This is a genomic window from Treponema sp. OMZ 790, assembly GCF_024181285.1.
GTDB lineage: Bacteria > Spirochaetota > Spirochaetia > Treponematales > Treponemataceae > Treponema_B.
On the sequence record NZ_CP051201.1, the window covers coordinates 1,382,747 to 1,440,417 of the forward strand.

Below are 57,671 nucleotides of genomic sequence, written 5' to 3' on the forward strand. Positions count from 1 at the left end.
GAAGCTGGTTATCGATTCGGCGGCTTTCATGACGCTCCGTACCTATTACATAAAGGCCTCCAAGAGATTTTACCTCGTTATAGTCAGCCTGCCATTTTGCATATTCTTCTGCAAGAACCTTTTCGTAATAATCGGGATTGGGATTTGTTCCCGTGCGTTTTTTGGCGCGCATTTCGGGGCTTCCTCCCAGCTTAATGTCGGTACCTCGTCCTGCCATGTTGGTGGCTATGGTAACAGAGCCCTTTGCTCCGGCTTCTGCAATGATGAGGGCTTCTCTCTCGTGATTCTTGGCGTTTAAAACCTCGTGCCTTACACCCCTCTTTGTCAAGAGTTTTGAAATAAGCTCGGATTTTTCGATAGAAACCGTACCTACAAGAACGGGCTGTCCCCTCTTATAGGCCTCGCTTATTTCGGTGCAAAGGGCTTCAAATTTGTCGTTCTCATTTAAATAGATTACGTCATGTTCGTCCTTTCGGGCAACGGGAAGGTTGGTCGGAATAACTACAACATCGAGGTTATAAATCTTTGTAAACTCTACGGCTTCCGTATCGGCCGTACCGGTCATGCCGGAAAGCTTGTCATACATTCTAAAAAAGTTTTGGAAGGTAATGGTAGCAAGGGTTCTATTCCTTTGAGCTATTTTAATATGCTCCTTAGCTTCGATAGCCTGATGGAGCCCGTCAGAATAACGGCGTCCCTCCAAAACACGGCCCGTAAACTCGTCTACTATCTGTACCTGCCCGTCCTGAACAACATAGTCTACATCTATATGGAAAAGAATATGGGCCCTCACCGACTGGGTAAAATAGTGAATGTACTCAAAGTTTTCTTCATCAAAGAGGTTTCCGCTTTTGATAAGCCCCTGTCTTTGGAGGATGTCCTGAATATGGAGCATACCGGAATCGGTAAAGGAAATGCGCTTACTTTTTTCGTCTACCGTATAATCCCCGATAACTTCTTCGCCTTCAAGCTCATTAGGATACTCTCCCGTTTCGGGATTTTTTTCAACCTCTTTTAATTGACCTATGAGGCGGTCAACCTCAAAAAAACGCTGAGTGTCGTCTTCGGCAGCTCCGGAAATAATCAAGGGAGTTCTTGCCTCGTCTATCAAGATAGAGTCGATTTCGTCTACGATTGCAAAGGAAAATTCCCTTTGGGTCTTATCCTTCAGCCTCATCTGCATATTGTCACGGAGGTAGTCAAAACCGAACTCGTTATTTGTACCATAGGTTATATCGCAGTTATATTCTATACGGCGGGCATCGTTTTCCATATTGGAAAGGATAACTCCGACACTTACTCCAAGATAAGAATAAACAGGCCTCATCCAGTCGGCATCGCGCTCTGCAAGGTAATCGTTTACCGTTACAATGTGAACGCCCTTTCCGGTCAAGCTGTTTAGGTAGGCGGCGGCAACGCTCATAAGGGTTTTACCCTCACCCGTCTTCATTTCAACAATCTTTCCCGAATGGAGAACAAGGGAGCCTAAAATCTGAACATCGTAGGGACGCTCACCCAAGATACGTCTAGCCGCTTCGCGTGCAAGGGCAAAGGCTTCAGGAATAAAGGAATCTAAGGATTCGCCGGATTGATAGCGTTCCCTAAACTCGTTTGTCTTTGCCTTAAACTCCTCCTCGGAGAGGGAGAGAGCCCAAGCCTCTTTTTCGTTTATCTTGTGTAAAATCGGAAGCATGGCCTTAATATCCCGCTCATGCTTCGAGCCGAAAAGAATTTTAATTATAGAATCTAACATATTATGTATAATGTATCAAAATTTAAGGAAAAAGAGAAGAGGGAAACGGCTTAAGTTCTTTTGAGATTAAAAATTTTTATAAAATTTCTTTTTTAGATCTTGACAAGTGTTTATATACAGTATATACTGTATATACATTAGGTACCGCTATTTTTTAAAAAGGAGGTAAAGGAAATCTTAAAAATAATTATATCCAATTCATCTCAAGACCCTATATACGAGCAAGTATATTCGGCCATAAAAAAGTCGATTTTAAACGGGGAAATAGAAGAAGGAGCCCCCCTCCCCTCTATAAGGACCTTGGCAAAGGACTTGCAAATTTCGGTTATCACAACCAAGAGGGCCTACGATGAATTGGAAAGGGACGGCTTTATAGACTCGGTTCAAGGAAAGGGCTCCTTTGTAGCCTACCAAAATCCTGAAAGGCTTAAAGAAGCCGGAAGGAGCATAGTTGAAGAAAAGATAGCCGAGGCCATCGATGAGGCCAAAAGGCTCAAGATAACGGAAAAAGAATTTTTACAAATTGTAAAACTTCTTTTTGATGAAGATTAAATAGGATTAATTATGATTGATTATATTTTAAACATAAAAGACTTAAACAAGGATTATAAAACTTTTAGTCTTAAAAACATAAACTTGCAAATCCCTCAAGGGACGGTGATGGGGTTTATTGGAGCAAACGGAGCCGGAAAAACCACAACGATTAAGCTCATCATGCAGCTAATCAAAAAAGATTCAGGGAATATAGAAATTTTCGGCCGCTCTAGCAAAAAAGACTTTAACGCAATAAAACAAGATATAGGCTTTGTGTATGATGAGCCTTGTTTTTATGAGCAATTAAAGATAAGGGACATGACAAAGATTATCGCTTCATTTTACGGCTCTTGGGATTGGGAGGTTTACAAAAATTATCTTTCTCAATTTAAGCTGGATGAAAATCAAAAAATAATGCAGCTTTCAAAGGGAATGAAAACCAAGTACTCCCTTGCCGTCGCCCTATCCCATCATGCGAGGCTTATAATTATGGACGAGCCTTCAAGCGGATTAGATCCGATTATAAGGCGGGAGCTTTTGGATATTTTTTATGACGTAATAAGCGACGGAAAATCGAGCATCTTTTTTTCTACACATATTACAAGCGATTTGGAGCGCATTGCAGACTACATCACCTTTATCAAAAACGGAGAAATAGTTTTTTCAAAGAGAAAGGACGATGTTTTTTCGGAATACTCTCTGGTAAAAGGAGGTCTTGATGAGCTAAAAGACGGAATAGAAAATAAGCTTATAGGAATACGCAAAACCGGAGTAGGCTTTGAAGCCCTCACAAAAGAAAAACAAGGTCTTCCTTCAAGCCTAATAATGGAAAAGCCTTCTTTAGAAGACATCATGTTTTTTTATGAAAAGGCTTCAAATTAAGTTTTTATGGGAGTTTCGATAAACAGTTAGGAGAAATTTTATGAGACAATTGATTTTAACACATATTAGAAAAATAAAGAATAACAAATACTTTTTTTTAATAGCCTTTTTATGCGGCCCTATCCTTGCAACTGCAAATAATCCTTTGATGTTTTTCTTCCCTTATCTTGTATCCATGCATCTGTTTTCGGGGATAACCAAAGTTGAACGCAAGGAGGGGATAAGACAGGGAGAAGATATTTTATTAAACTCCCTGCCTGTAAGCCGGAAAGAAATAGTTATCAGCCGCTACCTTATTATACTTTTATTCGGTCTTTTAATGATCACTACATTATTGGGAGTTAGTTTTATAGTATCTTTTTTACTTAAAAAAAACTTTCAAATACCGGGTATAATTTTTCTAAACTTTGTTATAGTTCAATTTATATATAATATTTTCTTTATTCCTTTGGAATATCTGAGTTCTGCCAAATCTCAAATCATCAAGGGAGTAGTATATATGGGGGCTATTTTTGTACTTTCAGGCATCAAAAAGTTAAATATCTATTTTTTAAATTTCTTAAATATCTTTAAAGAAAATTCTTCTTACGTATTTATCTTTGCAGCAATCATTATTTTGTCTATTCCTATTTCGATTTTTTTGAGCATTAAGATATATGAGAAAAAGGAATTTTAACTTAATAAAGTCAGCACTTTATTTTATGCCGACAGCCTGCCTCCCATTAGGCAGCGGTGTCCGGCATTTTTTACAGCTTTTCGATCTCCTCTTGAGGCAAACCTGTCATAAGAGATATTTCCGAAACAGGATAGTTATGGGCTATCATCAATTTTGCCGTTTCAAGTTTTGTTTGGTATGAGCCTTGGGCTATGCCTTCCTGTATGCCGTAATGGCGGGCATCCATTTCTAGAGTTGAGATAAAGCGGTATTCACTTCTTGCCTGTTCGTTAGTTTTTAGTTTTTCAATCATTTTGTCTATCCTCCCTGTAAAATCTGTTGTAATCTTTCCGGTTTTTACATATTCTAAAAATCCGCTTAAATCTTTGTCTTCCGTCTTTCTAAAAGCATTTGCATTGATTATAATCTTTTTTGTGCCGTCATTTAAGAGCGTTTTCCTGTCTTCAAGGCAAATATTTTCAAAGGTATAAAGGGGCATACCTTTCCCCACAGAATCAAAAAGACAAAGAAATATTATGTAACTGTCGTTTAGGCTGCTGTAATGTTCTCCCTTGTCTAAAAATAAAATGTCAAGAGCTGCCTGATAATATCGCATACGTTTAGGAAGGTTGTGCTCATTTACGGCCTGCATTTCAATGTCATAAGATTTGCCGTTTTCATCTTTGACTAGGACATCAAGCCGTATTGATTTAGCTTCAGCACCTGTTATTATTGCATTCTGCGATGATAGATATGATATTTTGCCGATTTGAGCGGCTAAGGTCATTTCGAGAAAGGTTTTGCAAGTCTCTTCATCTTGCATGACTTTGCAAAACATATAGTCATCTGCTATCGTCAGTTCGTCAAAACTTTTACGCATCTTGTATTCACCTCCTCATAGACAATTATACCATAAAAGACTAAAAGTTTCCACAATTCTTAATTACGCTTAATCTCAAGCCTCGATTATAACAACGGCGGCGGCGGTAGTTTTTTCATGGGTTAATGAAAGATGACAAGATTCCCCGCCTTTTTTGTTTAAGGCTTCAAGAGCGGTGCCGGAAAGTTTTAAAAAAGGCCTGCCTGTTTTATCATTTGCAACGGCTATATCTTTTAGCTCTATCCCGGCCAAGCCTGTTCCAAGGGCCTTACCGAAAGCTTCCTTTGCCGCAAAGCGGACAGCCAGGGAGCGGGCAGCTCCGTTTTCCTTTGAAAGCACATACTCAATTTCCTCTTTATTAAAAAACCTTTCAAGGAGCTTTTTATCGTTCAGCCATTTTTCAATGCGGGAAACTTCAACTATGTCTATACCGAGACCGAGTATCATATTTTTATTCAGAAGACTTTGCCGTTTTTATCCGAACCTCAAATTGAATGTTCTTTGGATTTGCATCAATCAGCGAAAGTTTTCCGGGAACAACAGCTTGAACAGGAAGACTGTATATACCGGGAATACTTATATTTGTACAATTAACCCTCAAGACGTTTTCGGGAGGTGTCCATGAAGAAATATTCGATTTTGTTCCTCTTATTGTTATATTTCCCAAAACCGAATTAGGTACGACTTCCAATTTATCGTTTAAATTGTCAAAATATAAGGCTATATCCTCATAGGTTTGAACACTTACTATCTCCCGTATTTTAATCGAATAGGCAATTCGGGAAGTTCCAACTACCGAAACAAGCGGATTGGAAGCAAATATATCCACATAGCCCGAAAACCCGGTTTTTCTATTATCTATTTGTACACCGTTTGTAAGCATTTCTTCAATTTGCGAAACGGCAGAGTGAGGGCCCTTTATTTCGACCGTTGCCGGGTCTACATCCCTTTCATATACTTCATAATTTTCTGCGGGACTTCCTCCCAAATTTAAGCGTACATTAACTCTCTTAGATAAGCTCTCTTCGAGAGTCAGCCATATATCGGCAGGCTCAACTTCAACCTCGAAATCGGATACATCGGAAGCCAAACCTTTTAATTTTGCCTGTATGGGAATACGGTAATCTCCCGGTCCCGTTATTGAAGATAAGTCCATATAAGCCGTAATATGCTCTTCCCGAATCGGAGCTATGATAGTAGGATCGCCCCAAACCGAAATTTTTACCAATCTCGGAATATTGACTGCAGGCACAAGCTCTCCCGAATTTTCGATAACCAAGGGGGCATAAAAATATTTTTTCTCTAAAAGGCTGCCTTTATATAATTGAACCAAAACTATAGCGAGAGCAAAACTTATAACCTTTGCAAGCCAATTTTCCGCTAATCTGTCAAGTATCTTTTTAATTTTCATCCTGCATGGCCTCCGCTAAATCTACAGATTCTTCTTGAGCAAAATATTTTTTTATTTCCAAAAGCTGTTCAAGCTGGGCGACAACTTCATCGGCACTTAAATCGTAATAAAGGTGGGAATCATAGGCAAGGCTCAAAGCACCCGTCTCTTCGGATACGACAAGAACGACTGCATCCGTTTCTTCGGAAACACCTATTGCGGCTCTGTGACGTGTTCCAAAGCTTTTTCTTATATCCTGCTGCTCCGAAAGAGGAAGAAAGCAGCCTGCCGAAACAACCATTCCGTTTTGTACAATCGCCGCTCCGTCATGCAAAGGAGTGTCGTGCCCGAAAATCGTAACCAAAAGGCTGGATGAAAGCCCTGCATTCAGTTTTGTTCCCGTATCGATAATATCCTTTAAATTATTCCGGCGCATAAAAACTACCAGCATTCCCCGCCTTTTATCGGATAAGATTTCGGCAGCAGTAACAACGGAATCGATATGGCTGTGGTTTGAGTGCTTTCCGGTTCTAAGCCAGTTGCTCTGCCCTATCTTTAAAAATATTTTACGAAGTTCAGGCTGAAATACGATGGCGACACCTATCACAAGGCCGGGACCTAAGGTATTTAAAATCCACAAAAGGGTTTCAAGTTTAAAAATCATGGCAACGGCATAAATGACCAATATCGACATTGCACCCTTTATAAGCTGAATAGCCTGAGTTTTTAACAAAATTTGATAGGCCTTATACATTAAAAATGCCAGTAACAGCACATCAAATGCAGGCCGCAGGTAGGAAGAATAAAAAGCCGTAATGTTTCTAATCAATTCCATATTTTACTTCTCCTCATTATATGCACAAAGCGCTGAGCCGGAAACGGTATGACTTGCGGTAAAAAGCTGTTCTGCAGCTTGAGCTATGTGCTCGGCGGAAACTCCTGCACCCTTAAAAATTTCGGAGCGTGTTCCATGCGGAAAGAACATATCTTCAAAGGCTAACACATCGGTCTTTTTATTTTGATACCCGGTTTTATTATTGTAATAATGTAAAACCAGAGATTCCAAGTATGAGCTTAAGCTGCCTATTTTCATACCGTCTTCTACAAAAAGAATAAAGGCATAATTTTTTGTGATATTTAAAAAATATTTTTCATCTATCGGTTTTGCAAATCTCACATTATATATATCGGTGGATAAACCTCGATGAGCAAGCATTGCAGAAGCTTCTTTTACTTCTTCGTACATTCCGCCTGTGCAGGTTATTAAGATACGGCTCATTTCGGAATTCTTTATTAAAACACCCCGCCCGTTTTCGATGCTTAGAGAAAATTCCGGGATTTCTTTCGGGCAGCAGGCTTTGGGATACCGTATTGCAGCAGGTTTATCCTGCATAAGGGCCCATGAAAGCATTAAGTCAAGTTCCTTTTCGGATGCAGGACATAGGATTGTCATGTTGGGCACCGGACGCAGTAAGGAGATGTCAAAAAGCCCCTGATGAGTTTCTCCGTCTGCAGGTACGGGCCCCGCACGGTCAATTGCAAAAATTACAGGTAAATTTTGTAAGGCCGTATCATGAATAATTTGATCAACGGCACGCTGTAAGAACGTACTGTAAATAGCGGCAACGGGTTTCATACCGGCAGCTGCAAGTCCTGCGGCAAAGGTTACAGCATGGCTTTCGGCGATGCCTACATCAAAAAATCTTTCAGGAAATTTGTTATGAAACAAAGAAAGGCCTGTTCCCGATTCCATGGCTGCCGTTATGGCTGCTATTTTGGAGTTCTTTTCTGCTTCTTTTACCAAAGCTTTTCCGAAGGCTTGAGTAAAGGTTAATGCATCATTTTTTTCTACCTTTCCGTCGGCAATGTTAAAGGGGCCGATTCCGTGGAAGGCTGAAGGATTTATTTCAGCCAAGGGATAGCCCTTTCCTTTGATAGTCTCGACAAGCATAACTACGGGACTGTTTAATTTTTTTACGTTTTTTAAAACTTTTTCAAGTTCCCTTATGTTATGCCCGTTTATGGGGCCGACATATTCAAAACCGAAATCCACAAAGATGTTGTTTTTGTAGAAAATACCCTTCATTCCCCGTTTTAAACGCCAGATTATGGAATTAAGTTTATTTCCGATTAGAGGGATCGAACCCACAGCCTTGTCAAAAAGGTACTTAAAACGCTGATAGCCTTCATGCATCGTGAGGCGGCTCAAGTACTCGGAAAAAGCACCGGTATTTTTGCTTATGGACATCTTGTTATCGTTTATTATAACGATTAAATCTTTTTTTAGTTCTCCTGCATTGAAAAGAGCTTCAAAGGTCATTCCGCCTGTCATTGCTCCGTCACCGATGACGGCTATAACCTTTCCTGTATCGTTATTCAGTCTTTTCCCTTCAAGAATACCTAGAGCAGCAGAAATAGAGGTTGAAGCATGCCCTGTATTAAAAGCATCATGTATACTTTCTTCTCTTTTCGGAAAACCCGAAAGGCCTTCCCAAAGGCGCAATGTTGAAAAACGGGATTGTCTGCCTGTTATCATTTTATGTGTGTAGGACTGATGCCCCACATCCCAGACAACAGCATCATGAGGACTTGAAAACACCCTGTGAATTGCAAGAGTAAGCTCAATTACGCCCAAATTGCTTGCAAGGTGCCCTCCGTTATGTCCTACTACATTGAGAATTTCTTTACGTATTTCTAAAGCGAGAGATTTAAGTTCATCATAGGAAAGGAGCTTTATGTCCTCGGGACCTTTTATTTTGCTCAATAAGGTATTCTTTATCATTCTATTCCGCTGAAATCTAAAAAAAAGGGGCTTCAAAGCTGAGCCCCCCTTCCGTTTAACCGAAAGCTATAGATATGAACAATTAGGGGAAACCCCGCCTAATTTATTTCTTGTTCTTATGTCGATTCTTTCTAAGCTTCTTCTTTCGTTTATGCGTCGACATCTTCTTTCGTTTTCGTTTTTTTCCGCAAGGCATTCCGGCTCTCCTTAAATAAAATAGTATAGCGTTAATAATATTACAAAATGGAGAGCTTGTCAAGACTAAAGCTCCATTTTTTTAAGGATAATTTAAAATCAGCCTTGACTTTCTTGACATTTACAAGTATTTGGATGTAAAATCAGATAGTAAATACTTTTATTTTTTAGAGGATTATATGACAAAACAAAAAGTGCCGGCGGCTCCATCTGTGCGGAGACTGCCCTCCTATCTTCAGCTTATAAAAAAAGCTGAAGCCGATAAGCTGGAATACATATCGGGAACCGTTATTGCCGAAGAATTGGAACTTGAACCTATTCAGGTAAGAAAGGATTTGACAATCACAGGAATTGTCGGTAAGCCGAAAAAAGGCTATCCCGTAAAAGAGCTGATAAAAGCTATCGAAAAATTTTTAGGATGGAATAAGCAAAAAAAAGCCTTTGTAATAGGAGCCGGAAGTTTGGGCACAGCCCTTTCAGGTTATCAGGGTCTTAAAGAACACGGTCTTGAAATCTGTGCAGCCTTTGATTCGGATAAACGGAAAATTGGGAAAGAGATTCATGGGCTTAAGGTTTTCGGAATGGATGAACTGGAAAAAAAAGTCAAAGAATATAAACCCGAAATTGCAATTTTAACCGTACCTTCAACATATGCTCAAGAAGCCTCAAATACCTTAGTAAAAGCCGGCTTTAAGGCCATTTGGAATTTTACGAACATCAAAATCAATGTGCCTGCCGGAGTTATCGTTCAAAAAGAAGATTTAAGCTCAGGATATGCAATGCTCGGCGTTATGATGAGCATAAAAAAATAAATGGAAAAAAATCAATATCAGGCGGAACTTTTTAAAAACCGCCTGCAAAAACGCTTTAAGCATTTATCTAAATGGGCAAGAAGAGAAGGTATTTTTGCTTACAGACTGTATGACAAAGATATACCTGAAGTTCCTCTTGCCGTGGACATCTACTTTGCCGAAGAAGACTGTATAATAAACAGTTCTGCCGAAAAAAAAGCTTTTTTGCTGATTTATCTTTACAAGAGACCCTACGAAAAATCTCAAGAAGAAGAAAGGGAATGGCTTTTAGAAATTGAAGAAGCAACATCCTCAAGCCTTTCTATACCTAAAGAAAAAATTTTTACAAAATTGAGGGAAAAGCAAAAAGGCAATAACCAATACGAAAAGGTAAGCTCAAGTAAAAATCTTATAAGGGTAAAAGAAGGAGAATGTTTCTTCTACATAAATATAGAAGACTATTTGGATTCCGGTCTTTTTTTGGATCACCGCCCTGCCCGCCTCATGATTTTTAAAGAAGCAGAGAAGAAAAAAGTTTTAAACCTATTTTCTTACACGGGTAGTTTTTCGGTACATGCGGCAAAGGGCGGAGCCTCTTCGGTAGATTCGGTAGATCTATCCAATACCTACTTAAACTGGGCAAAGGAAAATTTAAAACTAAACAAGCTCTTTGATGAAAATAAAACTCGGCTTATAAAAAGCGATGTTGTACGTTTTTTGGAAAAAGCAATCGAAGAACAAAAAAAATGGGATTTAATTATCTGCGATCCGCCGACTTTTTCAAATTCAAAAAGTGCGGACGTTTTCGATGTAAACAGGGATTGGCTTAAACTATGCCTTTTATGCCTCGATGTTTTGTCAAAAAACGGAAGGCTTTATTTTTCGGCCAATTCTCAAAAGATAAAATTCGATGAATCGGAACTTATTAATTCTTCCAAAAAAAAGATAAGGGTAAGGGATATAACAAAGGCATCAATCCCCGAAGACTTTCGAAATCAAAAAATACACAAGATGTGGGTGATAGAAGAAGACAAATAGGCAGGTCTCTCCACTAATCAAAGAGACCGGTCTCAGGTTTAATTAAAAAGCCCCTCTTGCCCATCCCCTACCCTCGGCGGATTTAGTCCCAGATGCTCATAGGCTTTGAGCGTAACCATGCGGCCGCGCGGAGTGCGTTGGAGAAGGCCCGACTGGATAAGATAGGGCTCGTAATAATCTTCCAGAGTGTCCTGAGATTCTCCTATAGAGATTGCAAGGGTTTCGGCTCCTACGGGGCCGCCCGAGTAATTTTCGATGATGGAACGGAGTATCTGCCTGTCATAGGTTTCAAGGCCGAGGCTGTCGATGTTAAGCCGGTTTAGACCTGCGGCGACTGTCATCTCGTCAATCGAACTCTTTCCTGCAACTTGAGCAAAGTCCCTCATACGCCGCAATAAACGGTTTGCCACACGCGGAGTTCCGCGGGAACAGCGGGCCAAGGCAAGGGCGGCTTTTTTTTCTATCTTGATTTCGAGGATGGAAGCGGAACGGCTTATAATCGAAGCAAGCTCTTCATGGCTGTAAAATTCAAAGCGCTCCACAATGCCGAAGCGGCTTATTAGGGGGCTTGAAACCATTCCTGCCCTCGTAGTAGCCCCGACAAGGGTAAAGGGTGGAATCGGAATACGCACAGTTCTTGCTCCCGGCCCCTGCCCTATTATCCAGTCGAGTTCATAGTCTTCCATTGCAATATAAAGCATCTCTTCGATGGCAGGCTTTAGACGGTGAATCTCGTCTATAAAAAAGACGGAGCGTTCTGTCAGGGTGGTCAGAATGCCGGCCAAATCCTTGGGCTTATCGAGGGCAGGGGCTCCCGTAACCTTAAAGTCTACACCGAGTTCGCCGGCCGTAATTTGGGCAAGGGTGGTTTTTCCCAAGCCGGGCGGGCCTATTAAAAAAAGATGATCTAAGCTCTCGCCCCTTTCGCGGGCAGCCTTTATAAAGACGGATAAATTTTCTTTTGCCTTTGTCTGCCCCTGAAAGTCGGCAAGAGAACGGGGACGGAGAGCCCTATCCTTTTCGTCCCCGGCCTGCTCTTCCGGGCGCACTACCTCAAAATCATCGCTCATAATTTTATCGCTTAAAGAGCTGCCTTAAAGATTGCATAAACATCATCGGCCCTGAGTTCTTGAAAGCCGTAGATAACTCCGTTTTTGCCTCGGTGAGCAACGGCAGCTTCCGCCATTTCTTTTAAATGCTCCTCGCCTATTCCCACTTCTTTTAAGGTCATCGGAATGCCGAGAGATTTAAAAAAGTCTGAAGTACACTCGATTGCTTTTTTTGCTGTTTTGTAAACATCTTCACCCTTAGCAAGCCCCCAAACATTTATGCCGTAATCGGCTATCTTTTTTACGGTTTTATCGTTTAAGCAATGACGCAGCCAATGAGGGGTTAAGATAGCCAAACCGACCCCGTGAGTGATGTCGTAAAAAGCGCTCAGCTCGTGCTCCATAGGATGAACCGACCAAGCCGTTTTTTTGCCGCTGCTTAAAAGGCCGTTTATAGCCCAAGTGCCTGCCCACATAAGGTTTGAGCGGGCTTCGTAGTTTTCGGGGTTTTCAATAGCCAAGGGGCCGTACTCTATACAGGTTTTTAAGATGCTTTCTGCAAATCTGTCTTGAAGATAGGCGCCGTCATTTAGAGTAAAATAGCACTCGAAGGTGTGGCTCATAATATCGGCCGTACCTGCGGCTGTCTGATTTTTAGGAACGGAATAGGTGTATTCGGGATCAAGAACAGAAAATTTAGGAAGAAGGGACGGAGCTCCGAAACCTAGCTTTTCCTTGGTTTTAAGGTTTGAAATAACCGCTCCGCCGTTCATCTCGGAACCGGTCGCAGAAAGGGTAAGGACTGTTCCTATCGGTAGAACGTTTTTAATTTCGGCCTTTCCCGTGATCAAATCCCATGCACTTCCTTCATAGTTTACGCCCGCAGAAACAGCCTTTGAGCAGTCGATGGTGCTTCCCCCTCCGACAGGTAAGATAAAATCCAGCTTGTTTTCGCGGACTATTTTTATGCCCTCCTCAACTTCTTCAATACGGGGATTAGGAGAAATACCTGAAAGCTCCTTATAAAAAATTCCGGCTTCATCAAGTTTTTTTGTGATTGTGTCATAAAGCCCCATTCTTTTGATGCTTCCGCCGCCGTAACACAGGAGAACCCTTTTTCCGTATTTAAGAATCTCAGACGTTAAGTTCTCGATACTGCCCTTACCGAATAAAATTTTAACCGGTACCTCAAATTCAAAATTGTACATACTTTACCCCCATAAAAACTTTTTGCAGGAAACCTAAGTTTCCGAAAAAAGTTTTTTCAAGCGGTTTATTTACAAACCGCATACAATAACCGGAAGATAAACAGTGAGGCTGAATTCCTGCCGAGCTGTTTATCGTACCTCCATAAAAACTTTATGCCCAGTTCATTGAGCGTTCTACCGCTTTTTTCCATCCGGCATAGAGAGAGCTTCTTTTTTCTTCTTCCATGTCCGGTCTAAATTCCCTTTCGATGTCCTGTATCCGTTTTATCTCGCCCTGTTCCTTCCAAAAGCCGACTGCAAGTCCTGCAAGATAGGCAGCACCCAAAGCCGTCGTTTCTTTTTCGAAGGGGCGCAAAACAGGAACATTTAAGATATCCGACTGGAACTGCATTAAAAAATTATTGGCACATGCCCCACCGTCAACCTTGAGCGATTTTAAATTTATCTTGGAATCCCTTTCCATAGCATAAAGAACATCCTTTGTTTGATAGGCTATGGCTTCCAAGACCGCACGGACAATATGCTCTCTTTTTGCTCCCCTTGTCAAGCCCAAGAGGGCACCGCGGGCATACATATCCCAGTAGGGAGCACCTAGACCTGAAAAGGCCGGAACAAAGTAGACTCCGTTTGTATCGTCTACAAGCCCTGCATAGTATTCCGTTTCGTGGGCGTTATAGATAAGCTTTAGCTCATCCCGCAGCCACTGAACTGCCGCCCCCGCTATAAAGCTGCTTCCCTCCAAAGCATATTTTACACTATTATCTATACCGAATGCAATAGTCGTAAGGAGTCCGTTTTCGGATTCTATTATCTTTTCTCCGGTATTCATGAGCATAAAGCAGCCTGTACCGTAGGTGTTCTTTGCAGAGCCTTCTTCAAAACAGGCTTGGCCGAAGAGGGCAGCCTGCTGATCCCCTGCCGCGCCCGCAATCGGAATATTAGCTCCGCCGAAGGTGTGTTCATCGGTAAAGCCATAAACATAACTTGAAGGCTTCACTTGAGGAAGCATGGCTTTAGGAATATCCATGGCTTTTAAAAGTTCTTCATCCCACTCAAGAGTGTGAATATTAAAAAGCATTGTGCGGGAAGCGTTTGTGTAATCGGTTACATGCACCTTACCGCGGGTCAAATTCCAGATAAGCCATGTGTCGATGTTCCCGAAAAGGAGCTCGCCTTTTTCGGCCATAGACCTTGCCTCAGGCACATTGTCTAAGATCCACTTTATCTTGGTTCCCGAAAAATAAGCATCGATTATTAAGCCGGTTTTTTTTCTGATAGAATCGGAAAGACCTTTTTCTTTAAGAGCACCGCAGATATCGGCTGTTCTGCGGCACTGCCAAACTATGGCATTGTAAACGGGACGGCCCGTGTTTTTATTCCAGACGACCGTTGTTTCCCTTTGGTTGGTAATGCCGATTGCGGCAATCTCTTGGGTGGAAACACCGCTTCTTTCCAAAACTTCACGGGCTACCCCGCTTTGCTTTCCCCAAATTTCCATGGCATCGTGTTCGACCCAGCCCTGCCTAGGAAAAATTTGAGAAAACTCCTGCTGAGCAGTTGCAATTTTTTTTCCGTCTTTATCAAACAGAATAGCCCTGCAGCTCGTAGTTCCTTGATCAAAGGCTAATACATATTTTTTCATTTTACATCCTCCAAGGTTCCCTGTTTCATAGCATACACTTCCATACTGTCTCCGAGTTTAAACAGCTTACTTATAGCTAAAACAATATTCCAAAGTATTCCGTTCTTTTTAAGTTTGCCGCACCATTTAAACCTTTCAGGATGATGACCTATCGAAACGATTTTTAAAACTTTAAAGCCGTAACGGCTCAGCTGGTCTTTAACTGTTTTTGCATCCCAAATCGAATAGTGGTCCGTCGGACTTTGAGCAAAAAATTTATAGGGCGAAAACGTTCCCGTAACGCCTGAAAAGTTAGGTGTAGAAAAAGCAAAGATGCCTCCCGGCATCAATAAACCGTTTACCCTTTTTAAAACGGAGTCCAAATCCCTAAAATGCTCGATAACAAACCACATACTCAAGGCAGCAAAACTTGAATTTTCTATATGAACTGAAACCGACTCAAAGCCGCTTCCTGTCATTTGTTTTTGGTAGATATACTCATAACATTGAGGAAGAGCAGGAAAAGCCGAAACAAAGGCAGGGAGTTTTAAGGTATCGGTTACATATTGTACTGCAGATTCGGAAATATCGGTTCCTACAGCATACCAGCCCGAATATTTTGCAGCAAGAACGAAGGGGCCGTAAGCGCAGCCTATATCCAATATTTTCTTTTCCCCATCAAAAATACTGTACTCTCTTTTTCGGTAAAAAATATCGATATAGAGTTTATCGATAATTTCCATTCGGCGCATCCCCTGTTTTCTTATCGACTCAAAATCTTCCAAATAGGTTTTACCGTATTGAGCTTTGTACTCATCAAAGAAATAAGTTTTGGTGTATTGCTTTGGAGGAGCTACTATAAACGAAATATGATACATACCGCAGCGCAGACAATGAGCCATAGTTCTATCGGGAGTCCGAGCCGTAATTTCGGAAGTTCCATCCTCCCCGCAGATAGGACATAAATGTTTTGTACCAAACGATAAACTTTTTATTAAAGAAGGTAAATGTCCGGTTTTAGAATCGGGGCTAATAATTTTAGGAATTTTAATTCCATGAGAAAACGCATCCGCAAAATTTATAACCGAAGGAATCCCCGCAGGAAGAGCCGTAAAGCCTGAAGCCAAGCCCAACTTATAATGATAATCGGTCGGAGAAACCAAGAGCACATAACATCCTGCGGCCAGAGCTTCAAAGGCTGTAAAACCGTAATGCGTTACAACCAAATCCCACTCATAAAGTCTCTCTTTTAAATTTTCAATTCGTGAAAAAGCTTTTATTTTTCCTTCACAGCGTTTTATATCTTCAAAACTTAAATTTATGTCTATCGCAGAAACATCAAATTTAAGGGAAGCCAAAATTTGGGCAATAGGCAATGTCATCCTATAAGAATTTTCTCCGCCGCATACTACAAGAACCTTTGTCTTTTCAGGCGTTAAATGTATGCGTTTATTTTTATATAATTTGTTGAAATTCTTTTTGCGGTTTACCGGGAGAGAAATAAATTCGGGAGAAAATATATTCGGAGAATTTTCAGGCATTAAAGATTCTTCATTGGAATTACCGGTTCTAAGCGACGGAAGAATATCCAAAATAAAATCCGCTAATTTTCGGCCGGGACCGCCTTCATCTATTACAACAACGGGTCCGCGGTGTTTAAAAAAAGTCATTTCATCTTCGGAAGTTCTAAATCTGTCCAATACTATTAAAGCTGCCTTTTGCGGAAATTCGTTTATAATTATATCTGAAGGAATGGAATTTAAAAGAGATTTTGAAAAGTTAGGATAATCCGATTGAGGTATATAGATCAAACATCTTAACTTTCCTAAAAGAGCACCGACTAAATCGCAGACCCTGTGTAAGTGTCCGCTGCCTCTTCCCGGGGTAACAGAAGGACAAAAGACTACAGTTCTATCGGCATAGCTTACGGCTTCGACAATATCGGACGGAACAAAAGGCGGAGTTTTTTTATGGGAAACTAAATACTTATAAACCTCTTTTGCTTTTTCGTAATCTTCGGCCGTGTCGACAGTAGTACGCAATTCAGGATAGTACCAGGCAGGCGGAGCCGTTTCTCTAATGCATCGATATTTATCCGGATGACTGTAAATTGCAGGAGCTACATGTTCATGAGCATAAGAATCATCCGTTTCAGAAGCAGCCTTTAAAAGAGAAGCAGCCTTAATAATTTCTATTCCGGATCCGTGCGGAAGCCCCGTATATGTAAAATAATCGGGCTCCCCCAATTCAAAGTAACGGCGCATTGATGCTTCCGCTGCCTGAACAAAAAGAAACGGATTATCGGCTGTAACCCGGACAATGGCTTTAACAGGCTTATTCGGAAAATTGGAATTTATAAATTCGACGGCATCGCAAAATCTTTTTAACACATCTTCTTCCGAACCGTCAATACAAAGATACCCGGCAGCATCTGCTATCGGCTGAAATTCTTTTTTTGAGCTTGTATCGCAGGCCAAAATAAAATGCTCGGCAGGTAAGGCCCTAACGGAATCTAAAACGCGGTATAAAATAGGATTATCTCCCAAATTAAGCAAGGCCTTTCTAACCAATCGTTTGGAATTCAATCGGGCTTGAACAATTACAGCCGTTCCTTCATATAAACCAATCATATGCTGGGCTCCCATTTATAAATTAAGGCTTGAGGTGATTTTAAAAAACGGTATTTGTTTATATGCACCCAATCTTGTACATCCTTAAAATATTTATAAGCCTTAAACGGATTTAAGCCGGATCTCATTACATAAGAAAAAAACAAATACCAAGGCAGACTCCCTCCCTTTTTACCTACAAGAGGGGCTAAATTTTTTAGATAAAATTTTATATAAGAGTCATCTGCGGAAACATCTTCGAGAGGGGAAGCTCCGGCATATTTCATCTTATACAGGTTTGAAATAAGAATCTCCATACCCCACAAATGAGCCCGAAACCCGAAATCCAAATTTTGCCAATAAGGGTTTTCTATTGTATAGTCAAATCCGCCTATTTCAATAAATTTTTCCCGATTATAAACACCTGCAAAATCATACATATAAATAGTATGAGTCAAATTTTTTCTACACAAAAATTGTTCAGTCGAAAAATCCCGGTGCGTAAGAGAGGGAACGATCTGAACAGGTATTGCCGCATTTTTTTCGTCTATTAAAACAGGAGCGATGCTTATTACATCCGATTGAGTAAGAGTATCTATCACACTTGCAGGAAAGGCCGAAGAGGATAAAGCCATATCGTTCCACAAAACCATAACATAGTCCGAAGATACTTCCGAGATACCGAGGTTAATCATCTCGCCTGTAGTAACTTTTTCAAGAGGTACCAAAAATTTCACTTCAGGAAATTGAGAGGACAAGGATTCAAGTTCAAATCCTCTTTGAGAGCTGTCCACAAAAACGATGGAGTTAAAGCCTAAATCTATCAGGTTTTGAAAAAGAGAAGAAAGATAATATCGGGCTCCGCGGTTTAAGACCAAAACGGAAACAGGAGCTTTAAAATCGCCTGAGCTTTTTCCTAAGACCGTATAAGGAATTTTTCGTTCATTAAAAATTGTAGGTATAGTATTCATCGCAACGTCCGCATAAATCTTCGTATCTGCACTCCAAATGCTGCTTGTATACCTCGAATAGTTTTTTACGTATCGAATCTAAACTATCCGAAAAAGCATTACCCAAAATATTGTCTTGTTTAACATCTTCTTTGCAAAGAGGTACCGAGCCGTCAGCTAAAACATACATATCCCTTTTTAAATGCCAACAAGGATGGCGATTAAAAGGAGACAAATCGGCAACTCTTTTATCTTCAAGCAGTTTACAAAAGGTGTCGTATTTTTGAATAATTACATTCACGCCTAAATTTTTCCAAAAACGGTAAAAAGGCTCAACCTCTATCTCGTTTTCTTTCATACGCATAATCTGGGCCCATACGGCATCGGGGAAAACTTTTTTTAAACTGTCGGTAAAGGTAAGAGCTTGTTTTAATTTGACGTTCGCTTCATCTTCAGTAAGTCCGTGCACCTTAGCATACATCCCTGAACTTACCGCATCAATACACACAATCCAATAGACGGAAAGCATTTTGTTTTTTCGCTTTGGAGATGCTGCAATAATTTTTTCAAGCCTGTCTATAAATGATGAAGGCCAATATAAACCGCAAGTTTCAATCAAAACGGACAACTTTGGAAAAGATAAAATTTTTTCGATTACCGAAAGAGTGCCGCTGTACATTGAAGGCTCACCGAAAATCGAAAGAGAAATTACGGCATCATCCGAATATTCTGCAATTTTTTCGATAAGAGAAAAAAGACGATCCTTATCCATTTCTTTTTTTTCTTCGGGTTTTAAAAACTCATTAGGCTTATATATTGATTTAAGAGGATAAGAAGAATTTATTTCTATCCCGTAATATGCAGGCAGAGTAAAAAGCTCGGCTTTTTTTTCTTCTATCAAGGCTGCATAGTTTTCTGCATTTATTCCTGCAAAGCGGCTGCATAAAAGAGCATTACGCTTTGAGTCGGCCGCAAATCTAAGACGCAGATGTCTTAAATCGAAGGGAGCTATCATGGTTTCAATATCATAGCTGTTTATTTCTTTTTTTATCGTATCAAAAATAAAAGAACGCTCAAATGAGGTTTCGTTTTCGGAAAGCTTTGCAAGAATAGGACAAAGACTTGAGGCAAGAATTTCGGGAAGAAGCCCCTCAGGGTATCCGTCAGCAAAGCTGTATTCAGCCCTGTATTCCAGATGCTGTTTAAAAAGTTTTTCTGTTGCGCTTAAATCGATAAAGGGTTCATCTCCGTGCAGAAAAAAAACATTTTCAAAACCGGAAGATTCCAATTCGGCTTCTTTTGCAGCCTCCGAAAATACAAGTTGAGGGGTTATTTTTGACAAAGCCCTAACCTTCCACTCTACCGAATTTACATCCGTCAAATTTATATTTTTCAATATCGAAATGATACGGGCTTCACATGAAGCAGAAGTTAAAACGACAATTTTTTTACAATACGGAAAAGCTGCAGCCGCACGGAAAGAGGCTTCAAAAGGTATTATACCGTTTTCAAGTTTTTTAAACGAATATTCCGAAAGATCATAAGCGGATAAAACAACAAAAGACTTCATAGCTCTATATCGGCAAAAAAAGCCTTTATTTTAATTTTTTTGCCGCAGTCAACACTTTTTCTTTGGAAGAATAAAGCTGAACACTTGACCGTTTTACCCAGCCTTTTCCCAAATTAACCCAAAGAATTTGTTTTTCGTCTTCTTTTACGATTTCAAGCCCTTCAACAGGGAAAACATCCAGCTTTCTGGCATGAGAAATAGTTATGCCGTCATCACCGGGTTTATCCAAAAGAGAAACATAGGTTTCAACTATTAAGGCAAAGCGGTTTGCATCATTCATGGCCGAATCAGGCGGCAATTCCAAGGTCTGCAAAGGGCTTTCCCTTGAACACGAAACGGCGGTTATAAAAATCAAAGCTAAAAAAACAACTGTAAACCGCTTCATAGATTAAAGAAAGATAGCTTTTGAAAATAACAGGTGCAAGGCAGAAGATGCTAAACATACATAACCGATTATTTCGTCATAGTTTCTTAATAAGCCGAAAAAATCGGGTAAAGATGTAACATTCTCGTTAGATTCCAAATATCTTCCCAAAAAGACCATTGAACCTGCAAGCCCGGCAACAACAGGTAAAAAATCTCCCAATATTACTATATTTGTTCCTACAGGGCTGAGCATCTTTGAGATTGCCGTAAACCCTGAAAATATAGTCAATAAGAGTAAAAAGGTTGAATCCCTTAAAACCGGATACTTATTTTCGCGGTCGGCAGGTTCATCACCTCTGACAGTCTTGTCAAAAAATACAAGAATAAGACCCATAATCAAATTTGTTGTGATTGAAAGAAAATAAAAAGGTAACATTTTGTCCTCCGGTACATTGTTGAAAACTGCAACCATTTTGCATTAACATAAGTTTAAGGCATTTTATATAAAAAATCAAGAGGTAACATTACTCTTGATTTTTGTTTATAAAACATGTATTATCTTTATGATGAAAATAGAAAAAGATACAACAGTCAGTATGGAATACACACTGAAAGATGCTAACGGCGAAATCCTTGATTCGTCCGATGTAATGGGTCCGTTGGAGTATATCCACGGATATAATATGATTATTTCAGGCCTGGAAAAAGCTCTTGAAGGCAAGGAAGAAGGAGCCGAGTTTAAACAAGTTGTTCCTCCCGAAGAAGCTTACGGTGAAATCTTTGACGATTTAATTGTCGAAACAACCAGAGCTCAATTTCCTGAGGGTGTAGAACTTGAAGTAGGTATGGACTTTGAAGCAGGTGAAGGTCATCATTCCAGAATTGTAAGAATTACAAAAATAGACGGTGATAAGATTACGATAGACGCAAATCATCCTCTGGCAGGAGAAACTCTTCATTTTGACGTAAAAGTCTTATCGGTAAAAAAGACTACCGAAGAAGAACTACAAGCTCTTATTCAGCAAATGTCCGGAGGCTGCGGCTGCGGATGCGGTCATGAATATGATGAAAATGCTTGCGGCTGCGGGTGCTCAGGTTGCCACTAAACGCTAAAAGGGCAGATTCTCTTATTCCATTGTTCGGAGGATTTTGTTTTTTTCTTTCGGCAATAGAAATAATGATTCCAAAGCCGGTTCCTTTTTTTAGGATAGGTTTGGCAAATCTGCCCATCATTTTAGGCCTAGACCTCTTTTCTTTTCCGGCCTTTGTTCTTCTTTTAGCAATAAAGGTTTTAGGCCAAGCCCTCCTTTCCGGAACGCTTTTTTCGTACATAGTGCTGTTTTCGGCAATCGGAACATTTTCCTCAGGCCTTTTAATGTATGCCATGAGAAAAATACCGCGGAAAGCTATTTCGTTTATTGGTATCAGTTTGGCAGGCGCCTTCGTTTCGAACAGTCTGCAATTTCTTTTAGCAGTCTTGCTCATGTTCGGAAAATCGGCTGTGTACATAATTCCGCCGGTCTTTTCTCTGGGTGCCTTAACAGCCTTATTTTTAGGCTGGTTTTCTGCCGAATTTGAAGTACAGTCCGTGTGGTACCAAAGGGTAAAAGCCGGAAGGTTCGATTTTGTCTCTGAAACGGATAATCCTCAAACCGTAAAAAACAATATAAGAGACAGATATCTTAGAATAGGTTCAGGTATCACTCTTTTTTTAATCCTACTCTTTGTGCCTTTTTTGCCCGTACAAGCCGTTGTCTTGGGCGCAGCCCTGATCCTTTGTGCTGCCGACAAACAAAAACTTAATTTTTTAAATTTAATCTTTATGTTTACGGCCATTACCGTTTTCAACCTTTTTCCGCCCACAGGAAAGATAATTTTCAGCATAGGAAGCATAGACATCACCCATGAAGCCCTGTTAAGAGGATTTGAAAAAGCTATTGTTTTAACCGGAATGATATACATCTCGAAATGGATGCTTAAAGCAAGGATGAATTTCAAAAGCCGGATAGGAAAATCCGTACAGGAGGCTTTTGATGTTTTTCACAAATTATTATCTGTAAAGCACGAAATCAAGCCCAAAATGATAATTCCCACTATAGATTCGGTTCTTTTAAGCATAAACAGACTTTAAAATAACCCAAGCAACCGATATAGTTATTCGCTTGCAATTTTTATGTTTTTTTTAAAAAAAGTATTGACATAAATTTTAAAAATCTATATAATACCAAAGTCTTGCGGATGTCGTATAACGGCTATTACCCCAGCCTTCCAAGCTGGAGACGTGGGTTCGACTCCCATCATCCGCTTATTCTGTAAAAATAGTTTAAATCAAACCTATTCTATAAACTTAGCTGAAATCTTTAACTCAGAAATACATGTATCATCGTAGTCGGTTCCTTTGTAAACATCTTTTATAGTGCACCTTGCCAAAATAAGAGGTAAAATATACTCGTGTTTTCCCTTTAAAACGAGATCAAACGAAAAAACTTGCTCGGTCATTATATCTGAAAGGCTGACTCTTCCCTCATGTAAAATTACAGGGGTTCCATCCACACAATAAAAAAACTGAGTTGCAGCAATAGGAACTTCATATATTGCTATTTTAAGCTCTTTTACCCTGTTATTCTTTTTAAATGCTTGGTTGCTTTTACAAAAACCGTTATTCAGCCTGAGCTCCACCCTCACCTTTTTTTCGGTATTTTCGTTTGAAGAATAATCGATAAAACATGTTGAAGTCACATATTCTTCCTTTCCGGCTCCTTTAGCACCTTCCACCCATGCCGTCGATAAATCGGAATCTGAAATTTTATCGATTTCATAGGTATTTTCAGGGAAACCTTTTTCGATCAAGACAGAACTTCTTCCTGAAAGCCATTTTCCGCTTTGACCTTTTATACCTGCGTCAATACCGAAAAATTCATTTGCCGTTTTCGAAATTTCATCCGTATACTCGGAAGTGGATGATTCAAATATACTTGCAATTTCTTCTTCCGTTTCTTCTTGAGAGTATAAGCTGAAAACTTCAAACAAAATTATCAAAATAAGAATAATTTTTTTCATTAAAATAGCCTCCGATACTCGTATTATTGTCAAATAAGCAGTTTTGCCAATCCTTCATCTTCTGTTTAAGTTTTTGTTCTACACTTATAGCACAAAGGCGCAATTTATGATATAATTCTTCCCAGTTTTTTTAGCTGCGGAGGATAGAATGCCTAAGATTGAAGTAAATGAAAGCCTTTTTTTTAAGATGCTGGGAGCAAAGCTCGGGACAGAGCCCGAAGCAAAGCACGATTACGATAAACTTGAAGAGATTTTAACGTCAGCCAAGGCAGAACTTGACGAAAAACCCGATACCTCGCTTCCCGAAAAGGAAAGGATTATTAAGATAGAATTAAACGACACAAACCGACCCGACCTTTGGTCTACTGCGGGCCTTACAAGGCTTTTACGCATTCATGCAGGTGGCGAATCAAATACAAAAAACTATCAGAGTTTTCTTTCGTCAAAGGAAAAAACTCAAAGCTCCGCCGAACGTGTAGTTAAGGTTTCGCCCGAACTTAAAGAAATCCGTCCCTTTGCGGCGGGCTTTGTAATTTCGGGTAAGCCGATAGATGAGCTAATGCTTGCAGACATAATTCAAACACAGGAAAAACTTTGCCGCAACTTCGGAAGAAAACGAAAGACCGTTTCGATGGGAGTTTATCGCTCAAAGCTTATAAAATGGCCGATAGAATATACGGCTGTAGATCCCGATAAACAAGAGTTCACTCCGCTCGACATGGAAAAGCCCCTTTCGTGCCGAAAAATCCTAAAGGAACATCCCAAGGGAATCGAGTATGCTCCCTTGCTTGAAGACAAAAAGCTCTTTCCCCTTTTAAAAGATGCAAACGGAGAAGTCCTTTCGATGCCGCCTGTTATAAACAGTGCAAGGATAGGAGCCGTCCAAGCAGGCGATGCCGATCTTTTTGTAGAATTTACAGGTACGGACATGACAAGCATCCTGCTTTCTGCCAATATAGTCGCCTGCGACTTTGCCGACTGCGGATACACAATTCTTCCCGTCAAAATAGAACATCCTTATGAAACCGGATACGGAAAAACCGTCACAACCCCGTTTTATTTTCAGGAAAATGCGCAAACTACAGTAGAAGCCGTCAACAAGCTCTTAGGTTCCTCCTTTAAGGCAGAAGAAATTGCCGAGGCCCTAAAACGCATGGACTCTGAAACCGAAATTTCGGGCAATAAGATTACGCTAAAACCTTCTCCATACCGCAACGACTTTTTACATGAAGTAGACATAATCGAAGACGTGATGATGGGTAAGACAGTGAACTTCTTTACTCCGGAAACGCCCAACGAATTTACAATCGGAAGACTTTTACCTGCAACCATGCTAAGCCGAAAAATAAAAGGCCTTATGATAGGCATGGGCTATCAGGAAATGATTTTTAACTATTTGGGATCAAAAAAGGACTATATCGAAAGAATGTGCATCGACGAATCTTCGGTCATCGAGATTTCAAACCCAATGTCCGAAAACTATCAGTTTGTGCGCCCCTCTATTCTACCCTCTCTTTTAAACGCCGAGATGGGATCTGCAAATGCGGTCTACCCTCATAAAATCTTTGAGACGGGAAAAATTGCCTTTTTTGACGATACCCACTCCACAGGCACAGGTACAGCCCAAAGTTTAGGCTTTTTGACGGCCGAGCAAAACGCCAACTTTAACACGGCAGCAAGCGAGGCGGCAAACCTCTTATATTACCTCGGAATAGAATATAAGGTTTGCGAAACCGATGACCCGCGCTTTATTTCGGGCAGGCAGGCAGGCCTTCTTTACAAGGGAGAACAAATAGGCATATTCGGGGAGGTTCATCCTCAAGTTTTGGAAAACTGGGACATAAACATTCCCTGCTTTGCAGGCGAATTAAATATAGAAAAGATTTTGGAAACTCAAAACTAAGACAAAACTTTTTTACTCTACCTGAAAAATAAAGGAAGACCTTTTTTGATTGCCGCTTTTATCAAGGGCAGTAATTATAAGCTCAATCTTTCCTGCGGGTAAATTTATCTTTCCCAAATGCATTGTACCCTCTTTTTGATACAAAAGGGAAAGAGATGTCTTTTTATTTTGCAAGTAAAGATCCTTACCATCAGAACTCAAGACTTCAAATGGCAGGTCGACTATATTCATTCCATTAATGGAAACCGTAATTCTAAAAGGCGCAAGGGAAGTACCTCCTTTTTCGGTTGAATCAAATATTAATGAATAAAGATCATAGGCTCCCTGCCTTATTTTTTTTGCCGTTTCCAAATTGATTATCTGCTTATCTCCGTTTACCAAAACGGTATTTTGAATTTGTGGCTCTGTTGTTTCTTCAACGGCAGGCATAAACAAGAGAGGATTTATCAAAACGTTATTGCGCGTATCTGCAACCTGAAAAATTAAACTCCTTTCTTCAGTCCATGCCGATTTTCCGGCATATCCCAAAATAGAACCGGCCTCGGTTTCTTTTCTGGATACAAAAATATCCGTCTCAGAAAGATTACCGTACACAGTTTGCAGCCCCTCATCATCTATAAAAATAAGGGCATTTCCCAAGGTGCTCGGAAAAAAGCGAGTGCTGTTTTTTTCTTCAATACTTATTACGTGTTTACCGTAACCTGAAGCTCTCACCTGCTCAACCTCTTTAAACACCAAGGACTGAGAGACAGAAGCCGAGACCACATCTCTTTGAGCAAATAAACGGAAAAGAGAAGGATTTTCTACAGGCCATTCAAAGGAGTAAGCGTATAAAAAAGTTATAAAAAATAAAAATATATAAAGATTTTTTTTCATTTAAAGCCCCCGTATTTCCAATGCAGTAATCTTATCATCGGTACCTATGTATATTTTATTTTCTTTTTGAATTAAAAAAGCATTTTTAGAATTAAATTTTGTTTTGCCCATCATAAAATTAGGCGGATCTATCAATAAAATAGAACATTCACCATCCTTTTGAAGAAGAACGGTCAAGAAATCTTTTTTATTTTGAAAGCCCAAACCTGCAACGAAACCTTCTTCTTTTATAAGCGATAGACTTAAATTTCTACAATCAATAATGCCTATTCCATCGCCTGATTCAAAAACGGCAAAATTTCCGGCTTCATCAAACGAAGCAAAGACCTGCCGTCTTAAATCTTTTTCAAAATACGAATGATAGACTATTTTATGCTGCCGGCCCGAAATATTTATAAGAACGGCCCTTTGCTTATCAAGCCCGCATAAGCAGAGCACCTGTTTTCCGTCTTCCGAAATTGCAGCCCCCATTATTGCCTGATAGGTACTGCCGCCGGGGTAAAAACTAAAAAGAGTATATCCATCGGAATCGAGGCATACTAAAAGCCCGTCGGAATGACCTATCACACAACCGGCCTTGGAGGACTGAAAAGCGGTTATAGGAAAGGCATGAGTGTAGTGCCACAATTTTTTGCCGGTATTGTCATATCGGGAAAGAGAAGAACCTTCAGGTTCAAACAAAAAAATTCTATCTTTATCGAGGTAAACATAGCCGGGCTTATCGATATGCAAAAAAGGTTTTTCCAAATCGAATTCCTCAGGTTTATAAATATTCGTAAAAAGATTTTTTTGGGGATACTTTGCCCAAGCATAAAAAGAAGAGCTGAATCTTTCCTCAGCAGTTTCAGCCCGCAAAATTTCGCCGTCCTCTGTAAAATACCCGAATAAATTCCCCAAAGAAAAAGCAATGGGCTTTTTTCCGGTAAATCTTTGTTTAAGCTCATCAGCGGATGCCCCTGCTTCTCCGGAATAAATTTGTCCGTTTTGGACTTGAGGTATGGGTGAAGACCACAAAGGCATCAGATAAACATCTTCCCGCATAGGAACAGCGGCCGCAAAGATATATATAACAAGAAGAATTATTACACCAATAAAAATAAATTTATTTTTTCCTTTAAATAACATAAAAAATATGATATACTACTTTTATGGAAATTTCAAGTCAGTTAGAAAATTTATTCAAAACAGCCCTTGAGGCTGCAAAAAAAGCCTATGCCCCCTACTCTAATTTTCATGTGGGCGCAGCCCTTTTGTTGGAAGACGGTTCTATTGTAACAGGCGTAAATGTAGAAAACCGCTCTTACGGCCTTACAAACTGCGCAGAACGTACTGCAATATTTAAGGCGGTTTCTGAAGGAAAAAAGGATTTTAAGGCTATTGCCATCGCAACACCCGATGCGGATTACCCGGTAAGCCCTTGCGGAGCCTGCAGGCAGGTTATTTCGGAATTTATGGGCGGAGATACACCGATAATCTTCGGCTCCGCCCTTGATAATGTAGTGCTCACAGATGTCAAAGGAGTTTACCCCTTCGATGCCTTGCACGAATTAAAAAAATGACCCGTAGACGATTCGAACGTCCGACCTGCTGCTTAGGAGGCAGCCGCTCTATCCAACTGAGCTAACGGATCAAAATAAAACTATTAAAAGCTCTACAAAATACACTACTGTATAATACACAAAAGATCCTAAAAGTTCAAGAGGTTGGATGAAAAATGTACATCCTTGTACATTTTTCATCTCAGAGTTTTACTCCCGCAAAACTCTCCTAGTTCAAACCACGGACATCCGTGTCCGTTTATGAAATGTACATCCTTAGTCCCTTTCATTTTGGAATTTTAGAGTTTTTGTTTCCTAAATACAAATAACGAAGTACATAAGGTCAAATGTCGAAGTGCACCTCCTCATTCGACCCTTACCGTTTTTTTAGTTTTACCTCAGGGCATCGGCTTTTTTGAGCCATTCGTAAAAGTCAAGCCCTGAAACATCGCCGTCGGGAACAAAGAGACGGCCGTCGATCAGAGGTATAATATCTTCTTCTACGGTGCCTATGATTGCATCAAAGAAAACTCCGTCTATGGCTACATCCTGTATCGGGCTTGGTTTCCCGCTATAGACATATTGGCGGCTGTATTGAGTTAGAGCTTCATTGTCATTACCGATAAGAAGGTGCCACAAAAAAAGAGCCGCATCCCTTCTTTTAGCTTTTCCATTTGAAAGGCTTACCGAATCGTCATACCAGCCTGCAGCCTTTAACCTGTCGGCAAGCATTGCAGGTCTCCAAAAAGCCGTACCTGTAATCGAGTCGAGAGCATGGGTATTATCCTGAGTAAGAGTCGCCATATCTATTAAGCTTATTTTACTTTGAGTTAAAATCTGAGCAGTAGTTTTTTTTAAGTCCGAATCGACCTTATAGAATTTGCGGCAATATTCCCTCTTTTCACCATAAAGAAGGCTGTACTCTTCATTTAAAAAATCCAATGAAGCATCAAATGCAACAAGAGCATTCGTGTAATCTTTCAAAAGATAATATACAAAGCCTAATTCAGATTGCAGCCTATAAGCCGTAGGATTCAATTTAATCATCGAAATCAAATAGTCCTTTCGGTCTTCAGTCTTTTCGATAAGTCTCGATTTAACGAGCTGCACATATTCCTCGTGAGGATTATAACTTTCAGCCGTCTTAAGCATACGCTTGGCCGACGTTCTGTCCCTGCCGAGTAAAAAGTAGTCGGCATAAAGGGCGTATACCAAAGAAAGATAGGATCTATCCGACGACGGAACTGCCAAGAGATTATTTAAATCTTTTTTTATCTGATCAATTTTTTCCTGACTGCTCTCACGGTATTGCTTTACTATGTTTACCTCAATGTTTTCGATATTCCGAATATTATCCCGAGATGAGGTAGTAGAATAAATTGAATCTTTTTGCATTGTCGAACAGGACACAAAAAGTACAAAAGCAATAACCACTAAAAATAAAGTTTTTTTCATTTTGAAACCCCTGTATAAGAATGAATTCGGTTATCTATTCCGCAAGTTATCAATTCCGGTCTTCCGTTTCCGTCTACATCAATAAGATGGGGAATACCCGTTCCCGCAACCGGAAAACCGTTTACCGGAGAGAAGTTGGCATTATAAGCATATATGGAATTTCCGCCTCCCGAAACAAGAACTTCGTCATATCCGTCTGAATCAAGGTCAATAAGGGTAATAAGGTAATCAGAAGCATTTTTTTGCTTTAAAGGAATTTTATCTATTACATTACACTCGGTATCAAGTTTATATAAAAAGCCGTTATCCGTAACCAAAAAGAACATTTTTAGGTTGTCTGAATAAACGGGCTGGGCCTTACACGAGGTATTAAGATCTATGGAATAAGACTCCCCTTCTTTTCCAGATAATATACTTGAAGGTTTAAGAGAAAACAAACCCTGCTCCGTCAAAACAGCTTCATAAGTGTTATTTTTATACAATATCGGCTGAGCTGCAGAAATTCCATCCAGTTCCTTGGGATAACCTGAAACAATTTTACCCTTATCGTCAAAAACATACATGAAGCTGTCAAACGAGCGCGGAACAGCCGTAATAAATGTTCCAAATACCGAAGGAGAACTTCGTAAGCGGGTATTCATCTCCTCCGAAAAATAAAAGGAAGCAGAACTTTCCACATATAAAAGAACCGGTTTATTGGCAACAGGAACAACCATCTTATCTTCGATAACGGAAGGAGGAGCATTTAACTTTTCACCGGTTAAAATCGGGAACCCTGAAGACACAGTCAAATTGTAATCTGTTTTATAAACCGTACCCCGAGCAGACACAGCCCAAACGGAATTTACAATACCTTTTTTTGTTTCAAGGTTTAAATAAGCCTTATCATCCAGTTTAATCGACTTTAATTGTTTATCTGCCAGATTTAAAGCATATAGATTTGCTCCGCTTGTCCAATAAGCAAAGGGCTCATTGTTTGCTCCTTTTCCGCAATAAAGGTATGAGCTTAATTTGGAATTAGCATCATATGGGAATGCGGAAAGTTCACCCAAGGAATGAGCCTCGGTTTTTTGAGCATAGACTTCAAATTTAACGGTCTTTTCTTTTTCAAAACGGATTGAGATCAAGCCTCTTCCAAAACCTTTTAACACGGATTGCAAAACTTCGTTAGTTCTTAAAAATGACGGAATTTGATTTTCCAAATTATAATAAACAAAAACGGATGTTTCCGGAGAAATTGCTCTTGTTATGTTTTTCCAGTTTTCGGTTTTTACAAGCAGATTTCCTCTTTTTACATCATTTAACATAGACGCAAGAGCTTCCGAGCTTTGGGAAAGATAAAGGTAACCGCCTTCAATCACATAAAAAGGAGTGGGAAGTTCAACTTTAAAAGCTCTCAAAAGAGCGGTTAAAATGCCGGGGAATTCTATACGCGGTATTCTGATTCCGTCTACAAGAGCAGAAATATTTCTGTTTACAAAAAATGAAGAATAAATCAGCTCAAAGGCATCTCTGCATCGCTTTTCATCTTTTAAGGAAACAAAAAATATCGGAACATCCGATTGCTTTACCTCAAAAACGCCTAATTCCTCCCCTATCCACGAAAAAAACAAATCATCAATGCTTTTACTAAAAATCAATTTGGAAGCCTTATTTGCAGACGCATAAGCTTGTAATATGGACGAACCTAAAATATCCTTTCCGTTTTGGAATATAAATTGCGGATCTCCCATATTTATCAAGCTTATATAGTCGGCAGACTTAGGAAGCCTGTTCAATATTCCCGGAATAAAGGCCTGTCTTTGGAGAATCGTATTTAAACCTTCCGATTCGGTTTCCCACTTACAAAGCCCCGAAAAACTTATGTCCTTATAATCCAAAGTAAGATCTATTTTTGCCGCTTCCGGAAATTTAAGAGAGCGCACAACGTTATTGCTTATAGAATCATCTTTAGGCGTATCTTTGGTAAAATAATTTACATCGCTCAATACACTCAAAGTTCCGCCTCTTTTTTCTTTAATAAATTTACGCAAAGTTTTTATGTGTTCATCTTCATTCTTTTTGGAAAGAGCCGAAAAAAATAAGCTCTTTGATGTAGAAGCAATTACAGAATCCTTATAATTTAAGAAGTAGATGCTTTGACCGCCGCCTAAATCGTATTGCCAAAAATTTATGCCGTTTTCGTCAACATTTTTAAGTTCCTTTAAATCGGAAAGCAGCTCAGAGTTAAATCTCAATATTAAAGGTAAAAGTCTCGTTCCGGCTGAACGGAAACCCAATTTACCGAAAATCAAAAAATTATCGCCGGGATAGGCCGCTATGTCTAAAGTAACATTTGAAGCGATACCGAACCACCATGAGGACAGCATGGGCAAGGCTCTAAAAGAGCGGACAGCACCTTGAAGCCGCGCTGTGTCAGGCGAGCTTAACACAGAATCCAATGTTTGTACCGAAAGAGTTTTTTGTAAAAGCTCTCCTGCAGAATCTATGTTTACATAGGCATAATGTCCTTCAGGGATATACTCTATAGGATTTATACTGTCGATTGCAGAATAAGCAAGAAAACCTATGATGGGCAAAAACAATACAAGTACAATTACTAAAAGGCTGACTCCGATCTTAAAAAAAACGCCGTGCTTTTTTTTAATTTTTTTAGTCTTTGCGTCTTTTTTAGGAGCTTCTTCAACAGCCGATGCTTCTTCAGTTTTAGGCTGAGTTTGTTCAGCATTTTCTAAAATTTCTTCATTGCTTTTTGAAGTTACTACTTCATCATTTTTTTCGTTTAAAAAAGTTTCGGAATTATCGCTCATTTCAACTCTCCAAATTTCATTATGTTTAACATTATAGAACTAAAGGAGTAAAAAATCAAGCATGAGAGGTATAAATAAAAAAGGCCCATTCCGTGAATGAGCCTTTTTATGCAATAACTTAAGACCAAACTAAGGCTTAAGCATTTCTTGAATAGTATTCAACAACGTTCTGAATATTTCCTACAGGCTGAATATCCGTAGCTACAGGCAAAATATTTACCGTAGCAGAAAGTTTTTCGTCATCAATCGTGAGCCATGAACCTCTCGAATTTTGAGAAGTGCTCATATTATGACGGATAAGGTTTTGAATACCCTTTTTATTTTTTGTTGTAATAACATCGTTTACGCTTACGCACATCGAGGGAATGTTTACGGGCTTTCCGTTAATAAAGAAATAAGCATGCGTGACCATTTGTCTGGCCTGTGCACGGCTGATAGCAAAGCCCATTCGATAAATCGTATTATCCAAACGCTGTTCCATCAAGGAAATCATATTATCACCGGTAACACCGGGCATTCGGCTTGCTTTTTTATATAAATTTCTAAACTGCCGTTCCGAAATTCCATAAGCAAATCTGAATTTTTGTTTTTCCTTTAATTGTTCACCATAAACAGAAGTCTTGCCCCGTTTTCTTGCGCCGCGTTCTTTTCCGGGACCATTCGGCTTACGATCCAAAAGTCTGTCATACTTCGGATTACCGTAAATATTAACGCCGAGTCGTCTAACTGTTTTTCCCTTAGGCTGTTTAATCGCCATTCTTCACCTCTTATAACAATAAAAATAGATTTTTAAGCCTATCAAAATCAGACTGTTTTGTCAAGTAATTAAAAATTATGGAAATAAAACAGTAAAATAGGCGGCAAATCTATGCGCCCGACACGATTCGAACGTGCGACCTGCGGATTCGAAGTCCGATGCTCTATCCAGCTGAGCTACAGGCGCAAAAAGATGCGGAACCTAACCGCTCCGCATAGGGTGGGTAGTGGGATTTGAACCCACGACAACCAGAACCACAATCTGGCGCTCTACCCCTGAACTATACCCACCAATTGAGGGTGACATTATGCTAAAAAATGCAAAAAATGTCAAGCTCTTTTTTATAAATTATGGACAAAGTTCAAGTTTAAGCCTTGCAGACTTAAAAAAAATGTTGTATAATCCAATGTATAAATCAAAAGGAGATTTTTATGTCGAATTTAAAAGCTATTGATCTTTTTGAAGCCTATGCTCAAAATAAGTTGCCTATGGATGAAGGATACATTGTTTCTTCTTTCTTCAAAGAAGAATCGGCTTATAGTGTATATGAAATCATCTCATATTCTACGGTAAAAGACATCTACATGACCGGAGACGGGTTAACGTTCCAAACTAACGGAAAAAAACTTTTTCTCTTGGTCGAGCCTGCAAACTTTCCGCACAAAGCGGTAGAACCTGTTTTTAGAGATAAAAACTTTCAGGTGCCTTTAAGATTTAAAGAAGCCAATATTCACACAGCAAAAAACCAATCGAACATTATCTACAGTCAGAAACCGCAAGAAGCTATTTCGGCATTTACGGTAGTAAAACCGGTTGGTATTAACTTTGCCTTCCTGTTTTACCCTCTTCCCGATACATTTAAGTCTATTGAGCTTTTCTTTGAAAAAACCTTAAACCAAGAAGCAGTCATCCCCGTAAGTGATGCAAAAAAAATAGCCAAGGACTTTGCGGCTCTTTGTGAAAAGACCCTGACATGGCCTAAAGATTAAGGTCTTACCTTATATAAAAAACGCCGATTAAAAATTTTTAAAAAAATAATCGGCGTTTTTTATTTATTCGATAGTATATTCTATATAACCTTCTGCTTTTCTTGTGATAATTTCGCCGATGCCTGCCCGCACTGTTCTTATGTTTTTATAGTTTATGTCCGGCATATTTTGTCCGGTCAGGGCATTATGACACAAGGCTATGTCGAGCCCTGAGTCCGTAAAATCGTTTTCAAGGCTTTCAAAGTGTTTTACAACATCACCGGCAAAAACGACTTCGATTTCTGCCGTGTCACCCATCTCTTCACAGTACCGTTTATAATTGGTTATCTTGTGCCTTAACTTATCGATTAAATTGAATTTTTCGATCCTAAACAAAACCTTATAATGCATTATTCCTTCCTTCCGGTTTATAAATCCTCATTCGGTATAGACGGTTCAGGCGGAGGTCTTCGCTTTGCATTGTGTCTCTCGATTTCAGAATCCAGATCTTTAACATCGGATCTAATCAAAAAGGGAGAACCCAAGGCGAAGACTTTTCCGTCATCCATTATATAAAGAGGCAAATTTTCTAAAACCGAAAATTGTGCCTTTGGATACGTATCCGGAGCGGCATGAGTTCCGGGACCGGCTCCCAATGGTTTAAAGCTTAAAAAAAAGCCCTTAGTGTTTTCTGCATTCGAATCAGAAAAAGCAGTGTATTTTCCGGTTTCGTAATTGCGCAAAACACTACCGGTATTGGTAACACACGAATAAACAAGTTCACCTCGTTTTAAAAGACGCGGGAATTCGTATTTGATACCGTCATTTCCTTCCACATAAACTTTTTTATTATTGTATTCAAGATCATCGAGCCAGTAGCGGAATCTGATATAATCGTCTCCGTTAAAAAAGTAAGCGTCGATAGATTCGGGAGCATCATTAGGATAAAGGAGAATACCGTCAGGGCTTCCCTGCTCTATCCAAAAACCGTCCAACAGTCCTTTTTTGTCTTTGGATATAATATTTGTCTCATCATCGTTTTGCTTTACTTTTTTATAAAAGGATGTAAAAAAGAAGCCTTTTTCTAAACATACGGGAAAAACAACGGTTTTTTTGACATAAGGATAGCTCACTCTTAAGTAAAATTGAGACTTTGAATCAGGCAATGTTTCTATCGAGGTTTTAAACTCTCCAATATTCTCATAGACAAAGCGGTAATAGGGTTTTAAAACAACCCTCATATCGAGAAAGTCTTTTGTTCTGTCTTTTATCGAAAATTCTATAAACCGTCCTCCGTTTTCCCAAAGGCCTTCTATTTCAAGTTTTTGAGCAGATGAAGAATCGGCACTATTTTCTTGAGCAAAAACATGAAGAGCCGTAAAAATAATAAAAAACGCAAGATTTATACGGATAGTTTTTTTTATCATAAGCTCTCCTTAAAGGCCTTTTAATAGGGTTCACCGTCAGCCTTAGGTGCTGCCGAATTTTTGCTGAAAAGAACAAGGGCTATCAGGGTTACCGCATAGGGGAAAATTTTAAGCCAAATCGGCGGGATTAGGCTTAAAGAGGGTATAACCTGAGAGACGTTTGCGACAGTTCTGGCAAAACCGAAAAAGAAGGTTGCACCTAGGATCCCCAAAGGCTTCCATTGTCCGAAGATTAGAGCTGCAAGGGCTAAAAAGCCGAGGCCGTCAACACTTCCGTTAAATTCCCCGGAATAGGTTACAAGGATAACGGCTCCGCCTAAACCTGCCAAGGCCCCGCTAGCACATACGGCAAAATAGCGCATCTTATGAACATTTACACCTGCACTGGCTACAGCTGACGGATGTTCTCCGCATGCTCTGAGTCTTAAACCGAAAGAAGTTTTATACAATAAGAACCAAGAAAAGACCAAAATAGCCAAAACAAGCCACGTGCTCCAATAACTTTGAGAAAAGAATAAGGGACCTAAAACGGGAATATTTGCCAGCCCCGGAATGTCTTTTCGGATTATGCTGTTTATGCGGACATTTCCCGAACCTAAAATAGCTCTGGCGGAGTAAACCGTTAAGGCTGCAGCCAACATGTTGATGGCGGTACCGCTTATAATCTGATCCGCTTTTAAGGTAATCGAAGCAAAGGCATGCAAAAGAGAATATAAAATGCCTATAATTACGGCGGCCAAAAGACCGATAGGAATAAGAAAACCCGATGGAACTAATCCTTCTAATAGGTTAATGGTAATAGCTGCGGCAAAGCTGCCTACAAGCATGAGGCCTTCAAGCCCTAAGTTTACTACTCCGCTTCTTTCGCTGTAAAGGCCGCCTAAAGAAGTAACTAAAAGCGGAATCGTATATGCTATAACATATGGAAATATAGAAGTTAAAGTATGCCACATAATTAGTCTGCCTCCTTGACGGCTTTTTTCTTATTTTTTTGGATTTTAGACCAAAACCTCTTTAACAATAAACTTGTAGCCGTAAAATAGATAATGACGGCTATAATGGTATCGGCTATTTCAGGCGGAACGGTCGTGTTGGCACTCATAAATCCCTTTCCGACATGAAGAACACCGAAAAAGAGGGCGCTTAAGGCAACGCCTATCGAATTTCCCGCACCTAAAAGTGCAACGGCTATTCCGTCAAAACCTTGCGAAGGCAAAACTCCTATCTGCATGTTAAGAGAATAGCCGGCATAGTAGGTTAAACCTGCAAGCCCGGAAAGAGCTCCTGCTATCATCATCGAAAAGATAATGTTTCTGTTTACCTTTATACCCGCATATTCGGCTCCGCTCTTATTGTATCCCGCAGCCTTTAACTCAAAGCCCAAGGTAGTCTTGTCCAATATTATTTTTACCAAGATCATCCCTAAAATGCCTAGGAATATCCCGTAATTTATATACTCGCTTTCAAACAGCTTACTAAGCCACTCGGCCCTCAAAGTATTTTCTACATCAAGAGAGCGGCTTTCGGTTTCGATAAATTCGGCCTTTAGATAGCCTTGAACCGAATAATAAACTATCCAATAAGCTATCCAGTTCATCATTATAGTGGAAACGACTTCATGCACATTGAAGACAGCTTTTAAAAGCCCGGGAAGAGCCGCCCAAACGGCACCGCCTATCATAGCGGCTATTATTAAAACAAGCAATAAAACGGGCCGCGGCATAGAACTGTTTAATGCTATAACTGTGGCAAACATACCTCCCATCAACATCTGGCCCGAAGCTCCTATATTGAAGAGTCCCGTTTTAAAGGCAAAGCTGACGGATAAACCTACAAAAAGAAGAATTGTAGCTGTTGCAAGGGTGTTTCCGATTCGTTCTATATTCATAAGACCGCCCCGGAAAAGATATGAAAAGGCCGAAAACGGGTTTGTACCTAGAACGGCTATAAAAACGGCCCCTGCAATAAGACCGAGTAAGACTGCGGAAAAACTTATAATAAAATTATTTTCGGCTATGTTAAAATCTTTAAAATTTAGGCTTTTTATTTTAAGTTTATGCATTCTTTCCTCCCATACCGGCCATCATAAGGCCTATTTCTTCGGCAGTGGTTTCCTCAGGGCGGACAATACCGCTTAAAGAACCTCGGTGCATTACGGCTATCTTGTCGGAAAGGTTAAAAATTTCGTCAAGCTCAAAGGAAATTAAAAGAACAGCCCTTCCGTTATCCCTGTGTTTTACCAGTTCCTTGTGGATGGATTCTATAGCTCCAACATCGAGACCCCGTGTGGGGTTGACGGCTATTAAAAGAGGAGGATCGAGGCTTATTTCTCTTCCAAGAATAGCCTTTTGCTGATTTCCTCCGCTCAAATCTCCTGCTCGGGATCCTATACCTGAACCTGAGCGTACATCAAAAACTTCACTGATTTTTTGAGCAAAGTTTTTTATTTTTTCTTTGTTTAAAAAGCCGTGTTTTTGGAAATTTTTTGTGTAATAGGATTTTATGACCATGTTTTCGGCAATAGAGTATTGCAAAACAAGGCCGTGCTTTTGCCTGTCTTCAGGAACATGACCCAAGCCTGACTCGGCTCTTTTTCTGATAGAAAGGTTTGTTATGTCTTTTCCCGATAAAACTATACTGCCCGATTCCGACGGAATGAGCCCGGAAAGAGCATAGACCAGTTCGCTTTGACCGTTTCCGTCTACACCGGCTATACCTACAATTTCTCCGGCTCTTACATCAAGAGAAAAATCGCTTACTGCAGGAAGTTTTTTTTCTTTTAATACGTTTAAGTTCTTGATTTCAAGAATCGGGGCACCGGGGTTTGAAGGCCCTTTCGGAACTTTAAAGTCTACAGGCCGGCCTACCATTTTAGAAGCAAGCTCATTTTTTGTTGTAGAAGCCACATCAACAACATCTATGAGTTTTCCCCGTCTTATAATCGTACACTTGTCGGCCACATCCAAAATTTCCTGTAATTTGTGGGTGATAAGGATGACGGCCTTACCCTCTGCAGCAAGATTACGCATAATCTGCATAAGTTCGCTTATTTCTTGAGGAGTCAAAACTGCCGTAGGTTCATCAAAGATGAGAATGTCGGCATTCCGATAAAGCATTTTTAGGATTTCAACCCTTTGCTGCATACCTACAGTTATATTACTTATAACAGCATCGGGTTCAATAAAAAGACCGTATTTATCGCTTAATTGTTTTATGCGTTTTTCGGCATCTTTTTTGTTTAAAATAAAACCATATTCTTTCCCTAAAATGATGTTTTCTGTTACGGTAAAATTGTGGATGAGTTTAAAATGCTGATGTACCATTCCTATACCTAAATCATTGGCATCGTTAGGGCTGTTGATCTTTACCTTTTCACCCTTTACAAAGATTTCTCCCGTATCGGCATGATATAGGCCGAAAAGAATACTCATCAGGGTCGATTTTCCGGCTCCGTTTTCTCCCAAAATTGCGTGAATCTCTCCCTGTTTAACCCGGAGAGTAATATCATCGTTTGCCACAATTCCGGGGAATTCCTTGCGGATATTTCTCATTTCAATCACATAATCAGAATGGGACAATTTGAACTCCTCAATAAATAAGAAACAGCCCATCTTTCCTTTTAATATGATTAGGAAAAATGGGCTTTAATATTTGTTTATTTAAACAGATCGCCTCGAGTTGTACTTACAACAATCTCGCCTTTCTTTATTTTTTGGTAAATTTCGTTTACCTTTTGCTGTACATCGTCAGAAAGGTTCGGGTTTTTAAGCGGAATTCCTACACCGTTTTCTTTAGCAGAGAAAACGAGAGTTTTTTCGCCTTTGAAAGTACCGTTCAATTCTTCCTTAATCATATCATAGGAAGCTTTGTCAAGATACTTCATTGCTGAGGTAAGAACTACTGAAGATCCGTCGCCGATGATTCCTTCTGCATATTGGTCAACATCAACACCTACAACCCAAACTTTTTTTCCTGCCTGAGTTCTGGTTTTTGCTTCGTTTATAACTCCTACGCCTACACCTCCGGCTGCAGCATGAATAACCGTAACGCCTCTATCATACATGGAAGCGGCAAGCTGCTGACCTGCAGCGATATCTGAAAATCCGCCCTGATATACAAAGTTTTCGGGATAGATTTCGATTTTGGTGCCGAGGTTTTCGTTTGCATACTTAATACCCTGCTGCCATCCCCAGTTAAACTTTTGTACTGCGGGGATTTCCATACCGCCGATAAATCCGAAGTTTCCGGTTTTTTGCTGTAAGGCTGCAGCAACACCGGCCAAGAAACCGGCTTCATTTTCTAAAAAGAAAATACCTACAGTGTTAGGACCGTTTTGTGCATCCCAAGAATCTGCAGGATGAGCATTTCCGTCTACAATTACGAATTTTGCGTCCTTGTATTTGGATTGAGCTTTGAAAACTGCTGTCTCAAATTTAAATCCGGGACAAATAATAAATTTATAACCCGAATCATATAGGTTAGAGATTTCTTTGATGTAATCTGCTTCGGTTGTTCCGACAGGTTTTAAATATTTAACCTTTACACCAAGTTCTTCTTCGGCTTTTTTAATACCTTCCCAAGTTCCTTGGTTGAAGGATTTATCGTCGATAGTTCCGGCATCCGTAACCATACCGACCATCAAAGCCTTTTTGCCTTCATCTTTGGTGCAAGAAGTCAGCACACCTAGAATCAGAAGGCATCCGATCAAGATTTTGAAAATACTCTTCATAAAAACTCCTTTTTGCCGTCAACAGCCCAAAACAAGCTTACTTGCATTTTACTGGATGAAAACCGGCAAAGTTATCAAATTATACACTCTTTTTGCATTTATGTCAAATTGTACGGGAGTCTATAAGAAAACTTATTAATCTTCATATTCCAGTTGAATACTCATTCTGTCTTTTGAAAGGATTGTTTCGGGGAAAACTTCTCTTGCATGATCCAAAAGAACCTTAAGCTCGTTATCGGTGTACCGCGGGCTATAATGGATTAGAGCCATTTTTTTAACCTCGGCATCCTTAGCGATTTGGGCTGCCTGAGTACAGGTCATATGTTTTTTTTCGGCGGCATCTTTTTCCATGCCTTTTTCGAACATGCCTTCACAGACAAAAAAGTCGGAATGCCTTACTTCTTGAGCAATGGAGGGTAAATACTTTGTATCGGTTACAAAGCTGAATTTTCTGCCCTTTCTTTTCGGGCCCATAACATCTTCGGGCCTAACAGTTTTTCCGTCGGCAGAGACTACCTCATTTCCGCCTTGAAGCTTGGACCAAAGAGGCCCGCAAGGAACGTTTAAGGCCTTTGCAGCTTCGGGATTAAATTCACCGGGCCGCTCAAACTCTTCAAATGTGTATCCCATGCAGGGCTTTGTATGATCCAGCCAAAAGGAACGGACTTGAAATTCATCGGCAGAATAAACAATCCCCGGCTCCCTTATTTCCTTTACGATAATATCGTAATTGATATACATATCCAAAACTTTCCGGCTGGTTTCCACATATTCGGCAACCTTGGGAGGGCCTATTATGTAAAGAGGTTCTTCCCTGTCAACCTGAGACGAAAGCATGAGAAGCCCCGGAAGACCGGTTATATGGTCGGCATGGGTATGGCTTATAAAAATCGCATTGATTCTTTTCCAGCGCAAGTTAAGGCGGCGTAAGGCAACCTGTGTTCCCTCCCCGCAATCGAATAAAAATAAATCGCCCTCACGGCGAAGCAAAACCGATGTTAAATGTCTATATGGAAGCGGCATCATCCCGCCGCAGCCTAAAATAAAAGCTTCAAGATTCATTGGAAGCCGATTATAAGCGATTTTTTACAAAAAAGCAAGGCATTGCAAGAATTCTGCGGTTAAATAAAATTTTTGTTCGACTAATTACACAATTCGGTCAACGCAGTTTCCAATGCTTGAGAAAAATTTATACCTTTAAGTTCAGCTTTACATTTTAGGCTATATGGTATAGTACAATTTGTACGAACTCTCCTGTTGTCCATCTCAGCTTTTATAAAGTCAGGATAGATAGTAATAGGACAAACTATATCGCCTTGATTTGTTTGTAGGAGTGTAAAATCTTCACGGGGCAATGTACTCCCATCTTTTTCTATTCCGTAGACATGAAGCTCTAAAGCTTCTTTTGCCATAGCTTGTGCATCATAAAAATCTTGACCGCAGCTTACACAGCCTAAAAGGCTAGGAAAATATACACTATAAGCTCCGTTTTCTGCCGGTTCAAAAACTGCCAGATATGTAAGTTTTCTCAATTTAATATCTCCTATTTTAACCCTGCTTATTTTAATATACTGTTTAATGTTCCGGCTTTTAAATCTCCCTTATGAAAGGGAATAGTTATTTTGCCGCTTTTTTCATCATGTTTTAACTGATAATGAGAACCTTTTGTTTCACATATATACCAACCGTTTTGTTGAAGCAGTCTAAGTATTTCTTTTGCTGTCATAAGCTATTATACGCATTGTCAAGTATTCGTATAAAGAAAATTTAATTTGATTGATTTTATAGATATACAAAACACAATCAAAATCTCTCAAACTCAACAATTTCACCATGATGAGGATGACAGTGACCTGTAACGGTTTCAATCATCATCCCGTGGGCTGCTACTATTACCTTTTTATAATGGGAATATTTTTTTAGAACTTTAAGAACGCGATTTTTAATCATTTCGGCAGTTTCCCAAGGCTCATCTTTACAGTCGGGATATTTTCCATTATTTTCATAGTAGGCTTTATGATAGGCAAAAGCCGTTTTTTCATCTTCATAAATAAAATTCTTATTGGCCAGCCATTCATGTAAATCAGTTTCAATTACAATATCTGCTCCCAATTCCTTAGATAAAATTGCAGCTGTCTGCACGGCTCGCGTATAAGGGGAACTCAGGATAATATCAGCTCCTTGGAGTCTCTTATCTTTACAAGCCGCCTTTACCTGCTCTACACCGGCTTTGCTCAATGGTAAAAGATTTACCCCGAAGCCTTGGTATATTTTTTTATTTCTATTGATATCATCGCTCTCGCCGTGCCGTAAAAAATAAAACATTTTTCTTAAACCATTCCCTGTAAATACCCCTTTAGTTTTTCGATACGGCGTAAAAACTCTGTAAGCTTTTCTTTTTCGCCTTCGATGACTTCGCTCGGAGCATTTTTGACAAAATTTTCGTTTTTGAGTTTTAAATCTATCTTTGAAGCATTTTGCTCATTTTTTTCAAGCTCTTTTTCAAACCTCTTTTTTAGCTGTTCGATATCGATTGAGTCTCCCGTTATCAAAAAGGCTTCAAAGCCTGCTCCCACTACACCGATTGAAGAGGCCGGTTTTTCATTAAGCGAAGAAATAAAGCTTAAGTCGGAAAGACCTGAAAGCATTTTAATTATTTCGGCATTTTCACGGGCGGCTTGGGCAGGAGAATTTTTTTCGATATAAAGAGAAACTTTCAGCTTAACTTGAGGGTCTATGCCGCATTCGGCGCGTAAGGCCCTGATGTTGCGGACTATTTCCTGCATGGTTCTAAAGCGGATGGAAGCGGCCTCGTCTATGCGCTCTTTTTTTTCTTCCGGGTAATCGGAGGTCATCAAAATCTCGGCACGGGCCAAGGCGCCTTCGGCACAATTTTTAGGCAGTTTGGAATAAATCTCTTCTGTAACAAAGGCCAAGAACGGATGAAGGAGGCGTAAGGATTCTTCCAAGACGGCAAGAAGCACCGAGGCTGCCCTATTCTTCTCTTTTTCGTCCCCGTATTTAAATGAAAGCTTGGTTCCTTCAACATACCAATCGCAAAAATTATTCCAAAAGAATTCGTAAACCTTTTGAGCCGCCTCATTGTAGCGGTAAAAATCAAGGCTTGCCCTTACGACTTGAGCTGCCTCGTTAAGCTCGTGATAGATCCAGCGGTCAAGTTCTTTTAAGCTTTCCCGGCTTACAGGCACAATAGTTCTTCCTGCAAGGTTTCCTAAAATATAACGCGAAGCATTCCAAACCTTGTTTGCAAATTTCGAGCCGAGCTTAAAGCTTTCCATGTCGATTAAAAAATCCTGACTTTGGGAGCCGCACATAAAGGTAAGAGTAAACTTCATGGCATCAGCCCCATACTCTTCGATGGCTACGAGGGGATCAATTCCGTTCCCTAAGCTCTTACTCATCTTGCGGCCCTGTTTATCCCTAACCAAGCCGTGTATAAAAATATCCTTAAACGGAGCCTTGCCCGTAAACTGTAAGGAAGCCATAATCATCCTGGCTACCCAAAAGAAGATTATATCGTGCCCCGTAACAAGGGCCGAGGTTGGGAAAAAGCGTTCGAGGTCTTCGGTTTTTTCTGGCCAGCCGAGGGTCGAAAAGGGCCAAAGCCAGCTTGAAAACCAGGTGTCTAGAACATCCTCATCCTGCCTTATATTTTTTGACTTACAGTGAGGACATTCGGTAATATCCGTGCGGCTTACTATTGTTTTGCCGCAGTCGGAACAGTACCAGACAGGAATACGGTGCCCCCACCAAAGCTGACGGGAAATACACCAGTCGCGGATATTGTTCATCCAGTGAGCATAAGTGTTCTCCCATTTTTGAGGATAAAAAACAACCTCGCCTTTTTTCCATGCGTCTAAGGCTTTTTCTGCCAAGGGCTGCATTTTTACAAACCATTGTTTTGAAACATAGGGCTCTATAGTTGTGTGACAGCGGTAGCAGCAGCCTACAGCGTGCTTTATTTTTTCTTCATTTTTAAAAAGCCCCAAGGCTTCCAAGTCTTCGATCACGGCCTTGCGCGCTTTTTCAGGTGAAAGGCCGCGGTATTTTTCGGGAACAGCCTCGTTCAAGGTTCCGTCGGGGTTTAAGATATTGAGAACCGGAAGATTATGTCTCCTGCCTACTTCCCAGTCATTGGGGTCATGGGCAGGAGTTATCTTTACGACACCTGTCCCGAATTCCCTGTCAACGTAAGAATCGGCAATAACAGGAATCCTTCTATTTGCGAGAGGAAGAATTACTTCCTTTCCTATGATGGATGCATAACGCGGATCTTCAGGATGAACTGCGATGGCTGTATCTCCTAAAAGGGTTTCGGGACGGGTGGTCGCAATTTCGATTCTTGTTATTTTTTCTCCTTGCTCATTTTGTAAAACTGCCCCGTCAGCCAGTTCGTAATAAATATGGTACATGCCGCCCTTTCTCTCTTCATGTTCAACCTCATCATCGGAAATTGCCGTACCGCATGAGGGGCACCAGTTTACAAGGTAGTTTCCCTGATAGATAAGCCCTTGCTCATAAAGAGAAACAAAGACCTCCCTTACAGCCTTGGAAAGCCCCTCATCTAGGGTAAAGCGTTCCCTGTCCCAGTCAACCGAAACGCCCATTTTTCTGAGCTGTTCCGTTATAATCGAGTGGTGCTCATTTTTAACTTCCCAAACTTTTTCTATGAAGGCTTCCCTTCCGAGATCGTGCCTCGTCTTGCCTTCAGCCTTTAGTTTTTTTTCTACAACGGATTGGGTTGCGATACCTGCATGATCGGTTCCGGGAATCCAAAGAGTTTCATTCCCCTTCATGCGGTGATAGCGTACAATTACGTCCTGCAAGGTTTCATCGAGGGCATGGCCTACATGGAGAACGCCCGTAACATTGGGAGGCGGAATGACGACCGTAAAGGTGTTTTTGGTGTTTTTCTTTTTTACCGGGCTAAAGCACTTATTTGCTTCCCAAAAAGAATAAATACGCTCTTCAAATTCTTTAGGATTATAAGATTTTTCCAATTCAATCGCCTGCAATTTTTCGCTCATTGTTTTCTCCGGTTATTTTTAAAATACGAGGAAGGATTATAATATTAAAGAGGGAAAATTTCAAGTAGGACTGATTAAGAGCCACGGAAGCAACCTCAGTTCTCCGAACGAGGCCGCCTCCCTCTAAAAGTTTAATCTTCCTTGGTTTTCAATACGGCTAAGAATGCTGACTGCGGGAGCTCGACATCTCCTATCATCTTCATGCGTTTTTTTCCTTCCTTTTGCTTTTCGAGGAGTTTGCGCTTTCGGGTAATATCTCCTCCGTAGCACTTGGCCAGAACGTCTTTACGCAGGGCAGAAATTGTTTCCCTCGCTATTATCTGGCTTCCTATAGCTCCCTGAATCGGAATCTTAAACTGTTGGCGCGGTATTTCGTCTTTAAGCTTTTCGCAGACAAGACGGGCCTTGTCGTAGGCACTCGGCTTATAAGCAAGCTGAGCAAGGGCATCAACCGGCTTTCCGTTAATCAAAATATCTATCTTTGCCAAGTCGGTGGGCCGGGTTCCTATAACTTCGTAATCAAAGGAGGCATAGCCCCGGCTTATGCTTTTAAGCCTGTCATAGAACTCAAACAAAACCTCGGCCAAGGGCATCTCATAAGTCATCTCGACCCTTTTTTCATCCAAATAGGTCATGTTGGTCTGCACTCCCCGCTTTTCCATACAGAGAGACATAACGTTTCCAAGATAGGCTGCAGGCGTTATAACCGTCGCTTTTATATAGGGCTCCTCGGCGGAGGCTATAAGACCCTCATCGGGATAATCGGCCGGGTTATCGCAAATAATTTCTTCTCCCGTGCGCATTGTAAGTTTATAGCGTACCGAGGGGGCCGTAAAGATAACCGACTGATCGAATTCTCTTTCCAACCTTTCTTGTACGATTTCAAGATGGAGGAGGCCCAAAAAACCGCACCTAAAGCCGTGACCGAGGGCAAGGGATGAATCCTTTTCCCATGTTAGGCTTGCATCGTTCAGTTTTAATTTTTCAAAGGACTCGCGGAGCTCCTCGTAGTCGTTTGTGTCTGTGGGATAAACGGAAGAAAAAACTACGGGCTTTACCTCTTTAAAGCCGGATAATGGAGCCTTGCAGGGAGCTGCTGCATCGGTGATGGTGTCTCCTACTCCTACATCCGAAACGGTTTTAATACCTGCAATTATATAGCCTACCTCTCCTGCCTGCAAGGAATCCTGTTTGACAAGGTCGAGGACAAAGGTTCCGGTTTCTTCTACCTTGTACTCGCCTCCCGTATTCATAAAGCGGATTGTCATTCCCGGTTTTATCATTCCTTCAAAAACACGCACGTGGACTACAACTCCTCTGTAGGGGTCATAGTGACAGTCGAAGATAAGGGCCTGTAAGGGATTTTCCTTTGAACCCTTGGGCGGCGGAAAAGCCGTTACTATAGACTCAAAGAGGGCATCGATATTTTCGCCTGTCTTTGCAGAAACTGCAACGGCCGCATCGGAATCAAGCCCCAGGTCGTGGTCTATCTGATGCTTTGCAGCGTCCACATCGGCGGCAGGCAGATCTATCTTGTTTATTACGGGGAGAATTTCCAAGTCATGTTCAAGAGCAAGATACATATTTGAAAGGGTTTGGGACTCAACACCTTGAGTGGCATCCACTATTAAGATAGCCCCTTCGCATGAGGCAATGGCACGCGAAACCTCGTAGGAAAAGTCTACGTGACCGGGAGTATCTACAAAGTTTAAAACATAGTTTTTACCGTCCTTAGCCGTGTAAGGAATGCGGACTGCGTGGCTTTTTATGGTAATACCCCGCTCTCTTTCTATGTCCATATCGTCTGTCATCTGATTGCGGTGATAGCGCTCATCGATTATCTTAGTCTTTTCAATGAGCCTATCGGAGAGGGTTGATTTACCGTGGTCTATGTGAGCTACAATACAAAAATTGCGTATATTTTCAGGATTTAACATAGGGTGTATTATAATGAAAAAAAGCGATTGTGTCAATTTTCAATTAGGATGCCCGGCATCTGAATATCTTATAGGGCACTGCACTTGAAAATCTTAGACTATCTCAAATCCTCTATTTTTTCCTTTAAGGCCTTTTCGACTATGGGAGGAACCATGCCGGAAAGGTTGCCCTTGAAGGCAGCCAATTCCTTTATGGAACTTGAACGCAGTACAAAGTACTTTGTGTCGGGAACCATAAAAACGGTTTCTATCTTTTGATTTAAGCCCTTATTCATAATGGCAAGATCGAATTCGTAAGAAAAATCGGAAACATTCCGCACTCCGCGGATTAAAACATTTGCCCCGATTTTTTCGGCATAGTTTACTATCAGCGAATTCCAAGTATTTACAAAAACATTATCCCATTTTTGGGTAAGTTCCTTCATCATGTGTTTACGCTCTTCACCTGAAAACAAATAGTTTTTGTTGTTATTTACGGCGATTACTACATGCACCTCGGTGAATATCTTTTGAGCTCTTTCAATTACGTTTAAATGCCCGAAAGTGGGCGGATCAAAGGATCCTGCAAAAACAGCTTTTACCATTGGCCTACTCTAACATATTATGGGGGCTTTAATCAACAGGCTTTGAAATTTTTAATTTATTCCAAAATCTTGCTAAAAATCCCATATTGTGCTATTATATGAGAATGATAAAGGGAAAAATTATGCGTAAACTTTGTTGTTTTATTCTCATTTTAGCGCTTTTTCAAGGCTACGCTCACGGCTTTGCACAAGAAAATGGAAAATCAATCAAGGAAATAAGAATAGATGTCATGGATTTTTATCGAAGCGAAATATCTTCGGCATCGATGAAAGAGATATCGGCTGACAATTTGGGTGTCTGGCAGGAAGTACTCAACGCTTCTCTTTTTATGCTGATAAGAAATAACGAGCTTTACCGGGGAAGAATGCGGCTAATTGTAGAAGAAAATCAAATAATAAAATGTGAAATTTATCCCGACGGAACAGTTTTGGTAAGCACAGGGCTTTTTGACTACATAGAAGCCCGGATAGCCGAAAATTTGGCAGCTTCTCCTCGAAGAATAAAAAATTTAAATATGGAAAGAGAAAAGATGCTTTCAGCCTTTTTGGCCGATGCGGCTGCATCTTTTGCTCTTGACAATAAATTAGTTTATTTTTCGGATCCGAAAAGGAGTGAAGATAAAAACAAGGAACTTTTAAAAAGCTATAATTTAGCGGCCGACAATTTCGCCTTAATTCTTTTAAAACTTGCAGGTTACGATTCAAACATTTTTTATAACCATCTTGAAGAACTAAAAAGAATTCAAACAGATCCCAATTACGCAAAAAGATTTGAAACTTTTTTTACCGATAACTTTTTACCGCAACAGCGGATAAGTAATTTACTTAAACACAAGGATGAGGCCGAAGCCATTGCAGACGAAATTTACTACATACTCGATGCCATTCGAAATGATAATGAAAACGCAATTGAAGATGCAAAACAAAGAGTTTCAGCCTTAAGAACAGCCTTTCCCAACAATATATATTTTAAAAGATTGGCAGCCATAATAACGCATAAAAAATGGGAATCGAGTATTATACAAAAAACACTTTTGACGGCTTACCCTGCAGCTGCACAAAATTCTAAAGTTGTAGATAAAAACTATGAAATTCTAAATTTCGATCCTAAAAGCCTTTTGATAGATCAAAGAAAAGAAGATGAATCGGATATTCCCGGAAATATAAACGATTATGATGAAGCAGTCAGAGCTTATAACAGTTATCTTAATTCAATTCAGGAGTCAGGAATGGAATCGGCCTATGCCGTTCTTCTTTTTTATTCCACCCATGCAAACGATAAAACTTATGCACTGTCTCTTGCCGAAAAAGCAGCTTTAAGCGAAAACGGAACCGGAAGCCTTGTTGCATCGGCAAATTATGCTTCTCTTTTATACCTTTCTCAAAAAGACTATACAAAGTCAAAAATAATTTTAGAGTCAATGATAAAAAATAGTTCAACTGCAAACATGGATTCGCTATTTTTAATTACAGGAAGCATAATAGATCAAAGACTTATAATTTTTAATTATGCAAGAGTTCTTTTTGGTTTAGGCGAAGTGAACAAGGCCTTCAAGGCAAGAGAACAATTACGCAATTTAATTTTCTCCATGGAAAAATATGCACCCATTATTTTAAAAAAGATTAAACTTGAAGACACCACAGACGATTTAATCGAATATTGGGGAAAACCTTCAGGAATAAAATACAATTATTTTTCCGAAAAATGGTATTATGATTTTTTAAATGCCGAAGTTTCGATTTCGACTGCAACAAACAACAATATAGAAAAAATTTCAATTTTTGCAGGCTCTAATTTGTCGTTACCGAATGACTTAAGAATAGGTGAAAGCAGAAAATCTTTTGAAAGTTTTTTCGGCCCCTCTCTTTACATATCCGGCGATTTGGAAAACTATTTTTATAAAGCAAATAAAATTCAGGTTTTCTATTTAAACGGTTTTATAAGACAGATTTTTATCACAAAACTTGAATCATAATATTTGCTATAGTTTAATGTAAGGAATAAAAATGAATACAAATGCAATCGTCCTATATAAAAACCGTCCGGCACTAATAAAAGGACAGACCGACGGTAAATTTGAAATAGAAACGGAAGCAGGAATCAAAAAGGTACGCGAAAAAGATTTTTCTCTTTTAACCACGAATAATTCCGCATCCTTAAAAACCGTTTTAACAGCAGCCTGCCAGGCTCCGGATTTTACGGAAGCAGCCGAGTTTTTTGAAGAAGGCTCTGCCCTCTTTTCGGAGATAGCCGAACTGGTTTGGGAAGATTTAAAACCCGAACAGATGTGGGCGGCGTGGCTTTTGGTATCGGCCTCTCCTCTTTTTATTGCAGAAAGCCCTGACCTTCCGATTAAGATAAGAACAAAGGAAGAAGCCGAGGCAATCGCCGCTGCCGCAATAAAAAAAGAAACCGAAAAACAGGCGGAAGAGCAAGACAGAAAAGACTTTATAAACGATCTATCCAAATTTATAAAGGAAAAAAAGGGAGAAACTTTCGACTTAAAAAAATATTCTCACTTTTTGCAGGAAATAGAAGCCCTCGCCTTGGAAAAAACCGACAAGTCAAAGCTCTTAAATGAAGCTCACTTAAAAGAAACTCCGGAATCGGCTCATAAGATTTTAATCCGGACAGGCTATTGGAAGATAGAAAAAAATCCCTACCCCACCCGCTTTAAACATCCCTTAAATTCGCCAAAGCTGGAGTTACCTCCTATCGAGCATAATCAAAAATACCAAGATTTAACACACATTACTTCTTATGCAATAGACAACGAAGGCAGCACCGATCCCGACGATGCCGTCTGTTTTGACGGAGAATATTTGTGGATTCATATTGCGAACCCGGCCGACATAATTACCCCCGATTCCAAAAGCGATATGGATGCAAGAAAACGGGGAGCCACCCTCTACATTCCTGAAGGAGTGTCCCGAATGTTGGGAGAATCGGCAGTAGATGCCTTTGCCCTCGGTCTCCACCCCGATTCCTATGCCCTGTCGTTTAAACTAAAATTAAACGAGGCGGCGGAAATTCTCGACGTAGATATTTTGCGTACCAAGATAAGGGTGAGCTGTATAAGTTTTGAAAAGGCTGATGAAGAAAAGACGAGTGCAAGCCTAAAGCCTCTTTTTGAAATAGCGGAAAAAAACAGAAAAAAACGGGAAGCGGCCGGAGCAGTTTCGATAGACATGCCCGAAGTTCAAATAAAGGTAGAAACCGAAAATGAAACTCAAAAGGTTTTTATTCTTCCCTATAATTTTACCGAATCTTTTTTGATGATAAAGGAAATGATGCTCCTTGCAGGAGAGGCAGCTGCCCGCTTTGCCTTTAAAAACAATATTCCCTTTCAATTTGTAAGTCAGGAAGCTCCGGAGCTTCCTAAAAAACTTCCCGATGGGCTTGCAGGCGAATACCGAAAAAGAAAGGCGATGCGGCCGAGAAATGTCGGCACAATTCCTGCAATGCACTCGGCTCTCGGAATTGCAATGTACAGCCAAATTACAAGCCCTCTCCGCCGCTACGGCGACTTGGTTGCCCACCAACAGCTTTTAAAATTTATCGACGGAAAAGAGGTGATGAAAACCGATGACCTTCTTATGCGTATAGCGGCAGGAGACATTGCAGGCAAAAATTGTTCCTATGCCGAAAGAGCATCCCGCCAACACTGGACCTTGATCTATCTTTTACAAAATCCTGACTGGCAGGGAGAAGCCGTAATCCTCGAAACAATAAAAAACACGGCCCGCATTTCAATTCCGTCTATAGGCTATGAAACCGAGATGAGATTAAAAAAAGAATTATCGATTAACGAGCGCATAAATGTAAAAGCGGAGGATATAGATATTCCGAATCTGACTGTAAGATTTGTGCAAGTGTAAAAGGACAAGACCTATGCAAAATGTTTTTTATTCTTTAAGAGAATTGGATAAAAGAGCCGAAGAAGATTTTAATTTAAAAAACGGAATCTTAATGGAAAATGCCGCCCGCGGTTCCGCAGAAAAAATTAAAAATCTTTTTCCCCTAAAAAAAGGAGAAGCAAAAAAAACTTTACAGATTCTTTGCGGTTCAGGCGACAACGGCGGGGACGGTTTAGCCCTTGCAAGAATCTTGGCCGATGATTTTAATCTTCATGTCGTACTTTTAAAAGAACCTAAGTCGGAACTGTGTAAGCTGCAATACGAAAGATTAAAAGCCTTGAATATCAAAACAGCAAAAAATATCCTGCCCGAATCTGATCTTCTTTTTGATGCATTTTTAGGAACGGGCTTAAAAGGATTTTTAAAAGACGAAGATAAAAAAACAATAGAAAAGATAAATAAGGTCAAGGCTTTTAAGATTGCCTGCGATATACCGAGCGGCTTAAACCTTGACGGAGAAGTAAGTCCCGATGCTGTTGTATGTAACAGTACATTTTCGATGGGAGCCTTAAAGGAAGCCTTTTACTCCGATGAGGCAAAGGATATTACGGGAAAAATAGAGGTGATAGACCTTGGCCTCCCTCGCTCCTCCTACGAGAAAAACGAAAGGCCCGATGTTTTTTTACTCGAAAAAGAAGACTTAAAGCTCCCTTCAAGAAAAAAACAAAACACCCATAAGGGAACTTTTGGACATGCAGGAATAATTATGGGAGAAAAAAGCGGAGCCTCTCTTTTGGCTGCCTCTGCCGCCTTGGAGTTCGGCTCAGGCCTTGTAACATTGATAGGGGAAAATCCGGAAAGTCCTAAAAACCTAAAAGCAGATTTTATGTATGACGGCGAATTTAAAGCCTGCAAATCAGGCATAAATAAATTTACAAGCCTTGCCATAGGTCAAGGCCTTGGAAGAAAAAACGACGAGCTTTTTTCTATTCTAAAAATAAAGGGAAACAGATCAATGCCTATGGTGCTCGATGCAGACATTTTTTATTATAACGAATTAAAAGAAATTTTACCCAAATTAAACTCGGCGGTTTTAACTCCTCACCCAAAAGAATTTTCTTCACTTTTAAATATTGCAGGATTAGGAAATTTAAGTATTGAAGAAATACAAAAAAAACGCATTCCCTTAGCCTTAACTTTTTCAAAAAAATTCCCTAAACTTGTCCTCGTATTAAAGGGAGCGAATACCTTAATCGCCCATAACGGAAAAATATTTATCAACACGCTGGGTTCTCCGGCTCTTTCAAAGGCGGGCTCGGGCGATGTGCTCACAGGTCTTATATGCTCCCTCTTGGCCCAAGGGTACAGACCCCTCGATGCCGCAATTACAGGAAGCCTCGCCCACAGCCTTGCTTCTCAAAATACAAAAGCAAGCTATAGCTTAACGGCAAGCAAGCTCATCAAAAATTTGGAAAAATTGGAAGGTGAGCAATTAGAAGAAAACAAAATAATCGGATCAGGTAAAATAAAATGAAGCAGTTTAAACTTATTTCGGATTATAAACCCTCAGGAGATCAGGGAGAAGCCATCAAGGCTCTTTCAGAAGGGATCATCGCAGGCGATAAATTTCAAACCCTTAAAGGAGTTACGGGCTCGGGGAAAACTTTTACAATGGCAAATATAATTCAAGCCGTGCAAAAACCGACCCTCATCATAAGCCACAACAAAACCTTAGCAGCCCAGCTGTACAGAGAATTTAAAACCTTTTTCCCGGAAAATGCCGTCGAATACTTTGTCTCTTATTACGACTACTATCAGCCGGAAGCCTATGTTCCTGCCCGCGACCTTTATATAGAAAAGGACGCTTCAATAAACGACGAGATTGACCGCCTCCGTCTTTCGGCAACTTTCAGCCTTATGGAAAGAAAGGACGTTATAGTCGTTTCTACAGTTTCATGTATTTACGGTTTAGGCCTTCCCGAATCGTGGAGGGATTTACGCATAACCATAGAAAAGGGCGTGAACACCGAAATCGAAAAATTAAAAAAACAGCTTATAAGTTTGCAGTACGAAAGAAACGATGCAGTCCTCGAGCGAGGCCGCTTCCGCGTAAAAGGCGACGTTATGGAAATTTTTCCTGCCTACATGGAAGATGCCTACAGGGTCGAATTCGATTGGGAAGAAATCGTACGCATAAGAAAATTTAATCCGATTTCCGGAGAGGTGCTTCAAGAATATGAGGAGCTTTCCATTTATCCTGCAAAGCACTTTGTAATGCCCGAAGATGCCATTCCCAATGCCCTTGAAAGAATAAAAAAAGAATTGGAAGAAAGGCTGAAAGTTTTGCACAAAGAAGGAAAACTCCTTGAAGCCGAAAGGTTAAAAACCAGAACCGAGTACGATATAGAAATGCTTTCGGAGATGGGCTATTGCCCCGGCATCGAAAACTACTCGGCTCCCATAGCAAACAGAAAACCCGGAGAGCCTCCAGCAACCCTCTTTCATTATTTCCCCGAGGACTTTTTATTGTTCATGGATGAAAGCCATGTTACCTTTCCGCAGGTAGGAGCTATGTATGAAGGAGACCGGAGCAGAAAACAAAACCTTGTAGACTTCGGCTTCCGTCTTCCCTGCGCCTTAGACAACCGCCCTTTAAAAATCGGCGAGTTTGAAAAGATGCTCAATCAGGCAGTCTTTGTTTCCGCAACGCCTGGCCCAAAAGAAATAAAATATTCTACACGCATTGTCGAACAAGTAATACGCCCCACAGGCCTTTTGGATCCTATCATCGAAATTCATAAAAGCGAAGGACAGATGGAACATATCTATGATGAGGTTATGAAGCGCATTGCAAAAAAAGAAAGGAGCTTGATTTTGACCCTCACAAAAAAAATGGCTGAAGACCTCACCGATTATTTAACCGGCCTTGCCTTAAAGGTAAAATATATTCACAGCGAGGTTGAAACAATAGAGAGAGTCGAAATCTTAAAGGGCTTGCGTGCAGGGGAATTCGATGTGCTTATAGGAATAAACCTTTTAAGAGAGGGTATCGACCTACCCGAAGTTTCTTTTATAGGAATTCTCGATGCGGATAAGATAGGTTTTTTGCGCTCCACTACGAGTCTTATTCAGATTGTAGGACGGGCCGCCCGAAACGAAAACGGCAAGGTTGTTATGTATGCCGACAGAATAAGCGATGCGATGAAAGAAACAATTGAAGAAACAAACCGCCGCCGCTCAATTCAGGAAGCCTATAACAAGGAACACGGTATAACACCAAAGACAATAAAGAAAGCCATCGAAGATATTTTAACCAGAGAAAACGAAATCAAAAAAGAAGCAGCCCTTGCAGAAGCCGGCCCCCTTATCAGCAGTCTAAATATTTTAAACCCTGCCGACAGAAAAAAACTTATCAAAAAACTCGAAGCCCAAATGGCAGAATACGCCGACATGCTCATGTTTGAAGAGGCTGCCGTTATAAGAGATAAGATAGAAGAAGTAAGAAGAATAGGAAGCTAGGAAGCCGGGAGGAATTTATGGATATAAAAATTTTAAATGTAGGGAAAAAATACGGCACATCGCATATTACAAAGGCTCTTGATTCGGTGAGCTTTACAGTAAAAAGCGGTGAGTTTATTGCGATTATGGGGCCGTCGGGTTCCGGAAAAACGAGCCTTTTAAACATCATTGCTGCAATAGATACGGCTTCGGAGGGAAGCGTTCTTTTCGGAGATTTTGAGCTTACAAAAGCTTCAGCCGCAAACCTTGCCGAATTTAGAAAAGACAACTTAGGCTTCGTCTTTCAAAATTACAATCTCCTTGACACCTTAACCTTAGAAGAAAACATCTTACTTGCGTTGAGCCTTAACAAGCAAAGCAAAAAAGAAATGCTGGAGAGGGCAAAGGAATTGCAAGAGAATTTCGGGATTTACGGACTTCGCAACAAATATCCGCATGAGGTTTCAGGCGGAGAAAAACAGCGTTGTGCCTGTGCACGGGCTATTGCAAACAAGCCTGCCCTCGTTTTGGCAGATGAGCCGACAGGAGCCTTAGATTCTCATTCGGCACAAATTCTTTTGGAAACCTTTCAAAAAATGAACAGCGAAATGCACACCAGCATTTTGATGGTAACACATGATGTATTTTCAGCTTCTTATGCTAAAAGGCTCCTTTTTTTAAAGGACGGAAAATTGGTAAAAGAACTTTGCCGAAATGATCAAGACCGTAAAGCCTTTATGTTAGGAATTTATGACGAACTTTCTATTTAGTTTTTAGGGCATCTCTAAAAACCTTGTCGGATTTTTAGAGGTTCCCTTTGCATGATAAAGATGAGGAATATGCGAAATGTTTAGAAAATTAGCTTTTAATAATGCAAAAAAATCGGCAAAAGATTACGCCCTTTTTATATTCTCGATGATACAAATAAGTGCACTTCTTTATGCATTTAATTCTTTTATATTTGATTCTTCAATAAAATCTTTTATATTGCAGGAAGGCACCTCCGCAGCATTAATAGGGCTTGCCGACTTTTTTATTTTGTTTATTGCAGCATGGCTTGTGCGCTACATGATCTTTTTTATGATGAACACACGAAGCCGCGAATTTGCAATTTACCAACTCATAGGTATTCCGCCAAAAAAAATTGCCCGCATCTTTGTACGGGAAAATGCACTTTTAGGATTCGGCTCCTTTTGTATCGGTATGCCTGTAGGTATTTTAATGCAAGCCCTTTTAAAATACATCTTCTTTTTCTTTACAAGTCAAAAAATAGGAGCCCTTTTTTCGTTCCAATTGTGGGGGCTGACAATTGCATTCGGCATGTATTCATTTTTTTATCTTCTTGCCCTTTTACGGAGCGGGAGAAAACTAAAAAAATTGAGCATACAAAAATTACTTCTTGCCGAAGCTGAACATGAAAAACCTAAGGTAAAAAAGCATACGCTTTTATCGATAATATGTTTTGTAATTTCAATTGCTTTTTTTATCCATTATTTTATTATGCTCTTTACATACAGTATGAAAAATAGTGCCATTACACTGATATATCTCATTCTATTTGTTATTTCGATCTTTCTTTTTTACATCGGTATAACAGGCTTTTTATCTTTTTATGCAGAAAAAAAAGGCAAGGCTCTTTTTAAAAATTGTAATTTATTTATTATAAGGCAGCTTACTTCAAAAATAATCAGTATGCAAAAAACACTTGCAGGAGTTACGGCATTTATTACCCTCGGCATCCTGTCCTTGAGCCTTTCAATTTTATTCAATTTAATCGGACTAAAAAATATAGATTATTCATATCCCTTTGATCTTATCATTTATAATAAAGCGGCTGATTATAATTTTGATGAGTATATTAAATTAATTGAAAAAGAATTAACTATAACCGAAAAAATTACGCACACTATTTATACCGATAATCAATCAGCCATTCCTATTTTTCTTAAAAAAGAAATGGAAATATCAGACAAAGAATTTAAACAATGCGTTTATCAATCCCATGCCTTTTTGCTCTTAAGCGATTATAATGAACTCCGTACATCCCTAGGTTTAAAACCTGCAAATATAGCACAAGGTGAATATATTCTTCACACCAAAAAAAAGCTTTTAAAATTTTTAGATAGCTTTGATAAAGATAACAGCATATCACTGAATGGAAAGTTTTTACAATGCAAAGCCATTTATGATGAGGGCATCTCGCAAAACGGGCACTACGGAAGCGACTATATTCTTGTAGTTGCCGATTCATATAAAAAAGATTTGAGCCCATTTTATTCCGTTACGGCTTTGCATTGTAACGGCGAACTATCACGTCCATTATTAAAAAATCTGTATAAACTGGATAAAACAGAAGGAGAAGATCATGCAGGGGGTACAGACATGGTAATGACCGTGGGCAATAATTATTTGGTAGTCCGTCAATTTATTCTAACGGATATACTGCCTATTATCACCATGCTTTCCTTTGTACTTTTTTACATTGCAGCAAGTTTTATGTGTACCGTTTTAACAGTGCTTTCCATACAACAGCTTTCGGATGCAGTAAAATACCGATTCCGCTATACAATTCTGTTTCAATTAGGACTTTCGCCTTCAGACTTAAAAAAATTGATTTTAAAACAGCTCGCTTTTTATTTTTGTATTCCGGCGCTTTTGGGTATTCTATTAAGCGGAATGATTACTGTTTTTGTCGGTAACTTCTTTTGGTTTCATACAGGTCTTCTTGCTTCAGGCTTTATTCATTTTATATTCAGCCTCATTCCGTTTTTTATCATATATGGAATTTATTTCGGTATAACTTATAGGCTTTTTATAAAGAACACGGAATTAATATGAAAATAGCATTTTTAGATAGAGACGGCACTATCAATGCAGATTATCCGGATAAATTTTTATAAACTCTCAACTGCTTGAAAAATTAAAACTTATAATATAAAATATCGAAAAA

General features: G+C 40.0%; 49 protein-coding genes and 4 tRNA genes (1 of these 53 cut by a window edge). 17 read left to right on the forward strand and 36 right to left on the reverse strand.

Annotated features, from left to right (window positions below):
• Positions 1 to 1,753: the 5' portion of a preprotein translocase subunit SecA gene (gene secA / locus E4O01_RS06730; protein ID WP_253695013.1), read on the reverse strand. Its footprint begins 1,004 nt before the window's first position; only the first 1,753 of its 2,757 coding nucleotides appear in the window; its start codon is at positions 1,751 to 1,753; its stop codon lies off the left edge, out of view.
• Between the two features lie 213 nt (positions 1,754 to 1,966).
• Here secA and E4O01_RS06735 point away from each other — a divergent pair, with 213 nt between their 5' ends.
• Genes E4O01_RS06735 through E4O01_RS06745 form a run of 3 tightly spaced genes read left to right on the forward strand, consistent with a single transcriptional unit; the run spans position 1,967 to position 3,845 of the window.
• Entirely contained in the window at positions 1,967 to 2,305 is a 339-nt protein-coding gene (locus tag E4O01_RS06735) for a GntR family transcriptional regulator (RefSeq protein WP_256484161.1), read from the forward strand.
• Positions 2,306 to 2,317: 12 nt separating this feature from the next.
• Positions 2,318 to 3,169 (forward strand): ABC transporter ATP-binding protein, encoded by an 852-nt coding sequence (locus E4O01_RS06740; protein ID WP_253695014.1) that lies wholly within the window; start codon positions 2,318 to 2,320, stop codon positions 3,167 to 3,169.
• A gap of 40 nt (positions 3,170 to 3,209) precedes the next feature.
• Entirely contained in the window at positions 3,210 to 3,845 is a 636-nt protein-coding gene (locus tag E4O01_RS06745; protein WP_253695015.1) for an ABC-2 transporter permease, read from the forward strand.
• 70 nt (positions 3,846 to 3,915) lie between these two features.
• Here E4O01_RS06745 and E4O01_RS06750 read toward each other — a convergent pair whose 3' ends face one another.
• The 5 genes from E4O01_RS06750 to dxs all read right to left on the reverse strand — a co-directional run bounded on the left by E4O01_RS06750 (position 3,916) and on the right by dxs (position 8,876).
• Positions 3,916 to 4,704 (reverse strand): Rpn family recombination-promoting nuclease/putative transposase, encoded by a 789-nt coding sequence (locus E4O01_RS06750; RefSeq protein ID WP_253695016.1) that lies wholly within the window; start codon positions 4,702 to 4,704, stop codon positions 3,916 to 3,918.
• A 75-nt stretch (positions 4,705 to 4,779) separates the two neighbouring features.
• A complete protein-coding gene (locus E4O01_RS06755) occupies positions 4,780 to 5,151 on the reverse strand; it encodes a holo-ACP synthase (RefSeq protein ID WP_253695017.1) in 372 nt (123 codons plus the stop codon).
• Positions 5,152 to 5,155: 4 nt separating this feature from the next.
• Complete coding sequence (locus tag E4O01_RS06760; protein ID WP_253695018.1) at positions 5,156 to 6,115, reverse strand: CdaR family protein; 960 nt, start codon at positions 6,113 to 6,115, stop codon at positions 5,156 to 5,158.
• Positions 6,105 to 6,929, reverse strand: coding sequence for a diadenylate cyclase CdaA (gene cdaA / locus E4O01_RS06765; RefSeq protein WP_253695019.1), 825 nt, complete (start codon positions 6,927 to 6,929; stop codon positions 6,105 to 6,107). Before cdaA ends, E4O01_RS06760 begins: the two co-directional genes overlap by 11 nt.
• 3 nt (positions 6,930 to 6,932) lie before the next feature.
• Positions 6,933 to 8,876: a 1-deoxy-D-xylulose-5-phosphate synthase gene (dxs, locus tag E4O01_RS06770; RefSeq protein WP_253695020.1), complete on the reverse strand. Its 1,944-nt coding sequence runs from the start codon at positions 8,874 to 8,876 to the stop codon at positions 6,933 to 6,935.
• Positions 8,877 to 9,250: 374 nt separating this feature from the next.
• On the opposite strand from dxs, the gene E4O01_RS06775 reads away from it, so the two are divergent.
• On the forward strand, positions 9,251 to 9,883 hold the full coding sequence (locus tag E4O01_RS06775) for a redox-sensing transcriptional repressor Rex (RefSeq protein WP_253695021.1): 633 nt from the start codon (positions 9,251 to 9,253) through the stop codon (positions 9,881 to 9,883).
• The gene (locus E4O01_RS06780; RefSeq protein ID WP_253695022.1) at positions 9,884 to 10,900 is read left to right on the forward strand and encodes a class I SAM-dependent methyltransferase; all 1,017 of its coding nucleotides are present in this window, start codon (positions 9,884 to 9,886) and stop codon (positions 10,898 to 10,900) included. It begins immediately after the preceding gene.
• Positions 10,901 to 10,938: 38 nt separating this feature from the next.
• Here E4O01_RS06780 and ruvB read toward each other — a convergent pair whose 3' ends face one another.
• From ruvB to E4O01_RS06820, 8 genes are all read right to left on the reverse strand, one after another.
• Positions 10,939 to 11,970 carry a Holliday junction branch migration DNA helicase RuvB gene (gene ruvB / locus E4O01_RS06785; protein ID WP_253695023.1) on the reverse strand — a complete coding sequence of 344 codons (1,032 nt, stop codon included), beginning with the start codon at positions 11,968 to 11,970 and terminating at the stop codon, positions 10,939 to 10,941.
• An 11-nt stretch (positions 11,971 to 11,981) separates the two neighbouring features.
• Positions 11,982 to 13,157: an iron-containing alcohol dehydrogenase gene (locus E4O01_RS06790; RefSeq protein WP_253695024.1), complete on the reverse strand. Its 1,176-nt coding sequence runs from the start codon at positions 13,155 to 13,157 to the stop codon at positions 11,982 to 11,984.
• Between the two features lie 151 nt (positions 13,158 to 13,308).
• Positions 13,309 to 14,799, reverse strand: a complete 1,491-nt coding sequence (gene glpK / locus E4O01_RS06795) for a glycerol kinase GlpK (RefSeq protein WP_253695025.1) — start codon at positions 14,797 to 14,799, stop codon at positions 13,309 to 13,311.
• The gene (locus E4O01_RS06800; protein WP_253695026.1) at positions 14,796 to 17,408 is read right to left on the reverse strand and encodes a bifunctional glycosyltransferase/class I SAM-dependent methyltransferase; all 2,613 of its coding nucleotides are present in this window, start codon (positions 17,406 to 17,408) and stop codon (positions 14,796 to 14,798) included. The genes glpK and E4O01_RS06800 overlap by 4 nt, the downstream gene beginning before the upstream one ends.
• The gene (locus tag E4O01_RS06805; RefSeq protein ID WP_253695027.1) at positions 17,405 to 18,358 is read right to left on the reverse strand and encodes a glycosyltransferase family protein; all 954 of its coding nucleotides are present in this window, start codon (positions 18,356 to 18,358) and stop codon (positions 17,405 to 17,407) included. The genes E4O01_RS06800 and E4O01_RS06805 overlap by 4 nt, the downstream gene beginning before the upstream one ends.
• Positions 18,333 to 19,907 (reverse strand): spiro-SPASM protein, encoded by a 1,575-nt coding sequence (locus tag E4O01_RS06810; RefSeq protein ID WP_253695028.1) that lies wholly within the window; start codon positions 19,905 to 19,907, stop codon positions 18,333 to 18,335. Before E4O01_RS06810 ends, E4O01_RS06805 begins: the two co-directional genes overlap by 26 nt.
• Before the next feature lie 25 nt (positions 19,908 to 19,932).
• Positions 19,933 to 20,292, reverse strand: coding sequence for a hypothetical protein (locus E4O01_RS06815; protein WP_253695029.1), 360 nt, complete (start codon positions 20,290 to 20,292; stop codon positions 19,933 to 19,935).
• A gap of 3 nt (positions 20,293 to 20,295) precedes the next feature.
• Positions 20,296 to 20,709: a hypothetical protein gene (locus E4O01_RS06820; RefSeq protein WP_253695030.1), complete on the reverse strand. Its 414-nt coding sequence runs from the start codon at positions 20,707 to 20,709 to the stop codon at positions 20,296 to 20,298.
• A gap of 127 nt (positions 20,710 to 20,836) precedes the next feature.
• Here E4O01_RS06820 and E4O01_RS06825 point away from each other — a divergent pair, with 127 nt between their 5' ends.
• From E4O01_RS06825 to E4O01_RS06835, 3 genes are all read left to right on the forward strand, one after another.
• Complete coding sequence (locus tag E4O01_RS06825; protein WP_253695031.1) at positions 20,837 to 21,379, forward strand: FKBP-type peptidyl-prolyl cis-trans isomerase; 543 nt, start codon at positions 20,837 to 20,839, stop codon at positions 21,377 to 21,379.
• A 29-nt stretch (positions 21,380 to 21,408) separates the two neighbouring features.
• Positions 21,409 to 22,404: a Gx transporter family protein gene (locus E4O01_RS06830; RefSeq protein WP_371819641.1), complete on the forward strand. Its 996-nt coding sequence runs from the start codon at positions 21,409 to 21,411 to the stop codon at positions 22,402 to 22,404.
• 103 nt (positions 22,405 to 22,507) lie between these two features.
• Positions 22,508 to 22,579: transfer RNA gene (locus E4O01_RS06835), tRNA-Gly, on the forward strand.
• Between the two features lie 28 nt (positions 22,580 to 22,607).
• Here E4O01_RS06835 and E4O01_RS06840 read toward each other — a convergent pair.
• Complete coding sequence (locus E4O01_RS06840; protein ID WP_253695033.1) at positions 22,608 to 23,333, reverse strand: NADase-type glycan-binding domain-containing protein; 726 nt, start codon at positions 23,331 to 23,333, stop codon at positions 22,608 to 22,610.
• Between the two features lie 148 nt (positions 23,334 to 23,481).
• Here E4O01_RS06840 and pheT point away from each other — a divergent pair, with 148 nt between their 5' ends.
• Positions 23,482 to 25,236: a phenylalanine--tRNA ligase subunit beta gene (pheT, locus tag E4O01_RS06845; protein WP_253695034.1), complete on the forward strand. Its 1,755-nt coding sequence runs from the start codon at positions 23,482 to 23,484 to the stop codon at positions 25,234 to 25,236.
• A 12-nt stretch (positions 25,237 to 25,248) separates the two neighbouring features.
• Here pheT and E4O01_RS06850 read toward each other — a convergent pair whose 3' ends face one another.
• Both E4O01_RS06850 and E4O01_RS06855 read right to left on the reverse strand, forming a co-directional pair.
• Positions 25,249 to 26,112, reverse strand: coding sequence for a M23 family metallopeptidase (locus E4O01_RS06850; RefSeq protein ID WP_253695035.1), 864 nt, complete (start codon positions 26,110 to 26,112; stop codon positions 25,249 to 25,251).
• Positions 26,113 to 27,237 (reverse strand): hypothetical protein, encoded by a 1,125-nt coding sequence (locus tag E4O01_RS06855; protein WP_253695036.1) that lies wholly within the window; start codon positions 27,235 to 27,237, stop codon positions 26,113 to 26,115.
• A gap of 23 nt (positions 27,238 to 27,260) precedes the next feature.
• Here E4O01_RS06855 and E4O01_RS06860 point away from each other — a divergent pair, with 23 nt between their 5' ends.
• On the forward strand, positions 27,261 to 27,671 hold the full coding sequence (locus E4O01_RS06860) for a cytidine deaminase (RefSeq protein ID WP_253695037.1): 411 nt from the start codon (positions 27,261 to 27,263) through the stop codon (positions 27,669 to 27,671).
• Here E4O01_RS06860 and E4O01_RS06865 read toward each other — a convergent pair.
• From E4O01_RS06865 to E4O01_RS06890, 6 genes are all read right to left on the reverse strand, one after another.
• Positions 27,669 to 27,742 (reverse strand) — tRNA-Arg (locus tag E4O01_RS06865). The two genes, E4O01_RS06860 and E4O01_RS06865, sit on opposite strands and share 3 nt — an antisense overlap.
• A gap of 301 nt (positions 27,743 to 28,043) precedes the next feature.
• Positions 28,044 to 29,105 carry a tetratricopeptide repeat protein gene (locus tag E4O01_RS06870; protein WP_253695038.1) on the reverse strand — a complete coding sequence of 354 codons (1,062 nt, stop codon included), beginning with the start codon at positions 29,103 to 29,105 and terminating at the stop codon, positions 28,044 to 28,046.
• Entirely contained in the window at positions 29,102 to 31,915 is a 2,814-nt protein-coding gene (locus E4O01_RS06875; protein WP_253695039.1) for an FG-GAP repeat domain-containing protein, read from the reverse strand. The genes E4O01_RS06870 and E4O01_RS06875 overlap by 4 nt, the downstream gene beginning before the upstream one ends.
• Positions 31,916 to 32,051: 136 nt before the next feature.
• On the reverse strand, positions 32,052 to 32,672 hold the full coding sequence (gene rpsD / locus E4O01_RS06880; RefSeq protein ID WP_253695040.1) for a 30S ribosomal protein S4: 621 nt from the start codon (positions 32,670 to 32,672) through the stop codon (positions 32,052 to 32,054).
• A 112-nt stretch (positions 32,673 to 32,784) separates the two neighbouring features.
• Positions 32,785 to 32,858 (reverse strand) — tRNA-Arg (locus E4O01_RS06885).
• A gap of 32 nt (positions 32,859 to 32,890) precedes the next feature.
• Positions 32,891 to 32,962: transfer RNA gene (locus E4O01_RS06890), tRNA-His, on the reverse strand.
• A gap of 141 nt (positions 32,963 to 33,103) precedes the next feature.
• Here E4O01_RS06890 and E4O01_RS06895 point away from each other — a divergent pair.
• Complete coding sequence (locus E4O01_RS06895; protein WP_253695041.1) at positions 33,104 to 33,661, forward strand: hypothetical protein; 558 nt, start codon at positions 33,104 to 33,106, stop codon at positions 33,659 to 33,661.
• 63 nt (positions 33,662 to 33,724) lie between these two features.
• Here the strand turns inward: E4O01_RS06895 and E4O01_RS06900 are convergent, their stop codons facing one another.
• The 13 genes from E4O01_RS06900 to coaD all read right to left on the reverse strand — a co-directional run bounded on the left by E4O01_RS06900 (position 33,725) and on the right by coaD (position 47,365).
• Positions 33,725 to 34,051 carry a DsrE family protein gene (locus E4O01_RS06900; RefSeq protein ID WP_253695042.1) on the reverse strand — a complete coding sequence of 109 codons (327 nt, stop codon included), beginning with the start codon at positions 34,049 to 34,051 and terminating at the stop codon, positions 33,725 to 33,727.
• Positions 34,052 to 34,068: 17 nt separating this feature from the next.
• A complete protein-coding gene (locus tag E4O01_RS06905) occupies positions 34,069 to 35,067 on the reverse strand; it encodes a hypothetical protein (protein ID WP_253695043.1) in 999 nt (332 codons plus the stop codon).
• A gap of 20 nt (positions 35,068 to 35,087) precedes the next feature.
• Positions 35,088 to 36,020: an ABC transporter permease gene (locus tag E4O01_RS06910; RefSeq protein WP_253695044.1), complete on the reverse strand. Its 933-nt coding sequence runs from the start codon at positions 36,018 to 36,020 to the stop codon at positions 35,088 to 35,090.
• 2 nt (positions 36,021 to 36,022) lie between these two features.
• A complete protein-coding gene (locus tag E4O01_RS06915; protein WP_253695045.1) occupies positions 36,023 to 37,129 on the reverse strand; it encodes an ABC transporter permease in 1,107 nt (368 codons plus the stop codon).
• Positions 37,122 to 38,645, reverse strand: coding sequence for an ABC transporter ATP-binding protein (locus tag E4O01_RS06920; protein ID WP_305879943.1), 1,524 nt, complete (start codon positions 38,643 to 38,645; stop codon positions 37,122 to 37,124). The genes E4O01_RS06915 and E4O01_RS06920 overlap by 8 nt, the downstream gene beginning before the upstream one ends.
• A gap of 77 nt (positions 38,646 to 38,722) precedes the next feature.
• Positions 38,723 to 39,796, reverse strand: a complete 1,074-nt coding sequence (locus E4O01_RS06925) for a BMP family lipoprotein (protein WP_253695047.1) — start codon at positions 39,794 to 39,796, stop codon at positions 38,723 to 38,725.
• Positions 39,797 to 39,931: 135 nt separating this feature from the next.
• A complete protein-coding gene (locus tag E4O01_RS06930) occupies positions 39,932 to 40,858 on the reverse strand; it encodes a ribonuclease Z (RefSeq protein ID WP_253695048.1) in 927 nt (308 codons plus the stop codon).
• Between the two features lie 80 nt (positions 40,859 to 40,938).
• Complete coding sequence (locus tag E4O01_RS06935) at positions 40,939 to 41,328, reverse strand: type II toxin-antitoxin system HicB family antitoxin (RefSeq protein WP_253687508.1); 390 nt, start codon at positions 41,326 to 41,328, stop codon at positions 40,939 to 40,941.
• A 26-nt stretch (positions 41,329 to 41,354) separates the two neighbouring features.
• Positions 41,355 to 41,522, reverse strand: a complete 168-nt coding sequence (locus E4O01_RS06940) for a type II toxin-antitoxin system HicA family toxin (RefSeq protein WP_253695049.1) — start codon at positions 41,520 to 41,522, stop codon at positions 41,355 to 41,357.
• A 77-nt stretch (positions 41,523 to 41,599) separates the two neighbouring features.
• On the reverse strand, positions 41,600 to 42,121 hold the full coding sequence (locus E4O01_RS06945; RefSeq protein ID WP_253695050.1) for a histidine phosphatase family protein: 522 nt from the start codon (positions 42,119 to 42,121) through the stop codon (positions 41,600 to 41,602).
• Positions 42,122 to 42,126: 5 nt separating this feature from the next.
• Positions 42,127 to 44,844 (reverse strand): valine--tRNA ligase, encoded by a 2,718-nt coding sequence (locus E4O01_RS06950; RefSeq protein ID WP_253695051.1) that lies wholly within the window; start codon positions 44,842 to 44,844, stop codon positions 42,127 to 42,129.
• A 131-nt stretch (positions 44,845 to 44,975) separates the two neighbouring features.
• A complete protein-coding gene (gene lepA, locus E4O01_RS06955) occupies positions 44,976 to 46,781 on the reverse strand; it encodes a translation elongation factor 4 (protein ID WP_253695052.1) in 1,806 nt (601 codons plus the stop codon).
• A 98-nt stretch (positions 46,782 to 46,879) separates the two neighbouring features.
• Positions 46,880 to 47,365, reverse strand: a complete 486-nt coding sequence (gene coaD, locus E4O01_RS06960; RefSeq protein ID WP_253695053.1) for a pantetheine-phosphate adenylyltransferase — start codon at positions 47,363 to 47,365, stop codon at positions 46,880 to 46,882.
• A gap of 104 nt (positions 47,366 to 47,469) precedes the next feature.
• On the opposite strand from coaD, the gene E4O01_RS06965 reads away from it, so the two are divergent.
• From E4O01_RS06965 to E4O01_RS06990, 6 genes are all read left to right on the forward strand, one after another.
• Positions 47,470 to 49,341 (forward strand): hypothetical protein, encoded by a 1,872-nt coding sequence (locus E4O01_RS06965; RefSeq protein ID WP_253695054.1) that lies wholly within the window; start codon positions 47,470 to 47,472, stop codon positions 49,339 to 49,341.
• A gap of 31 nt (positions 49,342 to 49,372) precedes the next feature.
• Positions 49,373 to 51,244: a ribonuclease catalytic domain-containing protein gene (locus E4O01_RS06970; RefSeq protein WP_253695055.1), complete on the forward strand. Its 1,872-nt coding sequence runs from the start codon at positions 49,373 to 49,375 to the stop codon at positions 51,242 to 51,244.
• Between the two features lie 13 nt (positions 51,245 to 51,257).
• The gene (locus E4O01_RS06975; protein ID WP_253695056.1) at positions 51,258 to 52,757 is read left to right on the forward strand and encodes an NAD(P)H-hydrate dehydratase; all 1,500 of its coding nucleotides are present in this window, start codon (positions 51,258 to 51,260) and stop codon (positions 52,755 to 52,757) included.
• Positions 52,754 to 54,742: an excinuclease ABC subunit UvrB gene (gene uvrB, locus E4O01_RS06980; RefSeq protein WP_253678817.1), complete on the forward strand. Its 1,989-nt coding sequence runs from the start codon at positions 52,754 to 52,756 to the stop codon at positions 54,740 to 54,742. The genes E4O01_RS06975 and uvrB overlap by 4 nt, the downstream gene beginning before the upstream one ends.
• A 17-nt stretch (positions 54,743 to 54,759) precedes the next feature.
• The gene (locus E4O01_RS06985) at positions 54,760 to 55,491 is read left to right on the forward strand and encodes an ABC transporter ATP-binding protein (RefSeq protein WP_253695057.1); all 732 of its coding nucleotides are present in this window, start codon (positions 54,760 to 54,762) and stop codon (positions 55,489 to 55,491) included.
• A 76-nt stretch (positions 55,492 to 55,567) separates the two neighbouring features.
• Positions 55,568 to 57,559 carry an ABC transporter permease gene (locus E4O01_RS06990; protein ID WP_253695058.1) on the forward strand — a complete coding sequence of 664 codons (1,992 nt, stop codon included), beginning with the start codon at positions 55,568 to 55,570 and terminating at the stop codon, positions 57,557 to 57,559.
• Positions 57,560 to 57,671: the final 112 nt, after the last annotated feature.

What these genes read in the sequence shown, in the direction of transcription:
- ruvB (WP_253695023.1), bottom strand. Translation starts at nt 11,970, where the DNA reads ATGAGCGATGATTTTGAGGTAGTGCGCCCGGAAGAGCAGGCCGGGGAC.
- E4O01_RS06875 (WP_253695039.1), bottom strand. Translation starts at nt 31,915, where the DNA reads ATGAGCGATAATTCCGAAACTTTTTTAAACGAAAAAAATGATGAAGTA.
- E4O01_RS06800 (WP_253695026.1), bottom strand. Translation starts at nt 17,408, where the DNA reads ATGATTGGTTTATATGAAGGAACGGCTGTAATTGTTCAAGCCCGATTG.
- E4O01_RS06840 (WP_253695033.1), bottom strand. Translation starts at nt 23,333, where the DNA reads ATGAAAAAAATTATTCTTATTTTGATAATTTTGTTTGAAGTTTTCAGC.
- E4O01_RS06975 (WP_253695056.1), top strand. Translation starts at nt 51,258, where the DNA reads ATGCAAAATGTTTTTTATTCTTTAAGAGAATTGGATAAAAGAGCCGAA.
- pheT (WP_253695034.1), top strand. Translation starts at nt 23,482, where the DNA reads ATGCCTAAGATTGAAGTAAATGAAAGCCTTTTTTTTAAGATGCTGGGA.
- glpK (WP_253695025.1), bottom strand. Translation starts at nt 14,799, where the DNA reads ATGAAAAAATATGTATTAGCCTTTGATCAAGGAACTACGAGCTGCAGG.
- E4O01_RS06925 (WP_253695047.1), bottom strand. Translation starts at nt 39,796, where the DNA reads ATGAAGAGTATTTTCAAAATCTTGATCGGATGCCTTCTGATTCTAGGT.
- E4O01_RS06780 (WP_253695022.1), top strand. Translation starts at nt 9,884, where the DNA reads ATGGAAAAAAATCAATATCAGGCGGAACTTTTTAAAAACCGCCTGCAA.
- E4O01_RS06750 (WP_253695016.1), bottom strand. Translation starts at nt 4,704, where the DNA reads ATGCGTAAAAGTTTTGACGAACTGACGATAGCAGATGACTATATGTTT.
- E4O01_RS06740 (WP_253695014.1), top strand. Translation starts at nt 2,318, where the DNA reads ATGATTGATTATATTTTAAACATAAAAGACTTAAACAAGGATTATAAA.
- E4O01_RS06775 (WP_253695021.1), top strand. Translation starts at nt 9,251, where the DNA reads ATGACAAAACAAAAAGTGCCGGCGGCTCCATCTGTGCGGAGACTGCCC.
- E4O01_RS06755 (WP_253695017.1), bottom strand. Translation starts at nt 5,151, where the DNA reads ATGATACTCGGTCTCGGTATAGACATAGTTGAAGTTTCCCGCATTGAA.
- uvrB (WP_253678817.1), top strand. Translation starts at nt 52,754, where the DNA reads ATGAAGCAGTTTAAACTTATTTCGGATTATAAACCCTCAGGAGATCAG.
- E4O01_RS06940 (WP_253695049.1), bottom strand. Translation starts at nt 41,522, where the DNA reads ATGACAGCAAAAGAAATACTTAGACTGCTTCAACAAAACGGTTGGTAT.
- E4O01_RS06945 (WP_253695050.1), bottom strand. Translation starts at nt 42,121, where the DNA reads ATGTTTTATTTTTTACGGCACGGCGAGAGCGATGATATCAATAGAAAT.
- E4O01_RS06850 (WP_253695035.1), bottom strand. Translation starts at nt 26,112, where the DNA reads ATGAAAAAAAATCTTTATATATTTTTATTTTTTATAACTTTTTTATAC.
- E4O01_RS06745 (WP_253695015.1), top strand. Translation starts at nt 3,210, where the DNA reads ATGAGACAATTGATTTTAACACATATTAGAAAAATAAAGAATAACAAA.
- E4O01_RS06825 (WP_253695031.1), top strand. Translation starts at nt 20,837, where the DNA reads ATGATGAAAATAGAAAAAGATACAACAGTCAGTATGGAATACACACTG.
- E4O01_RS06990 (WP_253695058.1), top strand. Translation starts at nt 55,568, where the DNA reads ATGTTTAGAAAATTAGCTTTTAATAATGCAAAAAAATCGGCAAAAGAT.
- lepA (WP_253695052.1), bottom strand. Translation starts at nt 46,781, where the DNA reads ATGTTAAATCCTGAAAATATACGCAATTTTTGTATTGTAGCTCACATA.
- E4O01_RS06905 (WP_253695043.1), bottom strand. Translation starts at nt 35,067, where the DNA reads ATGATAAAAAAAACTATCCGTATAAATCTTGCGTTTTTTATTATTTTT.
- E4O01_RS06895 (WP_253695041.1), top strand. Translation starts at nt 33,104, where the DNA reads ATGTCGAATTTAAAAGCTATTGATCTTTTTGAAGCCTATGCTCAAAAT.
- E4O01_RS06985 (WP_253695057.1), top strand. Translation starts at nt 54,760, where the DNA reads ATGGATATAAAAATTTTAAATGTAGGGAAAAAATACGGCACATCGCAT.
- E4O01_RS06855 (WP_253695036.1), bottom strand. Translation starts at nt 27,237, where the DNA reads ATGTTATTTAAAGGAAAAAATAAATTTATTTTTATTGGTGTAATAATT.
- E4O01_RS06815 (WP_253695029.1), bottom strand. Translation starts at nt 20,292, where the DNA reads ATGAAGCGGTTTACAGTTGTTTTTTTAGCTTTGATTTTTATAACCGCC.
- rpsD (WP_253695040.1), bottom strand. Translation starts at nt 32,672, where the DNA reads ATGGCGATTAAACAGCCTAAGGGAAAAACAGTTAGACGACTCGGCGTT.
- E4O01_RS06930 (WP_253695048.1), bottom strand. Translation starts at nt 40,858, where the DNA reads ATGAATCTTGAAGCTTTTATTTTAGGCTGCGGCGGGATGATGCCGCTT.
- E4O01_RS06910 (WP_253695044.1), bottom strand. Translation starts at nt 36,020, where the DNA reads ATGTGGCATACTTTAACTTCTATATTTCCATATGTTATAGCATATACG.
- E4O01_RS06805 (WP_253695027.1), bottom strand. Translation starts at nt 18,358, where the DNA reads ATGAATACTATACCTACAATTTTTAATGAACGAAAAATTCCTTATACG.
- E4O01_RS06900 (WP_253695042.1), bottom strand. Translation starts at nt 34,051, where the DNA reads ATGCATTATAAGGTTTTGTTTAGGATCGAAAAATTCAATTTAATCGAT.
- E4O01_RS06970 (WP_253695055.1), top strand. Translation starts at nt 49,373, where the DNA reads ATGAATACAAATGCAATCGTCCTATATAAAAACCGTCCGGCACTAATA.
- E4O01_RS06820 (WP_253695030.1), bottom strand. Translation starts at nt 20,709, where the DNA reads ATGTTACCTTTTTATTTTCTTTCAATCACAACAAATTTGATTATGGGT.
- E4O01_RS06760 (WP_253695018.1), bottom strand. Translation starts at nt 6,115, where the DNA reads ATGAAAATTAAAAAGATACTTGACAGATTAGCGGAAAATTGGCTTGCA.
- E4O01_RS06860 (WP_253695037.1), top strand. Translation starts at nt 27,261, where the DNA reads ATGGAAATTTCAAGTCAGTTAGAAAATTTATTCAAAACAGCCCTTGAG.
- E4O01_RS06810 (WP_253695028.1), bottom strand. Translation starts at nt 19,907, where the DNA reads ATGAAGTCTTTTGTTGTTTTATCCGCTTATGATCTTTCGGAATATTCG.
- dxs (WP_253695020.1), bottom strand. Translation starts at nt 8,876, where the DNA reads ATGATAAAGAATACCTTATTGAGCAAAATAAAAGGTCCCGAGGACATA.
- E4O01_RS06790 (WP_253695024.1), bottom strand. Translation starts at nt 13,157, where the DNA reads ATGTACAATTTTGAATTTGAGGTACCGGTTAAAATTTTATTCGGTAAG.
- E4O01_RS06870 (WP_253695038.1), bottom strand. Translation starts at nt 29,105, where the DNA reads ATGAAAAAAACTTTATTTTTAGTGGTTATTGCTTTTGTACTTTTTGTG.
- E4O01_RS06965 (WP_253695054.1), top strand. Translation starts at nt 47,470, where the DNA reads ATGATAAAGGGAAAAATTATGCGTAAACTTTGTTGTTTTATTCTCATT.
- cdaA (WP_253695019.1), bottom strand. Translation starts at nt 6,929, where the DNA reads ATGGAATTGATTAGAAACATTACGGCTTTTTATTCTTCCTACCTGCGG.
- E4O01_RS06915 (WP_253695045.1), bottom strand. Translation starts at nt 37,129, where the DNA reads ATGCATAAACTTAAAATAAAAAGCCTAAATTTTAAAGATTTTAACATA.
- coaD (WP_253695053.1), bottom strand. Translation starts at nt 47,365, where the DNA reads ATGGTAAAAGCTGTTTTTGCAGGATCCTTTGATCCGCCCACTTTCGGG.
- E4O01_RS06950 (WP_253695051.1), bottom strand. Translation starts at nt 44,844, where the DNA reads ATGAGCGAAAAATTGCAGGCGATTGAATTGGAAAAATCTTATAATCCT.